The organism is Kocuria carniphila (assembly GCF_004136555.1).
GTDB classification, from domain to species: domain Bacteria; phylum Actinomycetota; class Actinomycetes; order Actinomycetales; family Micrococcaceae; genus Kocuria; species Kocuria carniphila.
Window position 1 is genome coordinate 115,344 of sequence record NZ_NOIT01000006.1, and the last position, 57,671, is coordinate 173,014.

Below are 57,671 nucleotides of genomic sequence, written 5' to 3' on the forward strand. Positions count from 1 at the left end.
GGGAACGAGGTGAACGGGAACAGGATGACTTCCACCCGGCCGCACGAGCGAAGGTACGAGTCCACCGACCGTCCCCACGATCCCGGCTTGGCGAACAATTCCCAGGTGGGAATGGTGATGTAACTGCGGCAACGCATGTTGCTCAGTTTGGCCACGCGCAACTGAACCGAGGTCACGATGGTGCGTCCCAGGTTGGTCAGCAAAGGGCCGATGTCCGGGTCGGTGCGTTCGAACCGTTTCACCGCGTAGTCACCGCTGGTTTCGTCCCAGACGACCGCGTCCATGGACACCACCAGATTGGACAAAGATCCGAAGGTTGCTCCGGCGGGGCGTGTTTCGCCTGAAGCGGGCACCGCGGTTCCGTGCCCCGCGATGGCCAACGCGCCGCCGATGGTGACGTCACCGGGAGCGGGGTGGTGCATGATGCTCAAACCGCGGTTGTTGGCGGCGTTGAGGACCGCCTCGAGCGAGGCTCCGCCCTGAGCGGTCACGGTCATCGCGGTGGGATCGACCGTGATCGCAGTCAGATGCTTGACGGTGTCGACCATGAGGACACGGGACTCCTGCGTACTACCCGACTCGACACTCAACGGAGACCAGTTGTGCTGGTATCCGCGGGCCCGCAACCTCCAGTCATTGGAGGAGGCCCATCGTGCCAGTTCAGCGACCTGGTCTGCAGATGTGGGTGCAACGGTCCACAAGGGTGAGGTGCGAGTTTCTCCGGACCAATTGACGAACACCTCGAGCCAGGGCGTCATCCCCGCGGGCAGAACCGGAGCAGGGCTGCCGGGGACGCGCACGGCGGCTTCCGCGGGGCTCAGCATGGCCGACAGGGTCCACCCGCTGCCAGCGATCGCGGCGGCCGCGAGGGCGGTGCGTCGGTTGATGCCCTCGTGCTCCACGATGGTGCCCTCGGATGTGGATGCTCGGTGACGCGGAGTCCCCAGCGGCGCACGGTCCCCGGTGGTTGCCATGGTTGATCGAGGAGTGAAGAAACGCCATAGCGACCGTGCAGATCGCGAAATTCCTTGTGACGTGGACAGTCTGTGTGCGGGCATGGTGAACTCCTACGCGCGCAAAGACCGCATGAGAGCCCCCGAGCGCGAGCAAATTGGGCACCGGCGAACACGCGTCGCGTCGATCCAGCCCGATCAACGCTGTGCGACGGCAGCCCGCCATCGCCCCGCGACCCCTTGTTCCCCAGTGCTACTCAATGACCGGTTATCCGGTATGTCTCTTATTTTGCCAAGGCGGGTCAGTAGGCTATCGGTCAGACAGGTGGGAACTTCAGGGGACGAACGGTAATACCTGTGGGCTGTTTGGCCCACAGGATGTGCACCGGGGAAATGACTTCTCATGAACACCCGGGAGCTGAATTCCCACCGGGCGCTCGGCGCGCGGCCCTATACTTTGGCAGAAGAGTAAGCGACGGTCCGGAAGGAAATTACACGTGGGTTTGAGAGACTTGTTCCGCAGTAAAAGCAGCACCCCCAGCACCCCGCAGCCATCACCCGGGGCCCCCGCTAATGATCCGCGCGCCAAGGATAGTGATCTCCGCGCGCAGGGCACCCAGAATGCAGACGAGCCGGGTCGCGGAGCTGTCGAAGCCAACGCCTCGCAACAGAGCCAGGTGAACGACCGCAACGTGGGCGAGGGTTCGAACGCTCGCGCCGTCGATCATGAAGTGCACGGCAACGACGCCGCTCGGGGCGCGAACACCCCGCAGGGCACCGAGGCGCACGGAACCGACACGCAGCAGTTGCCGGAGTCCGGGCCGCTGCGCAATCTGGTCGACATCCTGCTGTCCCGTGGCGCGGATCGCGCTCGCCTGACCTTGGTGCAGTCCGGCAACGTGATGACTCACCAGACCCGCCAGGCTCACGGCGAGGCCCAGGACGAGGTGGAGAACGGCACCGTGGATCAGGGATCCCCCCTGTTCGACGATGTTGCGGACCTGTACACCCAGGCCATGAACACCCCCGTTGGCCCGTGGCGTCAGTTGGACCTGACCGTGACTCCGGAGCAGAACGGCCAGCGTATGGTCACCGTTGATTACGCATTCCCGAGCGGCCAGTCCCGCAAGGAGAGCTACGTGCAGGGCCGCGCGCTGTCCGGCCACGGCACCGACCGCGCAGACGACGTGCGCACCGGTGACGCGCGCACCACCGACGTACGCGCCGATGAGGGACGCACGCATGGCGATTCGACGTCGTCGGCGGGCGCTGGCCTTGCCGGCGCGGGTTTGGGTGCGGCTGCCGGAGGCGGTGTGGCTTCGGGCTTGAACCGCGATGACAACGACCGGCGGACCGCGGACTCCGATCGCGCAGACGATGTGCGCACCGGAACCGACGCTCGCGATACCGACAACGTTGGCAGCACCGAGGTCTCAGACGAGCGTTACACGGAGGCCTCCGTCTCGGATCGCGACGGAATCCAGGACCGTTCCGAAACGGATATCGAGTCCGTGCGCGTGGTCGATGGCACCGATGCTTATCCGGTGGCGAACGGCCAGATCGTGACCAAGGGCGATCCCGATCCCATCGTGATTACAGCGGACGACCAGTCAGATCGCGACCAGTCCCACCCCGAGGATTCCTTCCGGGCAGCCGCCGCGCAGAACGGTGAGCGCAACGACACCCTGCTGGCCGAGGATTCCCAGCGGGCTGATTCGGACGCCGCCTACGGCGAGTCGGCAGATCGCGATGCCCGGGATTCGGTGCTCGACGGCCGCGAAGCCGAGACCCACGCGGATGATCAGCGCGATTCGCTGCGCGATGATCGTGATGACCGTAATGACCGCGGCGACCTGCCCGAGCACGTGGATGAGTCCGAGTTCGGTGGCTTCAGCGAGCCCGAGTCCCCGGTGGCTCCGACCGGTGCGGGCGCCGCGGCACTGGCTGCGGACGCCGATCCCTCGGACGCTCCGCAGATGGCGCAGAGCACGGACGTGGCGCCGTCCTACACCGCACCCAGCGAGCAGCCCAGCGGTGATTCGCCGGCTACCGGCAACCTGGTGTTGACCCTGTCGGATGTGCAGTCGCGCTTGAACGAGGCGCAGCGCCACCTGTTCGGCGAGGGTGGTACGGCTCGCGACGTCTCGACCGTGCTCATTCGTGTTCGTGCCCTGGGCACCTACTACGACGCCCTGACCCACGTTCGGTTGAACGGTTTCTGGGATCAGCGCGGCACCTTTGATCTGGTTCCCGAGAACCTCCTGAAGGTTCAGGAGCTCAAGGACGATTCCTATGTGGAGGGCTCCGGCGCTCCGCTGGCCATGATGTTCCGCTTCCGCCCGGGCGTTCCCCCGGAGGTCTCCTTCGACTACTCGGACGAGGAAGCCTTTGTGCGCTACGAGCAGCGCCTGCCAGGTCAGAACTACCTGGAGGAGCTGCGCATGTTCCCGCGCACCGGCTCCAACATTCCCCAGCACATGAACGACGCTCTGCAGGATTGGAACTACTGATTCATGAGGCAGTCAACCTCCACCGAGGGCTCCGTCCGCGCCATGAAGGGGGCCCTCGGGCCTATCCCAGCAGTGTGTCTCCACGACCACTTGGACGGCGCCCTGCGTCCGGCCACCATCGTGGAGCTCGCACGAGAGATCAACCATGAACTGCCGGAGACGGATCCCGTGGCTCTCGGCCGGTGGTTCGAGGACAGCGCGAATTCCGGCAGCCTGGAGCGCTACCTGACCACGTTCGAACACACCACTGCGGTCATGCAGACGGCAGAGGCCCTGGCGCGCGTGGCCGAGGAGTACGTACTCGACTGCGCGGCCGACGGTCTCATCCACACCGAGGTCCGCTGGGCACCCGAGCAGCATCTGGTCGGTGGCCTCACGCTCGAGCAGGCCGTGGACGCCGTCCAAGACGGTCTGGCGCGTGGCGTGGCCGAGGTCAAAGCCTCGGGCGGTCATATATCCGCCGTGCAGATCCTGTGCGCAATGCGCCACCTGGACAAGTCCGGTGAGATTGCGCAGTTGGTGGTCGATCGAGTGCGTGCGGCGGCCGGTACGACGTCGCCCGGTGACGTCCCCGGTGAACCCGCACCCGGATCGGTGGTCGCGTTCGACCTGGCCGGTCCCGAGAAGGGCTTTCCCGCCTCGGATCACCGGCAAGCACTGCACCTGCTGACCGAGAACTTGGTGCCCGTCACGCTGCACGCCGGTGAGGCGGACGGCGCGGAGTCCATCCGGGATGCGCTGGTTTCCGGGCGCGCCCTGCGCATCGGCCACGGTGTTCGCCTGCTCGAGGACGACCCGGAAGCCACCGGACCGCTGTCCCGGTGGGTGCGCGACCGCCACATTGCCCTCGAGGTGTGCCCGTGCTCCAACCTGCAGACCGGTGCGATCAGCCACTGGGGTGAGTCCATCAAGGATCACCCGATCACCCAGCTGCACCGGTCGGGGTTCACGGTCACGCTGTCCCCGGACAACCGGTTGATGAGTGCCACCTCCGTGTCCCACGAGATGTCCCTGTTGCTCTCGGAGGCCGGTTGGTCCAACCAGGATCTGGCGGACATCCAGCTCAACGCGGCGCGCGCGGCGTTCGTGCCCCGCGCCTACCAGGACTGGTTGGCCGAGCGGATCGAGGAGGCCTCCGCGTGAGTTCCCGAGACATCGCGCAAGCCGTCCCGACAGGAACGGGGGAGCGGTTCGAAGAACTCGTGAGCGTAATGAACCGTTTGCGGTCCCCGGGCGGTTGCGAGTGGGACGGCGCCCAGACCCACGAGTCCCTGCTGCGCTACCTGGTGGAGGAAGCGTACGAGGTGGTCGAAGCGGTCGAGTCCCCGAACACCTCGGCGAACGCTACGACGGACAGCACCGCGGCCGCCCGGGCAGAACTCGTCGAGGAACTCGGTGACATCCTGTTGCAGGTCGTCTTCCACGCGCGCATCGGCCAGGAACATTCCGGTGACGAGGCCTTCGACGTCACCGACATCATCGCATCCGTGACCGACAAGCTCGTGCGCAGGCACCCGTTGGTATTCGGCGACCAGGACGGGGCTGACTCGGCGGCTTCCACCGCGGACGGTCACTCCGGCGCCAGCAACGAGGAACTGTCCGCCCGCTGGGACGCCGTCAAACGCTCCGAGAAGCCACACCGCACCAACGTGTTCGACGGTATTCCGCCCGCACTCCCGGCGCTTGCGCTCGCGGAGAAGGCCTTGTCGAAGGCTCGCAGGCACGGCGTCGAAAATAAGCCGGAACCGTCGGAGACCAAGGACACCGCGGACCTGGAACGCGCCGAAGCCGAATTCGGTGATCGCCTGCTGGAACAGGTGCGAGCGGCGTCGGCGGAGGGACTGGACGCGGAACGCGCCCTGCGCGGGGCCGTGCGACGTTACATCCACACGAATAACCGGCCCATTTAGCCCGGAACCGACCGAGATCGGTAGGCTGAAGACAGGGCACCGCCCGATAGGTCAACGACCAGCAAGGAGATTATCCATGGCAATGATCATTGCTTTGCAAGCCCGTCAGATTCTGGACTCGCGTGGCAACCCCACGGTTGAGGTCGAGGCACTGCTCGAGGACGGCAGCTTTGGCCGCGCGGCAGTTCCCTCGGGAGCATCCACGGGTGAATTCGAAGCAGCCGAACGCCGTGACGGAGACAAGAAGGTCTACCTGGGCAAGGGCGTTCTGGACGCCGTCAACGCCGTGGACGAGGACCTGGAACAGGCCATCGTGGGCCTGGACGCCTCCGACCAGCGCGCTGTGGACCAGGCAATGCTCGACCTGGATGGCACCGACAACAAGTCCAAGCTCGGCGCCAACGCCATCCTGGGCGCATCCATGGCCGTGGCCCGCGCCGCCGCCAGCTCCGCGGACCTGCCGCTCTACAAGTACCTGGGCGGCCCCAACGCGCACGTGCTGCCGGTACCCATGATGAACATCCTCAACGGCGGCTCCCACGCTGACTCCAACGTGGACATCCAGGAGTTCATGATCGCTCCGATCGGCGCTCCCACTTTCGCAGAAGCCCTGCGCTGGGGCGTTGAGGTGTACCACTCGCTCAAGTCCGTGCTCAAGGAGCGCGGCCTGTCCACCGGCCTGGGTGACGAGGGCGGTTTCGCACCGAACCTCAAGTCCAACGCCGAGGCACTGGACCTGATCCTCGAGGCCATCAAGAAGGCCGGTTACAAGGCCGGTTCGGACATCGCTCTCGCGCTGGACGTGGCCTCCTCCGAGTTCTTCGAGAAGGGCAAGTACTCCTTCGAGGGCAAGAAGCGTTCCGCCAAGGACATGTCCGACTACTACGCGGACCTGGTCAAGAAGTACCCGCTGGTCTCCATCGAGGATCCGTTGGACGAGGACGACTGGGAAGGCTGGACCACCCTGACCCGCGCCATCGGCGACAAGGTGCAGCTGGTCGGTGACGACCTGTTCGTGACCAACCCGGAGCGTCTGGCTCGCGGCATCGAGGGCGGCGTGGCCAACGCGCTGCTCGTGAAGGTCAACCAGATCGGTTCCCTCACCGAGACCTTCGACGCCATGGAGCTCGCACAGCGCAACGGCTACCGCTGCATGGTCTCGCACCGCTCCGGTGAAACCGAGGACACCACCATCGCGGACATCTCCGTGGCGGTGAACGCCGGCCAGATCAAGACCGGTGCTCCGGCTCGCTCCGAGCGCGTGGCCAAGTACAACCAGTTGCTGCGCATCGAGGAAGAACTCGGCGACGCCGCTCGCTACGCCGGCGCTTCCGCGTTCCCGCGCTTCTCGGCCAAGTAAGACACACCGCCCACGCAGTTGGGTGAACGAACCGCCCGGTTCCCCTTGCGGGGGACCGGGCGGTGGCGTGTGGGGACGCGCACCAGGTTGCGTGCGGGAAACGACCACGTTCGGGTCGCTAGAATGATCCGCAGGATTGATGAGGGTGCGTCTCATGCCGAGACCACCGTGGAGCGCGGGAGGTGTGCATGGTTGGCCCCAGGCCCAGGATTCCTCGGTTCTCCGGGAAGAAGAAGGGCACGGACGGGAAGCCTTCGGCGTCCGAGGGCCGAGCCACCTCAAGCCCGCGAACCGGCACCCAAGGAGCAGGGCGCCCCGGTCACTCGGGCGGCGGATCGTCCACGGTCACCGCACCCACACCCGCGCACTCGTTCAACGGTCGACTCATTGCCTTGATCGTGGTGGCCACCCTGATTTTGTTCCTGGCCGCTCCCACCGCCAAGATCTTCTTCGACCAGCGGGCCCAGATCGCCGCTCTCGAAGAATCCATTGCGGCCAAGGAGCAGGAGCAGCAACAGCTCAAGCTGCAAGAGGAGCGCTGGGGTGACGACGCGTACGTGGAGCAGCAGGCCCGTGAGCGCATGTTCTACGTGATGCCCGGTGAACGGGCCTACCTGGTGCTCGGAGCGGAACAAACGGGACGTCAGGCCGCGGAGTCCTCCGCGGAACAGGTCGAAGCGGGTAAACCTGCCTGGGCTGATGGCCTGTGGCAGTCCGTGGTGGATTCGGCGTTCCCCCGCAGCGAGCCGGAAATCGCCCCTGTGGAGCCCGAGCAGTAACCTTTCTCTCCTGACGGATCGTGTTCCGATTGAATCCGTCTCCCTCGACGAACTGGCCCAGCAGCGCGCCGGAAAGTAGTACGCAAGTGACTGAAGCTCAGCCGACCCATGACCCCTCCGTGACCCAGCAGGATCTCACGGTGGTGGGACACCAGCTCGGCCGTCCGGCGCGTGACGTGGTGGAAATCGCCGCGCGGTGTGTGTGCGGTAACCCGCTGGTTGTTGCCACCGCACCCCGGTTGGCCAACGGCACTCCGTTCCCCACGGTGTTCTACCTGACGCACCCCGTCATCACCTCTGCGGTGTCCCGGCTCGAGGCCGAGGGCAGCATGTACGGCATGTCGGACCGGATCAAGGAGGACACCGAGCTGGCGGAGCAGTACCAGGCGGCCCACGAGCATTACCTGGGGGAGCGGCGTCGGATTGGCGAGAAGGCCGGAATCGGCGAGGTGTCCGAGATCGAAGGCATCTCCGCAGGCGGCATGCCCACCCGCGTGAAGTGCCTGCACGTCCTGGTGGGTCACAGCCTGGCCGCCGGCCCGGGCGTGAACCCGCTGGGCGACGAGACCCTGGGACTCATCGCGGACACCTGGACCACGGACCGTTGCGCATGCGACCCGGAGTGGCGCACCGCGGACTGATTGCGCCAACCGCACACGTCCTGCGTGCACCGCAGATGACGCAGACAACGACGCCCGCCTCACGGATCATCCGTGAGGCGGGCGTCGTACTGTCAAGACTGGCTATCGCAGGGCCGCCGAAACCGGACCGCTAGCGCTGCACCGACCTGGGTGCACCACGACCGCCGCGGTTCTGCACGGCCTTGATCAGCTCGACCAGCAAGAAGATCACCACGCCGTTGAGCAGCGCGAAGCCCCATTCCACCCAGCCCAGCGGCGCAGAACCGAACCACGTGTTCATGAACGGCGCGTAGGTGAAGACCAGCTGCACCGCCAGCAGGATGCCCGTGGAGATCCACGTGGCCTTGTTCCCGGTGATGGCGCGCGGGTGCAAGCTGGACAGGTGCAGGAAGCGCGAGTTGAACAGCACGAAGATCTGGCCAAGGACCAGCACGGAGACCGCCGTGGTGCTGGCCACGGCGTCCGAGGCGCCCGATTCGCTCATGACCCGGTAGGACAGCAGCGCGGCCGCGCCGATGAAAAATGCCACCCACACCACACGTAGCCACAAGGACACGGGCAGCAGATTGGCATCCCGGTCGCGGGGACGGCGTTGCATGATGCCCGGCTCGGCAGGCTCGTAGGCCAAGGTGATGGACAACGTGATCGCGGTGACCAGGTTGACCCACAAGATCTGCGTGGGCCGCAACGGCGGTTCTGCGCCCAGGAGTACGGAGGCCAGGACCACCAGGCCCATGCCGATGCTCGTGGGGAGCAGGAACACCACGGATTTGCGGATGTTGTCGTAGATCCGTCGGCCTTCGTGGACCGCACCTTCAATCGTGGCGAAGTTGTCGTCCGCGAGCACGATGTCCGCGGCTTCCTTGGTGGCCTCGGTGCCCTTGATGCCCATGGCGATACCCACGTTGGCACGGGTGAGGGCGGGGGCATCGTTGACGCCGTCGCCGGTCATGGCCACCACCTCGCGGCGGGCCTGCAGGGCGTCCACAATGCGGATCTTGTGCTCGGGGCTCGTGCGCGCAAAGACATCCACGTCCGTGACGCGCTCGACCAGTTCCTCCTTGGTCATGGCCTCGACCTCGGCGCCGGTCACCACCACGGGATCGTCGTTGGTGGACAGGCCCAGTTCGCGGCTGATGGCACGGGCGGTTTCCGCGTGGTCACCGGTGATCATCTTCACGTTGATCCCGGCCCCGTGACACGACGCCACGGCCGTGATGGCTTCTTCACGCGGCGGGTCGACCAGCCCCACGAGCCCAACGAATTCGAGCCCCTCGTCGAGGTCCTCGTGAGACAGGGTGGCGGTGCCCGCGGCCATGGTCTTGCGCGCGGCAGCCAGCACTCGCAGCCCCTGGGACGCCAGATCCGTGTTGGCGCGTTCCCACTCGTCCGGGTCGAAGTCCGTGGCGCCGTGCGCGTCCGGCAACTGGGTTGAGCAGCGCTGCAGGAGCCGGTCCGGGGCTCCCTTGACGAGGATCTCGCGCTCGCCGCCGGGAGCCTCGCTCAGCACCGCCATGTACTTGTTGGACGAATCGAAGGGGAGCGCGCCCACGCGACTGTATGGAGCGGCGTCGAACCCGGCCTTGCGTCCGAAGATCGCGAGCGCCGCCTCGGTCGGCTCGCCCACGATCTGGATGCGTTCGCCGGTCCCGCGCAGGGTGGCGTCATTGCAGAGGACGACGGCGCGCGCGAGCGTCCGCGCGTTGCGTGAGGCTTCGTCGGTTGCCTCGCCGGAGGCCACGACCGTGCCCTGATCCGTGTATCCCTCGCCGGTGATGGCGAAGCGACCACCGGGCACGGACGCGACGCGGGCGGTCATCTCGTTGCGGGTCAGCGTTCCGGTCTTGTCCGAGCAAATCGTGGTGACCGCGCCGAGAGTTTCCACGGCCGTCATCGTGCGGGTGATGGCCTTGTGACGCGCCATTTGTTGAACGCCCAGCGCCAGCGTGATGGTCACGAGCGCCGGTAGCCCCTCGGGCACCGTGGCCACGGCAAAGCTGATGAATGAGCTCAGCACGGTCTGCGTGGGCATCGAATAGATGAACCAGGCGACCAGCATCATTACGGCACTCACGACCAAGATGCCCAGCGCGAACTGCTTGCCCAGGCGGTCCATTTGTTCGGTCAGGGGAGTAGCCAGCTGGTCGATGTCGTCCACGAGGGACTGGATGCGTCCGATCTCCGTGTTCGAGCCGGTGGCGACCACCACACCCAGCGCGGTACCGCGGGTGACCACGGTGCCGGAGTGCGCGATGCTGGTGCGATCACCGATTCCGGCGTCCTCCGCCACGGCTTCCACGTGCTTGTCGCTGGGCTCGGATTCGCCCGTGAGCGCGGATTCGTCGATGGCCAGTCGATTGGCGTCCAGGAGGCGCAGATCGGCGGGGACCTTGTCGCCGGGACCCAGCCGAACGACGTCACCGGGCACCAGATCTTCGCCATCTACTTGCTGCCACTCGCCATCGCGCAGCACCGAAGCGTGCACCGAGAGCATGCCGCGGATCCCAGCGAGTGCCTTCTCCGCTTGCCCCTCCTGCACGAAACCGATCACCGCGTTGCCCACGGCCACGGCGATGATCACCCAGAAATCGACCCACTCCCGGTAGAACGCCGTGATCACCGCGGAGACCAGCAGGATGTAGATGAGCACGTTTTTGAAGTGCGCCAGGAACCTCAGAATCGCGGGTTTCCGCTTGGCGGCCGGCAACCGGTTGGGACCTACCCGATCCCGAATGTCCGTTGCCTGGGCGTTGGTCAGGCCCGATTCTTGCGAACCCCATTCCCGCAGGGCTTCCGCCGGCGTGAGCGCGTGGAAGGCACGGGTGGATACTGTGTCGCCGATTTCTGAGGTCATCATTGGTCTCGTTCGTGTTGTCGCGTGTCAGGCAGGGAAATCGTTAGCTGGCTTCAGTTTTTCACACCCTGGTCAGACCACGCCGTCGTGGACGCGCCCAGAACGCGGGTAAAGTGGGATCGCGCTGGCAGAATCGGCGCATTCCCCATAGACCCAAGGATCCATCACCCATGCGCGTTGCGGCCATTGATTGCGGTACCAACTCCATCCGCCTCCTGATCGCGGATGTGAAGGACGACAACGGTCACCCCGAACTCGTCGACATCGTGCGGGAAATGCGCGTGGTCCGATTGGGACAGGGCGTGGACGCCACCGGTTGGCTGGCCGAGGCCGCCCTGGATCGCACCTTCGCCGCCGCTGAGGAGTACTCGCGGCTCATCAAGAAACACAAGGTGGACAAGATCCGTTTCGTCGCGACGTCGGCCACGCGCGATGCCGGGAATCGCCAGGTGTTCGTGGACGGCATCAAGGAACGGCTAGGAGTTGCACCCGAGGTCGTGACCGGTGACGAAGAAGCCGCCCTGTCCTTCCGCGGCGCGGCCAACGCAACCGGGCCTCTCAAACCCGAGGATCGCGTGCTCGTGGTCGATCTGGGTGGTGGTTCCACCGAATGCGTACTGGGCACCGTGGACGGCGTAACCGCAGCCAAGAGCGTGGACGTTGGATGCGTGCGGATGACCGAACGGCACTTGGGCTCCAACCCTCCCACCGACGAACAGCAGCGCCAGGTACTCCAGGACGTGGACGAGGCCATGGATTCCGTGGCCCGGATGGTCCCGTTGTCACAAACCACCCATTTGGTGGGTGTCGCCGGAACGGTGACTACGGTGAGCGCTCACGCCATGGATCTCAAGAGCTATGACCCGGACAAGATTCACGGCTCCACGCAATCGGTGGACTCGATAGCCAAGGCCTGCAAGGATCTCACGGCCATGACCAAGAAGGAACGGGCCCGCTTGGGATTCATGCACGAGGGCCGCGTGGACGTGATCGGTGGCGGTGCCCTGGTGTGGCGGCGCGTGATCGAACGCGTGGTCGCGGCGACACAAGGGCGTGTGCAGTCGGTCACGGCCAGCGAACACGATATTTTGGACGGAATCGGTCTGTCCCTGGTGCACTGACCCCACAAACGTCCTGAACATTCAACCGCCAGGGACGTCCCCACCGGTGCGTTCCCAGTCGAGTTGAGGTTAGTAATGTCGGTTCACACCACGCGTCGCCGCGCACTCTCGGGTGCGGCCGCTGCCGCCATGGTCTTGTCCTTCGCCGCCGCCCCCGCGGTAGCCATGCCCGACAACGAGCAGCCACCGGGAGCGCCCGCCCCCGCGCCGTCGATCCCCGTGGAAACTCCCGTGGCGCCGCCGCCCCCGGACGGCAAGGTACCGGTTCCCGTGGACTCGATCCGCGAGCGGGAGTACTGGCTCGACGAATACGGTGTGCGCGATGCGTGGAAGGAATCCACCGGCAAGGGTGTGAAGATCGCCGTGATCGACACCGGTGTGGACGCGACACATCAGGATCTGAGCGGCACCGTCAAGGACGGCACGGACGTCTCCGGCAAGGGAGACGGCAAGGGGCACCGCGGACTGGGCTCGGAACCCGAACACGGCACCCTCGTTTCGTCCTTGGCCGCCGGAACCGGTCACGGTGCGGATACTCCCGACGGTCCCGGTAAGCAGGGTGGCGTGATCGGTGTGGCGCCGGAAGCGGAGATCCTGCCCGTGTCCCTGTGGCTCGGCAACGAGGAACCTGGCGTCAAGGACGTCAACGAGCAGATTCCGAATGCCGTTCGTTGGGCCGTGGACAACGGTGCGGACGTGATCAACATGTCCGTGGGATCGGATTCCACGGAATGGCCGCAGTCCTGGGACTCAGCGTTCGCATATGCAGAGGAGAAGGACGTCCTGGTCGTGGCGGCCTCGGGCAACCGTGGTTCCGGACTCAACCAAGTGGGAGCGCCGGCCACGATCCCCGGTGTACTCACGGTGGGTGGCGTGAACCGCGCGGGCCAGGCGAGCTGGGATTCCTCCTCCCAGGGGATCTCGATCGCGGTTGCGGGTCCGAGTGAGGACATGGTGGGCGCCATGCCGGGTGACGGTTACGCCGAATGGTCCGGCACGTCTGCCACGGTGCCGCTGGTCTCCGGAACCGCCGCGTTGATCAAGTCCAAGAACCCGGAACTGAGCGCGGCGCAGATCGCCAACCAGATCATTCGCACCGCTCACGACGCCGGTGAAGAAGGTCAGGACTCGTTCTACGGCCACGGGATTCTGGATGTGAAGGCCGCTGTCGAACAGGACGTGCCAGACGTCGACAAGAATCCGCTGGGGAGCATGAAGCACTGGATGAGCGTGCACCGACCGGCAGCTGTGGAACCCAGCGAGGCGGCGTCGTCGCCCGAGGTCTCCGAGACCCCGGACACGGAACAGGTGACAGAGGAGGCGACCCCGCCGGTGGCCCAGGCGCCGCTCAACGAGACCGGTGCACTGCCCGTGGTCATCCTGGCCGGATTCGGTCTGGTAGTGGCGGGACTCACGGTGGCCGCGGTACTGCACATCCGCTCGATGAACCGCTGACGCCAACATTTCACGATCAGCGCAGTCCCACCCCCGCCTTTCGAAGCGGAAATTGGGGCGGCGATGAGTAGACTTTCAGGCATGGCTTTCAATCAATTGGCTAAAGACCGTCCGCGTCTTCTGATCGTCGGCGGCGGATACGTTGGTTTCACGCTCGCACAACAGCTGCAAACCCGCATCAAAGAATCGGGTGGCGTTGTCACGGTTGTCGATCCCAACCCGTACATGACCTACCTGCCGTTCTTGCCCGAAGTTGCTGCCGGCAACATCGAGGCACGTAGCGCCATCGTTCCGCACCGTCAGCACCTCAAGGACTGCGAACTCATCGCTGGCCGCGTGGAGAGCATTGACCACGCCAACCGTACGGTCAGTATCCGCGGCATCGATCAGGGTCCCGACTTCGATCTGCCCTATGACGAGATCGTCATTGCCGGTGGCTCCATGACCCGCACCTTCCCCATCGAGGGACTGGCCGAGAACGCGATCGGTCTCAAGACCATCGAAGAGGCTGTATCTCTGCGTAACTGGGTCCTGGAACGCATCGAGATCGCCTCGCTGACCGATGACGAAGCAGAGAAGCGCAAGGCTCTCACCTTCATCGTGGTCGGTGGCGGTTTCGCCGGTATCGAGGCCATTGGTGAACTCGAGGACATGGCGCGCACCGCAGTGGAGCGCAACGACCGTTTGAAGGTCTCCGACCTGCGCTTCGTGCTGGTCGAGGCCATGGGCCGCATCATGCCCGAGGTGACCGAGGAGCGAGCCGAGAAGGTTGTCGCCGACCTGCGTTCGCGCGGCATCGAAGTTCTGTTGAACACCTCCTTGGATTCCGCCAAGGACCAGTTGGTCAAGCTGATCAACATGAAGGACAAGTCTCCGGCCGGCGAAATGTACACCGACACGCTGGTATGGACCGCTGGTGTTCAGGCTTCGCCGTTCGTCAAGAACAGTGACCTGCCCGTGGACGAGCGCGGGCGCGTCCGTGCCGGTGCTGATCTGCGTGTGACCGGGGACGACGGCCCCCTCAAGGGTGCCTGGGCCGCCGGTGACATCGCCGCAGTTCCGGACCTCACGGGTGCCGGCCCCGGCGGTTTCTGCGTTCCCAACGCTCAGCACGCTGTGCGCCAGGCCAAGACCATGGCCAAGAACATCATGGCTACCCGCGAGGGCAAGCCGCTCGAGGACTACTACCACGAGAACCTCGGCGCTGTGGCGGGTCTGGGCCTGTACAAGGGTGCCGCCACCATTCGCGGTGTGGACTTCGGTGGTCTACCCGCTTGGGCCGCACACCGGCTCTACCACGGCTACGCGATCCCCACGATCGAGCGCAAGGTCCGCGTGTTCAGCGAATGGGGCATCAACATGCTCTTCGGCCGCGACACCACCGGCATGCGCCACGTGCGTGACCCGCGCCGTTCGTTCAAGATCGCCGCAGGTGACGAAGTGGATAAGGCCAAGGCAAGGCTGTAACCTACGTTTACTCGCGAAGCTACCGGTTCAGCTCCCTTCACGGGCGGTGAACCGGTAGCTTTTGCACTGGCCCCCATAGCCCAATTGGCAGAGGCAGCGGACTTAAAATCCGCGCAGTGTGGGTTCGAGTCCCACTGGGGGCACCACTTTCTTCTTTGCACGGCCTGCGTTCCGGCATGTTGGGCCACCGCTGACGACATCTGAGGCCGAAGTTCGCGGCCCATTACATTTATGGCTTCGGTTCGCGGCGTTCACCCCTGATCCGCTGCGGTCCGGAGCCTCAGATGTTCTGCCGTGCCAAACTCAGCCACAGATGTTCCCCGGTCGCGACAATCCTCAATGGACCGGTTCCGGATCCCCGCTACAGGGAAAATCTCATTCGACATCACGGAGACCCGTCATAGTCGCAGAGACCGTAGAGTGGATTCCCACAGGAGGACGGTGTAACCCATGGCGACGTTGAGAGCTTCTTCCGCTGGTGGCCGCAATGCGAGGACCAGGTTGACGGCTAAAACTGACAGCGCCGCTCGTACGGGCAAGGTCAACACGTACAGCGCCAAACAGCAGCAACGACTCCTGAAGCAGTCAGAGAAGCTACAAAAGGTGCTTGAGGAGCGTAAGAAGGAACTCGGTGTTAGCTAGCCAGCGCACCTGATCCGATTTCATCCCCCCGCACCACTCGCGTTCCATGATTCCGTGTTCGGTCAGCTGGGGTCGGGCACGATGTTGTGGTTCAGACGGAACAGATTCTGTGGGTCGTAGCGATTCTTCAGTTCCTTCAATCGGTCGTAGGTGCGTTGGCCGTAGGCCTGGCGGGCCGCGTGGGTCATGTCGTGACCGTCCTCTGCCCCCAGGAAGTTCACGTATTGCCCCTGCTCGGCGAAGGGCTGCATGCGTGCGTGAGCCTTTCGTGCAAAAGCGGTCAACCGCTCATCCTCGGCAGGATCGGTCCAGAATCCGTAGATGTTGAGCCAGAACCGGGCGGAGCGGTTGGGGAATGCGGTGTCGTCTTCCGCTATGCGACTAAACGCACCGCCTAAGCAATGGATGTCGATGCCCGTTCCGTGCCAGGTGACTTCCGAGGCGATGTCCGCAAGGACATCCACGACCTCACGATCCATCCGGGAGAAGGACACGTTTTTCCAGTACCCGCGTGAGCCTTTGGGGAAGAGACCGTCCAGACTCGACTGCCAGCCGATCCAGTCCGTGAGGTGGACGTCTTCACCATCCGGTGGCGCAATCTCCCGCAACTGCTGGATCAGCTCCAACCCCGAGGCCTGGTCCTCCGAAGCCCACGCGAAACCCACAATCATCCACGGGTCGTCGCCCATGCCGAACTCCGGTGGCAGCACCAGGATGGAGATGATGGGAGTCATTTCGTCGGGCAGGGATTGAGTCCAGTGTTCGAATGAAGTCAGGGCATCACGCCAGTGAGCCGGCTGGTAGAAGAAGTTTCCCGCCAATACGGGCGATGACAGTGACCGAGCGTGAAACGTGAAGGACGAAACCACACCGAAGTTGCCACCCCCGCCGCGCACTCCCCAGAAGAGGTCGGGGTTCTCCCCGGCGCTCGCCGTGAGATGCTCCCCGGAGGCTGTGACGATACGGGCGGATTCCAGATTGTCCAGACTCAGGCCGCAAGACCTGGTCAACCATCCCACGCCGCCGCCCAGCGTCAGCCCGGCGATCCCGGTCGCGCTGATCACGCCCATGGGAATCGCGAGTTGATGAGGCGCGGTCGCATGATCGACGTCCGAGAGAGTGGCTCCAGCTGCGACCGAGACCAGGCGACGTTCCGGATCAACCTCCACGGCCCGGAGTTGGCACAGGTCCAGGGCGAGCCCGCCCTCCACGGTGACGTGCCCCGCCACGTTGTGGCCGCCTCCGCGGATGGCAAGTGGCAGTCCCGTGTCTCGCGCGGCCTCCAGGACCACATCGATGTCAGAGTCTGATCCCACACGGATCACCGCGCAAGGGTAGACATCGATCATGCCGTTCCACACCGTTCGAGCACTGTCGTACCGGGAATCGTCGGGGGTGATCAGATCCCCGGACAACGAATCGTCCAGTTTGTTGAGCGCAGCCGTGATCTCGGGGCTGTTGGTGTGCGAAGTGTGCGTGCTCATGATGCTGCTGCTTCCCCGATGAGAGATCTGCATCTCTGACATGACGGTGAATGGTGGCTGCAGGGATCGGAATTTCTCCACGCCGCCACTGCAGAACTCGGGGAATGACATTCCCGGGCCTCGGAGCCTCCCAATGTGTCTCCGGGCTGGAACGGTACGACGCTGAACCAATTATAAGTCCACTTGGTAACCCGGTCTACGGCAGTGAGCCATCACGGTAGAAAATCTCGTCGTGATCAGAAAGAAGCAGCCCTCAACTGCGTTTCTTGCCGACGAACCGATCCACGCGCTGCACGGTCTCCGGATGCCCGGACAGTTTCGCGATGCTCGCTGATTCGTTGCGCAGGTGCTGCTCGTACCCCTCCAGCGTGGCGGCCCGCAGCAATTTCTTGGTCGACCCGTACGTCTGCGTCGCCCCGCTCAAGAAACGGTCCTCGACCTCGGTGAGCCGCTCCGCGAACGACGCCGCTGCGGTCACCTCGTTCGCAAGGCCCCAGTCCACGGCGTCCGCACCGCTCAGAACCCGACCATTGAGCGCCAGATCGGTGGCGCGCTGATGGCCCACCGCGCGGGGGAGCAGGTAGGCGACGCCCGTATCAGGGGACAGACCCATCTTGGAGTACGCCGTCAGCATGCTCGACTGATCGGAGGCCAATACCCAGTCAGAGTTCAACACCAACCCGAACCCCGCACCGGCCGCCGTGCCATTGACGCCAGCAATGATGAGCAGACGCGAACGCATCATGGCCAGCGCGACGTCGTGGGCGGCGTCGGCGAGGTCGCGTAAGAAAGCGGGACGACCCGCGGGCTCGTAAGAGGCCATGCTCGTGACGTCCCCGCCCGCGCAGAAGAAGCGACCCTCGCCCGTCAACGTGAGGACGTGGACGTCCGGGTCGGGCTCGGCGTCGCGCAGGGCGGCCAGTGCCTCACGCGCCATGTCGAGGGTGAAAGCATTGCCGTCCGCGGGACGGTTCAGCACGAGCCGAACCACGCCGGACCGGTGTTCGATCCGGACTGCAGAGGGGGTGTCGCTAGTAGTCACGGTGCTCCTGTTGGACTGGTCGGGGATGGTGAGGGCGCGGTCACGCGAAGGCGCTGACGCCGGTGAGGTCGCGGCCAAGGATCAGGGCCTGAACGGACTCGGTGCCCTCGTACGTGTGCAGCGCCTCCACATCGGTCATGTGGCGGATCACGTGATTCTCCAGCAGAATCCCGTTGCCACCCAGCATGTCCCGGGCCGCGGAAGCGATCCGACGGGCCGCGCGCGTGTTGTGGTACTTGAGCATCGAGGCCTGCGCGGGCCGCATGGTGCCTGCGGCCTGGAGTTGTGTCACCGCCAAGCACTGCAACTGCATGTTGGTCAGCTCGGCGAGCATCTGGGCCAGGCGCTCCTGCACCATTTGATGACCGGCCAGCGGTTTGCCGAACTGCGTGCGTTGCTTCGCGTAGGACAGCGCCGCCTCGAACATGGACGTGGCGTGGCCCAACGCGGACCAACCCACGTTCACGCGCGTCTCCACGAGGGCGCGTGAGACGTCCTTGAACGAGTGCACGTTGGGGAGCTGCGCGTCGGCGGGCACGCGCACATTGACCAGGGTGATTTCCGCCTGGTGAATGGCGCGCAACGCGCCCTTCCCCTTGATCACCTCGGCCGAATAGCCGGGCGTGGACTGCTCCACGATGAAGCCCTTGACCTGGCCGTCCGCCTTGTCGCGGGCCCACACGATCGTGATCCCGCCGGCGGCGCCGTTACCGATCCACTTCTTGTGACCGTCCAGGACCCATTCGGAGCCTTCGCGGCGCGCGGTGGTTTCCAGCGACACCGAGTCCGAGCCGTGGTTGGGTTCCGTCAACGCGAAACCACCCAGTAGCTCGCCACTCGCAACGGGCTCGAGGTACCGCTCCTTCTGTTCCTCGCTGCCGAACAACATCAGGCTGCGTAACACCAGCCCGCCCTGCACCGCCGCTGCGGCGGCCAGGGACCCGTCCACGCGCGAGATCTCCATGGTCACCAGTCCGGCCGCCATGGGTGACATCTGATGGTGCCCTGGGACCTCCAGACCATCGGTCAGCAGATCCAGTTCGCCGGCCCGTCGCACCAGTTCCGTGGGGTACTCACCGCGATCCCAGTACTCGTTGATCAAGGGCAGGATCTCCGCGCCGTATTCGCGGGCACGGTCCCAGTGCGCCCGGTCGTCCGCGTTGATCCCCTCCAGAACCGAGAAATAGTCGGTGCCCAGCGCGTCGGCCAGCTCGTACTGCCGCGAGGGTCCCGCGCTCATGCGCGATCCTCCGAGGATGCGGTACCGGTCGCGTCCGCATTCACCGACGACGACGCCGCTCCGCCGCCTTTCGCACTGGCCGCACCAGCCGCGCCCTGACCGGACGGTGCACCGCCGGTGTCCCGAGCACGCTCCGCCCGCAGCTCCCGTTTGAGCAGCTTGCCCGACTGGTTGCGGGGTAGTTCCGCGACGAAGTCCACCCGCTTGGGCACCTTGTAGTCGGCGATCCGCGACTTCACGTGCGCGCGCACGGTTTCCGGAGTCAGCGTGGTGCCCTCCTTGAGCACAATCACCGCGGTGATGGCCTCGATCCAGCGCTCGTCGGGCAGACCGACCACGGCAACCTCTGCGACCTCATCCAGCTCATAGATGCAGTCCTCGACCTCACGCGGAGCCACGAGTACGCCACCGGTATTGATGACGTCCTTGATGCGGTCCACCACCTGGATGAACCCCTGCGCATCTTGGGTGACCTGGTCACCGGAACGGAACCACCCGTCCACGAACGCCTGCTCGGTGGCTTCGGGTTTGTTCCAGTACCCGGTCAGCAACTGCGGGGAGCGGTACTGGATCTCTCCTGGTTCACCGGGCGCAGCCAGCTCACCCTCCGAGGTGACCACGCGCGCCTCCACATAGAACACGGGCCGCCCGCACGAGGCCGGCCGCGCGTCATGTTCCTCCGGGCGCAGCACGGTGCACAGCGGACCCAATTCGGATTGTCCGAAACAGTTGTAGAACCCGATCTTCGGATATCGCAAGCGCAACCGCTGCAGCACGGTCACCGGCATGATGGACGCGCCGTACTGCGCCTTGGTCAGCGAGGACAGGTCGCGGGTGTCCAGCTCGGGGGAGTTCGCCAGCGGAACCCACACAGTGGGGGCCAGGAACAGTGACCCGATGTGTTCCTTCTCGACGAGCTCGAGGATCTGAGCGACGTCGGGCTTAGCAATCACGCGCGCTGTGGCACCCAATGTGAGGTAGGGGAGTAGGAACACGTGCATCGCGGCCGAATGGTAGAGCGGCATGGCGATCAGTGGGCGGTCCTCGGCCGTGAAATCCAGGGCGATGATCGAGGAGACGTACTCGGCGATCAGCGCGGCGTGCGTCATCATTGCTCCCTTGGGCGCGGACGTGGTTCCGGAGGTGTACAGCAGCTGCAGCAGGTCGCTTTCGTCCACGGGTGCGTCCACGGGCTCCGACGACGCCGCCCGGTCCAGCGCCGTCTCCAGCAGCGAGACCTCTTCGGGCCGGGTACCGGAACTCGAGTCTGCGTTCGAAAACATCGACCACACCTGGCCGACACCCGCGGCGCGACCGGACGCGCGGACGTCGTCGACCAGCGGGAGCAGGGCTTTGTCGGCCACGAGCAGGTTCGCTCCGGAATCCTCCAGGATGTAGGCCAGCTCGTCACCCTTGAGGGCGAAGTTCACCGGAACGTGCACCAGACCAGCCTCGGCGCACGCGAGGTACAGCAGGAGATAGGCGTCAGAATTGGCGCCGTAGGCGGCAACCCGGGCACCGGATGGCAGCCCGGCATCCAGCAGGCGACGTGCCACGCGATGGACCGCATCGCCCAGTTCCGAATATGTCCAGCGCCGGTCCTCGAACAGGAGCGCGGTGGTGGGACCGTTGCGGGTGACCGTGCGGCGGAGCAGATCGCCAACCGTGTTGGACTGTGCCGTGGCCACCGCGTATTCGGTCTCGTGGTTCTGGGATGCTGCGTTCATGATGGGCGTGTCCTTAAAAGGGAGTGGTTGCGAAGGTCAGAGAGGCCGCTCAGAGTCGTTCGATGATGGTGACATTGGCCTGGCCGCCGCCCTCGCACATGGTCTGCAGCCCCCAGCGGACATCTCGGCGTTCGAGTTCATGCAGCAGAGAGGTCATGAGCCGCGCGCCGGTCGCACCGATGGGGTGGCCCAGGGCGATAGCTCCGCCGTTCACATTGACCTTGGACATGTCCGCGCCGGTCTCGCGCTGCCATGCGAGCACCACAGCGGCGAAGGCCTCGTTGATCTCGATCAGGTCCATGTCGTCCAGGCTCATGCCCGTGCGTTCCAGCGCGTGACGGGTCGCGGCAATCGGCGCGGACAGCATCATCACGGCATCGTCACCGCGAGCCGAGACGTGGTGGATTCGCGCTCGCGGTGTGAGCCCGTATTTCTCAACAGCACGCTCAGAGGCGATCAGAAGCGCCGCGGCGCCGTCGGACATCTGTGACGCGCTACCGGCCGTGTGCAGGCCACCCTCCACGATGGGCTGCAAGGAACGAAGCTTGTCGAGATCTGGCTCGCGCGGACCCTCGTCTGCGGACAGCCCGGCCAACGGTAGGATCTCCCGATCGAAGCGGCCTTCCCGCTGCGCGGTGAGCGCGCGTTCGTGGGATTCCACGGCGAAGGCCTCGAGCTCATCCCGGGTGAAACCCCAGCGGTGGGCCATCATTTCCGCACCCCGGAACTGGGATATCTCTTGGTCGCCGTAGCGCTCGGCCCACCCGGTGGATCCGGTGAAGGGATCCGGGAAACCGAATTTCTCCGCGGCCACGTTGGAGTACGTGAGCGGAATGCTGGACATGGACTGCACACCACCGGCGACCACCAGGTCACTTGTTCCGCTCATCACGGCCTGCGCCGCGTAGCTGATCGCTTGCTGACCGGAACCGCATTGCCGTTCGATGGTGCTACCGGGCACCGCCTGCGAGAGCCCGGCAGCGAGCCACGCATTGCGGGCAATGTCCATGGACTGCGGACCCAGTTGATCGATGCACCCCAGGATCACCTCGTCGTAGTCCTGGGAATCGATGCCCTGGCGGTTCACCAGCTCCCGCAACGGTGCGGCGGCCAGATCGAGCGGATGAACCTCCGCAAGTCCCTTGCCGCGGCGCCCCACGGGGGTGCGGACAGCATCAATGATGTAGGCCTCAGCCATGAGAAGTACTCCGAACAGTTGGTCGAGTGGGGTAGGGCAATACGACAGCGATCAGCGCGGGGCCATGCGCAGAGCGCCGTCCATGCGCAGCGTGGTGCCGTTGAGATAATCGTTGTCCACGAACGTGGTCACGATCTGCGCGTATTCCGAGGGGCGGCCCAGACGGCGGGGGAACGGAACACCTGCGGCCAGGCCGGCCCGGTACTCCTCGCTGACGGTGGCCAGCATGGGTGTCTCCACGATTCCGGGGGCCACGGTGTTCACTCGGATGCCCAGGCTCGCCAGGTCCCGGGCGGCCGTGATGGTCAGGCTGTGCACGCCTCCCTTGGACGCCGCGTAGGCCGCTTGACCCACCTGTCCTTCGAACGCCGCCACAGAGGCCGTATTGACGATGAGTCCGCGCTGGCCGTCCTCGTCCACGGGGTCGGTTTCCGCCATGGCTTCCGCTGCGAGGGTCAGCACGTTGAACGTGCCGATCAGGTTCACCCGGATCACGGTCTCGAACAGTGCCAGGTCGTGCGGTCCCTTCTTGCCCAGGATGCGGGCCGAGGGCGCGATGCCGGCGCAATTGACCACGGTGCGCAACGGACCGACTTCCGTGGCCATTGCCACGGCGGCGCGTACGTCGTCGGGCTGGGTGACGTCAGCTGCGTGGTAGGTGATTCCGTCCACCTCCGGGGCCTTCTCGATACCCGCGGGGAGGTCCACGCCGATCACGCGTACGCCGCGATCCGCCAGGGCCGCGGCGGTCGCCGCGCCCAGACCCGACGCCGCTCCGGTCACCAGGGCAGAAGTGTTGGAGACATCCATGGAATATTCCTCTCGGTGGGGTGCTTTAGTAGGATGCCCAACTATTTAACTGTTGTCCAGATCACACTGTCGATGATCGACAAAATGGTTCCGGCTCACGCCGCGATAGTTCGCAAACGCACGGTGAAATTCACTGTTCGCTGTGCACAAACTCCCAGCTCCGCATGACACGTCACTGCTACCCTTGACGAACAGCCCGTATACGTCATGAAAGGACGCACACATGGCCGGTGGAAACCCGCTCCTGCGCGACTTCAACAAGAAAAACGCGCAACAAGGCGCGCCCGGTTCCTACCAGGATCCGCGTTACTCGCCCGAACAACTCGAGCAGATGTACAACGCCCCGGCAGCTGGCCCCGCCCAGACCGGGCGCATGAGCTATGACGATGTCGTAGTGCGTACCGGCGTTCTGCTGGTCTGCATTGTCGTCACCGGCGTGCTCGGCTGGATGATGCCCATCCTGGCCCTGCCCGGCGCCCTCATCGGTTTGGTCCTGGGCCTGGTCAACGCGTTCAAGCGCGAGCCCAGCCCCGTGCTGATCATTGCTTACGCCCTGGCCGAAGGCCTTTTCCTGGGTGGCATCTCCGGCATGTTCGAGAACATGTACCCGGGCATCGTGATCCAGGCCGTCATGGGCACCGTAGCGGTCTTCGTGTCCGTGCTGGTTCTCTACAAGGTGGGTGTGCTGCGTTCCTCGCCGCGCGTGACCAAGATCTTCATGGTCGCCATCATGGCGTACGCCCTGTTTGCGCTGATCAACCTGGGCACCTCGCTACTCGGTGGCTTCAACATGCGCTACGACGTCACCCTGTTCGGCATCCCGCTGGGCCTGATCGTGGGTGCACTGGCCATTCTGTTGGCCGCCTACAGCTTTGTGCTTGACTTCGAGAACATCACCGACGGCGTTCGCCGCGGTATTCCGGAGAAGGCCGCATGGTCCGCCGCATTCGGCCTCACCGTGACCCTGATCTGGGCCTACGTCGAGATCCTGCGCGTGATCGCCATCATCCGGAGCATGTCCGAGTAATCCGCTGAGCTCTCCACGAGAGCTATTAACCGCGCCGCGGGCCTTGCGTTGTGAACGCGAGGCCCGCGGCGTCGTCGTAGGGTGTGGCGCCCCGGCTGCGGGTGGCGCCCCTCATATGGGCGGTTCCTACATGTAGGTGATCTCGAGGTCCTGCGGGGGGAGGTTGATCGCGCGATCTGGAACCGAATTGTGCGCGGGTCGTCCCACGAACAACCACCCGAGGATTTCTTCGTTGTCATTCAGCCGGTAGAAGTCGCGCAGCACCTGCTCGTCGCTGGGGGAGCGGCGGGACCACACGGTGGCCCACCCCTGCGCGTAAAACGCGGCCTCCAGCAGACCCCGGATCGAGTACGCGTCGAACCGCTGGACCTTCTTGGGTGTTTCGGACTCGGGGTCGAAGCGGAAGATGATGGCCAGTCCAGCGCCGCCGGTGGACGCCCACTGCAGACTGCCCCGGTAGGCGGCCAACCGGCGGATTTTCTTGCCCTTGAGACGTGGGATGGGGCCTTCCATGTTGGGCACGGAGGTGAGCCCGGCCATGGCGGCCGCGAGATCCGAAGCTGACTGGCGGTTGGTTACGGCCACCCGCCACGGCGTGAGCGAATCGTCGAAACGAGCACCCGCCACGGCGCGGAGGACGGTTTCCAACTCGGGGCGTTTCGGAGCCTCCTGTGTCAAAACACTTGCTGGGCGGCGCTGGGCCAGGACACGGAGCAAAGTAGCGGACATACCCCCTATTTTTGCACCGTTTGGACAGTGACCTGTGAAATAAGAATTTCCGGGCGGGCGTGCCATGATGTACGCATGTCTTCAACCGTGTCTATATCGCAGACGCATTCTCAGCCGGACCGCCCCGAACACGATTCCGGGCCGGTCTCGAACCCTGATCGTCACGGTCGCGAAATGGTGTCCGCCCCGGTGCGCATTGCGGCAGCATGGTCCTGGCGCGTCATCCTGGTGGTGGCCGCGATCGGCCTGGTGGGCTGGTTGCTCTCCAAGGTTTCCACAGTGCTCATCCCGGTCGCCATCGCTGCGCTGTTGGCAGGCCTGCTGACCCCGGCCGTCAAGTGGCTGCGTTCCAAGCGCGTGCCCGGGGGCCTGGCTGCGGCCATCGTGGAGATCGGTCTCATCGTTCTGGTGCTGGGGTTGTTGACCCTGGCCGGCCAGCAGATGATCTCCGGCTTCGCTCAGCTTTCGAGCAGCGCGGTGGGTGGTTTCCAGAAACTCACCGGCATGCTCGAGGACAGCCCCCTCAACGTCTCGACCGAAAACATCAACCAGTGGATCGGCGAGCTCGGCAATACCCTGCAGGAGAACTCCCAAGCGATTCTCTCCGGTGCTGTGACCTTCGGCTCCACCGCGGGCAACATTCTGACCGGCATCATCATCATGCTGTTCGTGCTGCTGTTCTTCCTGATGCAGGGTGAATCGATCTGGCTGTTCCTGGTCAAGTTGTTCCCGCACCGTGCGCGCACCGCCGTTAATGGCGCCGGTCGTAAGGGCTGGCTCTCGCTCGCCCAATATGTACGGATTCAGGTGTTCGTCGCCTTCGTCGACGCCGTGGGCATCGGCCTGGGTGCCTTCCTCCTGGGCGTGCCGTTGGCGCTGCCGATCGGTGTGTTGGTCTTCCTTGCCTCCTTCATCCCGATCGTCGGTGCGGTGGCCACCGGCATCATTGCCGTGTTGGTCGCCCTGGTGGCCAACGGCCCCGGTATCGCCTTGGCCATGTTGGGCGTGGTGCTGTTGGTCCAGCAGCTCGAGTCCAACGTGCTGCAACCGCTGGTCATGGGCAAGGCCGTGTCCCTGCACCCGGTCGCTGTGTTCCTGGCCGTGGCTGCCGGTGCCGTGCTGTACGGCATTGTGGGCGCGCTGTTCGCCGTGCCGCTGCTGGCCATTCTGAACACGATCGTCCGCTACCTTTCGTCGCGCTCTTGGGAGCACGACGACCAGATCGCGTGGTCACCGTTCCTGTATCCCTGGGAGATCAAGAAGGAAGCCAAGAAGCAGGATCTGACCCGTGAGCAGGTCATGGAGCAGCTACAGCGCTTCCGTCTCAAGCGGCACAAGGATCGCGAGCTGGAAGAGAAGAAGCGCGAAGAAAAGCACAAGAAGGACACCGAACACGACGCCAGCATTGAGCAGGACAGCACCAACCGCGCGTAGTCGCACAATGAACCAGCGTCTGATCGCGTAATACCATGGAACGCGGCGCCCTTGAACGAGGGCGCCGCGTTTTCGTACGGCAGTGCAAGACCGTGGCTGACCGACCGACACGGTGACCGCCCACGGGCGGCGCACGTTGCAGAGTGAAAGAAGTTTGAAGTGGGCCTCAACGAAATGCCGGTGACTGCGGCGGACATCGAACACGCCTCGCACATGTTGGAAGACGTGATTGAGCGAACGCCCGTGGCCCACTCCCGGGCGCTGTCCCGTCTGCTCGGTTCCGAGGTTCACATCAAGTGCGAGAACCTGCAGCGCGCAGGCTCGTTCAAGATCCGCGGTGCCTACATTCGTATGGCGGAGCTCTCGGAGGACGAGAAGGCCAGCGGTGTCGTGGCGGCGTCGGCGGGTAATCACGCGCAGGGCGTGGCGCTTGCGGCCAACAAACTGGGTATCAAGGCGCGCATCTACATGCCGTTGGGGGCGGCGCTGCCCAAGGTCGCCGCGACTCGCGACCACGGGGCAGAGGTCGTGTTGTTCGGCACCACCGTGGACCAGGCACTGGCCGAGGCGCAGCGGTACGCGGAGGGAACCGGTGCCGTGTTCGTGCACCCCTTCGACCACCCGGCCATCATCGCCGGTCAGGGCACACTCGGGCTGGAGATCGTGGATCAGGTACCGGACGTGGACACCATCATTGCCGGCGTGGGTGGCGGTGGCTTGTTGGCCGGTCTGTCCGTGGCGGTGAAGGCCAAGGCGGAGGAACTGGGCCGGGACATTCGCCTGATCGGCGTGCAGGCGGAGAACGCCGCGGCGTACCCGCCCTCGTTGGCCGGTGACGCGCTCGTGACCCTCAACAAGGTCTCGACCATTGCGGACGGCATTGCCGTGGGCCGCCCAGGACAATTGCCGTTCCAAATCATCAAAGAACTCGCGGACGACGTCACCACGGTCAGCGAGGATTCCTTGGCGCAGGCGCTCATCTTCATGCTGGAACGCAACAAGATGGTCGTGGAACCCGCCGGTGCCGTGGGCGTGGCGGCCATCCTGGAGGGCAAGCTCAAGGAGTCCTACGGGGATCTGGGCAACACGGTGGTGCTGCTGTCCGGGGGCAACATCGACCCCATGCTCATGCTCAAGGTCATCCAACGCGGTCTCTCCGCGGCGGGGCGCTACATGACCATCAAGATGATGCTGACCGACCGCCCCGGCGAGCTGGCCTTGATCTCGCGCATCATCGCGGACATGGACGCCAACGTGACCGGCGTGGATCACACGCGCATCGGCGGTTCACTGTCGATGGGTGATGTGTCCATCACCATCGACATGGAGACCAAGGGGCACGCGCACTGCGACAAGGTCATCGATGCCCTGGAGGCCCAGGGTTTCCGGCCCGTGGTGGTGCACTAGCGAACCGTGCGTCAGCGGCGACGTCGGCCCCGGGCGGTGAAGTACGTGATGAACGCGGCAACGAATGTGGAGAACCACAGGATGTTGCGCAGACCGCCGGTGGTGTTGAGCTCCGGGTTGGACTGACCTAGGAAGTGCACGACGATCGCCGAGACGGCCAACAGCGCGGTCAGGGCGATCAGCGGCACGGTCCATTTATTGGGCTGGCGGTTCCAATGGGTAACCACGAATACTCCTCGGATAGAAAATGCGGGGGAACGACCCGGGGCCGCCCTCAGTCATTGAGAGCGGCCCCGAATCACTGCGTCATGATGACGTGACGATCAGTTGTGGAACGGCTTGGCGTCCAGGATCTTGACCTTGATGTTCTTGCCGTTGGGAGCCTTGTAGGTCAGCTCGTCGCCCACCTTGTGGCCCCTGATGGCGGCGCCCATGGGGGAGCGCTCGGAGAACACCTCGATGTCCTCGCCGCCGGTGAGGTCCTCAGCGACCTCGCGGGAGCCCATCAGGAAGGTCATCTCGTCACCGGCGATGTCCGCGGTGACGACCATGCCGGCTTCGATCACGCCGTCGTCGGCGGGAGCCTCGCCCACCTGGGCGTTTTCGAGCAGCTGGGTCAGCTGATTGATGCGACCTTCATTCTTGCCCTGCTCTTCGCGTGCAGCGTGGTAACCGCCGTTCTCCTTGAGGTCACCCTCGGAGCGGGCCTGTTCGATACGATCAACGATTTCCTGGCGGTACGGCCCGGAAAGGTGGTCGAGCTCTTTCTTGAGTCGATCGTATGCTTCCTGGGTCAGCCAGGCGCCCTCGTTAGTAGACACGCTATCTCCGTTCTCGGGTGCCCACCGGGGTGGTGAGCACGTGTGAAAAACCCCGCCCCGGTGGTGAGCCGTGGTGGCTCGCTGCCCATCCGGGTCGGGGATCGTACAAAGTTTCTAGTACACCAGTGTAAGTGAGGCCACGGGCTGGTCTCAAAGCGACTCAGCCGCGACGCCCGTCTGGAGGGGTGTCAGTCGACCTTCCAGCAGGAATCCACGCCCACCGAGTTGGCCTCGTTGGTGGTGCGCACGGGCACTCGGTGAGTGCTGGTGCGGCCGTTGAGTTCTTCGGGTGCCACCTCACCAATGGTGACTTCGTTCCATCCGACAATCGCGTACTGCTCGTTGAGCGCGCGCACCGCACACGTGACCGTTTGGTCCGGGTCCTTGGTGAGATCGAAGTCCGCGTAGGTGTTGCCGGCATCCTGCACCTGGAAGCTGACGTCCTTGGCGACCGGTGCACTGGATTGCCCCTGCACGATCCACACCACGAACAGCGCAGACAACAACGTGGCGATTGCGGCAATGACCACCCACCCCCGGAAGGAGGGGCCGCGGCGGCCGCGCGGAGACAACGTCCGGTGCCCGGAGCCATAACGCTGCGCCAGGACATCGCCCGAGGCGGATCCTGACGCGGGGGTGGAAGAACTCATGACACCACTGTATCCAGTACGGGTTGGGATCCCCTGAGAATGCGTGGTGCGGGTGACGGAGCCGACAGCATTATCCGGTGCACGGGCGTAAGATACCGGGGATTGTGTTTTGTCCGAACCCCACCCGGGAGGCTCCCGTTCCGTGACGGATTATTCGAAACTCCGGCTCTTGGCCATCCACGCCCATCCGGATGACGAGTCCAGCAAGGGCGCGGCAACCATGGCTCATTACGTGGGCCTGGGTGCACGCGTCATGGTGGCCACGTGCACCGGTGGTGAGCAGGGCTCCATCCTGAACGCGCAGATGGAGGGCGTTCCCTGGGCCGAGCGTGACCTGCCGGGTCTGCGCCGCGAGGAAATGGCTCAGGCGGCCGAGGCCCTGAACATCGAGCACCGCTGGATCGGGTTCGCGGATTCCGGGTTGCCCGAGGGTGATCCGCTACCTCCGCTGCCCGAGGGCTGCTTCGCCCTGCAGCCGCTCGAACGCGCCGCGGCACCGCTCGTCCAGCTGGTGCGCGAATTCCGTCCGCACGTGATCCTCACATATGACGAGAATGGCGGCTACCCGCACCCGGACCACATCCAGACGCATAACGTGTCCATGGAGGCCTACCGCAAGGCCGGCGATCCCGACGCCTACCCGGGCACTGGCGAACCCTGGACCCCGCTCAAGGTCTACTACGACCGCGCCTTCAACGTGGAGCGCTTCATCGCGCTGCACAACGCGCTGGAGGAGCGCGGATTCCAGTCCCCGTACGCCGAGCGCATTGCCGCATTGCAGGAGACCGATCCCGAGGGTCACCGTCCGCCGGTGCCTCGCCACGAAACCACCACCAAGATCGAGTGCCCGGACACCTTCTCCGCTCGTGACACAGCCCTGCGCTGCCACCGCACGCAGGTGGACCCGGACGGCCCGTTCTTCGCCGTGTCCTCGGACATGCAGGCCGAGGTCTGGCCGTGGGAGGACTACTCGCTGGCGGATTCGCGCGTGGAGACCTCCATTCCGGAGACCGACCTGTTCGCCGGTATCGATCCTGACGCCCAGATTTCTTCCCCTCGAAAGGCGTAACCAGCCGTGAACATGTTGACCACCGTGCTGCTCCAAGCGGCCACGGAAAATCCCGCGGGTGACCTCAAGCCCGGTCTGGAACCGAGCCAGGTTTCGCCGGGGATCGCGGGCTTCATCGCGACGTTCTTCCTGGTCGCCGTGGTGATTCTCCTGATCATTGACTTCAACCGTCGCAATCGCCGGTTGCGGTACCGTGCCCAGTACGCCGAGCAGCGCGCCGCGGAAGAGGGCGTGGGCGGGTACGCGCACGGCCGCGACGGTCAGGTTGCGTCAGCAGATTCCGACGCCGACGCCGCCGCTCGCGCACCCAAGCCTCGCACGGCACCGGATGCGGACCGCGGGGAGAACGGCGGAAGCTCCGCTCGTCGTGACTGATCGCTGAACCAGACCAGAAGGGGTCCGCTCCGATGCTGAGAACTTGATTCTCGGCTCGGGCGGGCCCCTTTTTTCTGGCCGATCCCCTTATGCGTGTGAGGGGCTCGTGACATCGTTGAGTCATGACCAACAGGCTCGCCAACTCCACCAGCCCGTATCTGCTGCAGCACGCCCAGAACCCCGTGGACTGGTGGGAGTTCGGGCCGGCTGCCTTCGCCGAGGCTCGCACCCGTGACGTGCCCGTGTTGTTGTCCGTGGGCTACGCCGCGTGCCACTGGTGTCACGTGATGGCGCATGAATCCTTCGAGGACCCCGCCGTGGGGGAGTACATCAACGAGCACTTTGTGGCCATCAAGGTGGACCGCGAGCAACGCCCCGATGTCGATGCGCTGTACATGTCCGCAACCCAGCTGCTGACTCAGCAGGGTGGCTGGCCCATGACCGTGTTCCTCACGCCGGAAGGCCAGGCTTTTCATGCGGGTACCTATTACCCGCCGCGTCCCATGCAGGGCAGACCCTCGTTCACACAGGTACTCCACGCGGTGAATGACGCGTGGACCGAACGCCGTGAGCAAGTGCTTCAGGGCGCGCAATCGGTCACGGATGCGCTGCAACGCCATCCGGAGGCGGTCGCCTCCATGCTTGGAACGGATCGGCACACGGCGGGGCCGGTGCAGATCGATGCTCCGGATCCCTCAGGGGACATCACCCACCAGGAATCGCAGCTGATTGGCCCGTGGTTGGACGCACTCGAGGTGGCCCGCGATTCCACGCACGAGGGCTTCGGCAACGGCCCCAAATTCCCACCGTCCCCGATGCTCGAAGCGCTGGTGCTGCTGGCATCCCGCGATGGTGACTTATCCGCTCGCGCGGCCGAACTGCTCACGGCCACTCTGGACGCCATGGTCACCGGAGCGCTCCACGATCACGTGGGCGGGGGATTCTTCCGCTACTCGGTGACCCCCGACTGGTCACTCCCGCATTACGAGAAGATGCTCTACGACAACGCCCAGTTGCTACGAGTACTGGCCCACACCGCCAGGTACCTCGAAAAGCGCGGCACCGATCCCGTTCGAGCCGCGAGGTACCGGAACGCGGCCGAGGGCATCGTGACCTGGCTGGCCCGCGAGATGATCACGGAACAGGGCGCGATCGCCGCCTCCTTGGACGCGGACAGCGACCCCGTCACTCCTGGAGCGGAGCGCGAAGGTGCGTTTTACACGTTCTCTCGCGGCGACGTCGGCGAACCGCAGCCAGCCGTGGCCGGCTGGGGCGAATCCGGGTCCGTCACGGGAATCCTGGATCAGAACGTGCGAGAAGAGCTGTGGGAGCAACGCGAGCAGCGCACACCTCCGGAACGCGATGACAAGGTGGTGACCGCGTGGAACGGCATGACCATCGAAGCGCTCGCTGAGGCTGCCGTGCTGCTGGATCGCCCCGAGTGGTTGGAGACCGCCGAATGGGCCGCTGAGTTCGTCTGGACGCGGCACTGGAACGCGGAGACCACGACCTTGGCGCGCACGTCCCGCCAAGGAACCGTGGATCCACACGATGGACAGCTCGAGGATTATGTGCGGGCGGGCTTGGCGTTTCTGGCCCTCTATCGGGCCACTGGACTCGAGCAGTGGTACGCCCGCAGCTTGGAGTTGGCGCGGGCGACGGTCGAGAAGTTCATGCGCGGGGACACCCCCATGGATTCGGCGGAACCGGATGCCGTTCTGGTCGCCGCGGGTGCCACGGGCCAGGCGGACCCGTTCGACGACGTCGCGGCGTCGGCCCAGTCGTGTCTGGCCCGGTGGCTCGTGCTGCTCGGCCAGCCCAAAGTCGCCGGGCGCTCGAGCGACGAGCTGGTGGATCTGCTGGTGAAACCGGCCCAGGGGTTGGCCACTCGTGCGGCGACCGCGGCCGGGGGCACCCTGCACGCGTGGTTGCTGCGTGCCCAGCCGCCCGCGCTGCTCGAGGTGGTGCACGCGAGCAACGCGGACTGGGAGCAGGTTCAGGCCAGCGCCGGTGAACGTCGTGTCACGGACGTCCTGGTGCTGGGCGAGGGCCACGCACCCTACGGTGTACCCGAAGCATCAAGCGATGAGTTCGCGGTGTGGCTGTGTCGCAACGGTCAGTGCGAACTGCCGGTGCGCTCGCCGGAGAAGGTGGGTGAGCTCCTGGACCGGGCGTAGCGGCGTCGTCGGGCGTGTTGATGAGGAAGGGCGCGTTAGCCCATGAACATGGCCAGCATGATCGCGATGTAGTGACAGCCAAAGCCCAGGATCGTGCAGGCGTGGAACACCTCGTGGAAACTGAAGACCGTGGGCAGCAAGTGCGGGCGTTTGAGCGCGTAGCAGACGGCCCCACCGATGTAGAAGACGCCGCCGGCGATCACCAGGAGGGTGGCCGGGACGTTCGCGGCAAAATACGCCGGGAGATACACCAGCGACAGGCAACCCATGATGATGTAGAGCGGGGTGTAGAGCCAGCGCGGGGCGTGCATCCAGAAGACGCGGAAGATCACCAGGGCCGCACCCAGGGACCAGATGATGATCAGCAACACCTGGGCCGCGCTCGGGGACAATAACGCAACGGCCAGGGGGGTGTAGGTGCCCGCGATGACCAAGGCGATGTTGGAGTGGTCCAGCCGGCGCAGCACCGCGTTCATGCGGGGGCCCCAGTAGAAGCGGTGGTACACGGCAGAGGTGCCAAAGAGCATCACGGCGGTGATCGAGTACACCACGCACGCAATGCGCAAATCCGTGGTGGGTGCCAGGAACACCGAGATCAGGCCGAGAGCCAGCGCTACCGGGGCGAATCCGGCGTGGATCCAACCGCGCCACGCGGGCTTCTTCTCGATGATTCGCTCCGCCGCCGCACTCAGGCTCTCCGTGGCCCGGTGCACCGTGGACCCGGTGCGGGTACTGTTGCCGCGCGTCATATCACCAGTCACTTTCTCCGCTGCCAGCCGGAGCGAACACGGGTGTGTTTGGGGATTCGCTTGACCACCGGCGGCTGCCCATACGGGTAGTTTAGAGGGCATGGTTGTGTGTTGGCCCAGTCGAAACAGGGGAGGATCTCTACGGTGAAACTGCCTCGTCCGCTGTACTCGCTGTACGAGTCGCGCCTGGCCAGCAGCCTGAAAGAGGACACCCTGCCGCATCACGTGGGTGTCCTGGTGGATGGCAACCGCCGGTGGGCTCGCCAGTTCGGTGCCTCAACCGCTGACGGTCACAAAGCTGGTGCCCAGAAGATCGTGGAGTTCTTGCGCTGGTGTGCGGATCTCAACATTGACGTGGTCACCTTGTACATCCTTTCGACTGAGAACCTGAAGCGGCCCCAGGAAGAGCTCACCGCTCTGATCGAAATCATTTCGGGGCTCGTGACTCAGTTGCAGGACGAGGCGCTGTGCCGGATACAACCGGTCGGAGCGTTAGATTCTCTGCCCCCTCGGCTACGGGACCAGGTCGAGTGCATTGCGGAATCGACCGCGAACATTCCCGGACCCCACTTGAACATTGCGGTGGGCTACGGCGGGCGGCAAGAAATTGTCGACGCCGTTCGCGAAGTCATCCGCGACACCCGCGACCGCGGGGATTCGGTAGAGGCGCTCGCCGAGACCCTCTCCGTGGACGACATTTCCGCGCGCCTGTACACCCGGGGCCAACCGGATCCGGACCTGCTGATCCGCACCTCCGGTGAGCAACGGCTCTCCGGGTTCCTGATGTGGCAGTCTGCCTACAGCGAGTTCTACTTCTGCGAGGCCCTGTGGCCGGACTTCCGCCGCGTGGACTTTCTGCGCGCGCTGCGCAACTATGCGACCCGTCAGCGGCGCTTCGGCAACTGAGTCCCCAGCCCGAATTCACGCCCCGTTCACCGCGAGTGTGACTTGCGCATCCTTGGAGTCCCTACGTTGAAAGCAACCGGTAACCCCTCAGCAACCGGTTGAGCCCAACGTCGGAAGGTTTCCATGACCGTCAGCACCGAATCCGTAGTTGCACCGTCCACCCCGGCCACGGCCGAAACGGTACGGTCCTACGTGATTGATACGTCTGTCTTGTTGTCCGATCCCCGCGCCATCCTCCGTTTCGCCGAGCACCGTGTCGTGCTGCCGGTGGTGGTCATCTCTGAGCTCGAGGCCAAGCGCCACGATCCCGAACTGGGGTTCTTCGCTCGCAAGGCTCTGCGGCTGTTGGACGATCTGCGCGTGGAGCACGGGGGACTGGACCACCCCATTCCGTTGGGTACCAGTGGTGGTTGCCTGGTCGTGGAACTCAACCATGTGGCGGACACCGTCCTGCCGCAGAGCTTCCGGCTCAAGGACAACGACTCGCGGATTCTGTCCGTGGCCAAGAACCTGGCACAAGAGGGCCACGACGTATGCGTGGTGTCCAAGGACCTGCCGATGCGTGTGAAGGCTTCCGCGCTGGGGCTCGAGGCGGATGAGTACCGTGCCGAGTGGGTGGGCACCGATGACGAATACAGCGGCACGGCAACCCTCAATGTCACAGATGATGAACTCGAGCAGCTCTACGCCGAATCCCAGGTGCACTTGGAACAGACTGCCGGGATGCCCACGAACACGGGGCTGGTTCTGCACTCGTCCAAGGGCCATGCACTGGGCCGGCTGCACGATGACGGCAGCACCCGCCTGGTGCGCGCCGATCGGGATGTGTTCGGACTGCACGGCCGTTCTGCCGAGCAGCGACTCGCGATCGACCTGCTCCTGGATCCCGAGGTGGGCATCGTGTCCATGGGCGGCCGCGCCGGTACCGGAAAGTCCGCTCTGGCCTTGTGTGCCGGCCTGGAGACGGTGTTGGAGCGCCGTGAGCACCGCAAGATCATGGTGTTCCGCCCGCTCTACGCCGTGGGCGGCCAGGACCTGGGCTACCTGCCGGGCACCGAGGAAGAGAAGATGAACCCGTGGGGCCAGGCGGTCTTCGACACGCTCTCCTCGGTCGTCTCGACCACGGTCGTCGAGGAGGTCGTGGCCCGCGGCATGCTCGAGGTGCTGCCGTTGACCCACATCCGTGGCCGGTCTCTGCACGACGCGTTCGTGATCGTGGACGAGGCACAGTCCCTGGAACGCAACGTGCTCCTCACCGCGCTGTCCCGGATCGGGCAGAATTCCAAGGTGGTCCTTACGCACGATGTCGCTCAGCGTGACAATCTTCGCGTGGGTCGCCACGATGGCATCATCGCCGTGGTCGAGGCGCTCAAGGGCCAGCCGCTGTTCGGTCATATGAGCCTGAACCGTTCCGAGCGCTCGCCGATCGCCGCGCTCGTCACCGACGTTCTGGAGCGTTCGGACGTGTAGTTCGCTCGCTACTTTCGACGCCGACGCCGCTCGGTGGCCTTGTTTGCCCAGGTCACCGGGCGGTGGTCCGTTGTGTGGGTGCTCATGCAGGACAGTAGTTGCTTGTCGTTCTGGTCTACCGACTCATATGTCTGTTCTGACGAGTGAAAGATTCTTGAATGTGATGCTAGTCACTGGTGAAAGTCAGGCGTACTCTGACGTTCATCACCGGGGTTTTATGACAGTTATCAATGATGAGAAGGAGGGGTCATTGACGAAGCGCACGAAGGTAATCGCGGGACTCTTTATGGGCATTGCGTTAGTTGTGTTGATAATTTGGATCTTTCTCAACCCGTCAGAAGCTAATGATTTTACCTTCGTGATGCTCTCAGGTGGCTACTAGCCTTAATAAGTGCTTCAGTAATGAAGTCCAATGAATTCTGGAATAATCAAATGAAGTACTACCCCGCCGTGCTGGGGGTACAGCGACGCGCACCTAGGGTTGTGCAATTTAGTGTCCATCAAACTAAGAAAATATTATACGTCGTATCTGCAGCGTGCATATTGGTTGGAATAGTTAGTCTATTTGTCTAGGTCATCCTGATTGAAGGAGGGGCGCAGGTGAGCGCGAAGCTTCTCATCCTGTCAACGTTTTTGTTCTTTGCAGCAGTCGCGGTAGGTATTGTGGCATTTATTGTCACGGATGAGGGGTGGCGCGACGACTCCTCCATGGCAGTGTGGTTCATGCTCGCCTTCGCTGCTCTGTACTTCGTCATGTTTTTATCTACCGCAGCAATCTCGAGATTAATCGATCAGTAGCCCGCTACTTTTCGAGCACTGGCCAGGGTGCCACGGAGGATGATGCGATGGAGCTTGTGCGACGCTATTCGCCGTTCATGCTCCTCGGGGGAGCAGTCTTCCTGGTTGCCGGAATTGGCGGGCTGTTGCCGCGGTGAGTTCAAGTCTCAGAGAGTTGCGGTTTATAGGGGCTGCGTGAAGGTACGTCAGTTTGTTCCAACAACCGGGGCAACTGGTCGGTTGTTCAACAACGTGAGTACCAGCGCGGCTCCGATCGCAATCGCGGTCATCATGGCCGTGGTGGGCCAGCCCATCCAGTCGACCGCTGCTGCGCCGAAGGCGGTCCCGGCGCCTCCTCCAATGAAATAGATCACCATGTACGCGCTGTTGAATCTCGCCGGACTCGAACGATCGATCGCGAGAACCGTATTTTGATTCGCTACCTGAGCTGCGAACAACCCTGCGTCGAAGACTGCAAGGCATAGCAGCGTCAATGGAGTGTTGACGAGATTCAAACCGGCGACAACTGCTGCGATTCCCGCAAGGACCAAGCTGACAACTATCACGTGGTGCGCACCGATTCGATCGGTTAGAAGGCCGGCAATTGGGGTTACAAGAATTCCAGACAATCCTGCTACCGCATAAAGACCGATGCGTTCGGAGGAATAACTATACGGGGCCTCTGAGAGCGCGACAGCAAGGCCTGCCCACACTGCGGAGAAGGCAAAGAACCACAACGCACCCCTGATTGCCGCGGCCCGCAGTGTGGAGTTCTGGACGACGAGGCTAGGGAGCAAACGCAGTGTCGAGAAGTAGTCGCGCTTATTCGTGCCGGTTGCCCCCGGCAGAATCCGGAGGCTACACCCGGCGACGATGAGGCAGGCGGTGGCGAAGACCAACACCATCGCCCGCCACCCGATCTCATCCGCCAAGAACCCACCGAGGATTCGACCCGACAGGACTCCCGCGGAGATTCCGGCGGTTACGATTCCAAGACTCGTCGCACTACGTCGAGATGAACCTAGTCGTGCGGTCAATGAACTGAGACTTGCGCCCACTGCGGAACAGATCCCCACAGCGGCCATCGCCAGGGCTAAGGTCACGACGCCATTCATGATTGCGGTGGCGGCCAGTGAGATCGCGAGGACGAAGAATTGGCCAGCAAGGACGCGGTTGGGCGAGTATCTGTCGACCAGAGGTACCAACAGAACGATCCCGACCAAGTAGCCAACCGGACCGAAAGCAAGCCCTACGCCTACCAAGGTGATCGAGGTGCTCAACGAATCCGCAACATCCGCGATTGCCGGTTGCATGGGGTAAATGGCCGATGTCCCCAGAGCTGCAGCGAACGACATGAATAGCAGAAGGAAGCCGCGGATCCGAACATCGCCGGAAGTGATGTCCCCAAGGTACCCCGGTTGAAGATCAGGTGCGACCTCGGAAGAAGGCACGGAGATCACCGACCAGTAGGTCGGGTTGTTCCATGGCCGGAAAGTGGCCACCCAGAGCGAACTCGCTCCAATGATCGACTGCATTCCAAGGATCCATGGCGCGGCGCATCAACGGGTGAGTGTCGAAAACCGCCCATCCGGTCGGCACACCCGTGGGAGCTAGCCAGTCGAGCTGTGAGTGTTCTGCCTCGTAGTAGAACTGAGCGCTCGAAGCTCCTGCCCTTGTAAACCAGTAGAGGCTCACATTAGTCAGCAACTGGTCGCGGTCGACAACCTCGTCAGGGGTACTGTGCGGCCCACCGGTCCAGGTCTGGAACTTCTCCACGATCCAGGCAAGTTGCCCGACGGGCGAGTCGGTGAGCGCTGCACCAATGGTGGCCGGGTGATGGTTTTGGACCTCGAAGTAACCGCGCTCGCCAGCGTCGGACCGGCGCACTCGCTCGACCTCGGCGATATCCTCAGGGCTGAAGTCATCGGGATAGGGATACTTGTTACCCACCATGGCCAGGGCGCGCCCGTCACTTCCAACGTGCACGCCGATCACGCGTTCGGGGAGAGTCGCGCCTAATCGCAGCGAAACGCCGGCGCCGGTGTCGGTGCCGTGGGTGGCGAACCTCTCGTACCCCAGCCGCGTCAGGATTTCTGCGTAGGCACTACTTGTTCGTGCCACTTCCCACCCCGTACTGACGAGTGGGGTAGAAAAGCCGAAACCGGGCGGTGACGGGATCACAACGTGAAAAGCATCAGCTTCGTCACCGCCATGGGCGCAGGGGTCGACTAGTGAGTTGATGATCCGGGTGTACTCCACGAAGGAAGCCGGCCACCCATGGTTCAAAAGTAATGGTTTGGCCCCGGGCACGAGTGAGCGGGCGTGGAGCACGTGAAAAGTCTGGCCGTCAACATCCATGGTGAACTGCTCGTGAGCATTGAGTGCACGCTCCTGCGCTCTCCAATCGAAATCTCCACGCCAGTATTCGGCGAGATCCTGCCAGTAGCCCAGTGGTACTCCACGACTGAAGTCGGTGGCGTCCTCGAAATCGGGAATGCTGTGCGGCCATCGAGTTCGTGCGAGTCGTTCGTGCAGGTCGTCTAAGTCGGCCTGAGCGACGTGGATGCGGAATGGTTTCGGTGATTCGTACCCGTCGAAGATGGAAAGTGGGTTGGTCGTGGCAATCATGGCGTTCCTTTGTATGAGTGGGCCGTCACCCTATGGCGGGTGCCGCCGTGGAAGACGTCTGGCCCGCGGTGTCATTTGTGGGGAGAACCCTGGCCGGGTGTGCGCGGCTGAGAACCGACAGGCCGTAGACGCTGGCGCTGAGCGTTGCGATAATCGCGAGGGTCGTGACGATCGGCTCACCGATGCCGCCGTGGGCCAGCAGGATGTGAGCGGGGCCCTGTAAAGCTGCTGTAGCGACACCGGTCCACATGGCCAACCAAGCGGCCCGGGGGTGAAGCGACATGAGCTTTGGCAATAGTGGAACTGCCCATCCGAGAAGAGCCAGGATGCCAGTGGCGATCAATGGTGTGCGCTGAGCGATGGACGTTAGACCCTGAGGGCCGGTATCACCAGGTCCCGTAACTCCCCACGAGATCATTGCAGTGCCAAATACGACTATCCCGGGACTACAGGCCAGAACAAGTCGTAACGGCGGTCGCTGAGGCTGGTGGGACAGCAACCTGCGCCACCGGTCTCCTGCGTAGATCGCGAACAGGCAGGCCAAGGCCATGGCCAGGAGGCCGAAGCTGGAGTAGACAACGATGAAGACCCACTGCCGCATACCTCCTTCATCGCCGGTGGTCATGGTGCCGTCCACCAAAAGCTGCAAGATCAGTCCGGGCGGAAGCCCGAGAAGTACCGGAGCTAGCAGGCCCGTGGCGCCCCCGGCAGTCAAGAGCACTAGCCATCCAGGCACCCTCCGACCCCAAGGTTTGATCAGCGCCACGGCTAGGCCGAGGGCGATGATTTCGAGGCCAATAGTGATCGCGTTCCCCACTACCAAGCGGGGGTCTTGCATGTGATTGCTTGCCAATCCGGGGGTCAGTCCCAGAGTGGAGCCCATGAGCCACATGACCTTCAAAGTCACGTAAGGGAGAACCGCCAGGATCACCGCGCTGAACGCGACCATGCGCAGGCGAGCTGAAGAGGTTTTCTTGGTGAACTCTTTCTGGAAGGTGCGTTCTCTGAGAGCGACTACCGCTCATAGCCGGTAGCTGGTTAGAATGCGGAGATGAATACAACTACGCCACCCCTGCCGCTGCAGTTGATCGAGGAGTTCATTAATACGCGGCGCGCGGACGGTGATGGCCTGGCTACTCACGAGGAACTTGAGCAGTGGTTGACCAGTCGCGACCTGGCACCTTCTTCGATATCGGCCAACGACTCCGAGCTGTCCCGTGCTCGCGCGGTGCGCGAAGGTCTTCGAGCGGTGATCGCCGAGAACAATGCTGCGCCAGTTGCCAGCCCTCGACCGGATGGCTTGAACCCGTCTGCGCGGAATGAATTCGCCAAGCTCGCCGAGAACCTCCCCCTCGTAGTGGATGTCCGATCCAGCCCACCTCGCCTAGTTCCACAGGCGGGTTTGTCGGATGTCGATTCGGCCCTCGCGGCCTTGCTAGTGGGTGCGTTGACTGCGGTCCCTGATGGAACCTGGGTACGGCTCAAAGCCTGTCGCGAACCCAGTTGTCGTCGGGCGTTTTATGATCACTCGCGCAATCGCTCGAGGTCTTGGTGCTCTATGGAACTGTGTGGCAATCGCGCGAAGGGGCGAGCTTTTTACAGCCGCAACCAGTGAAGATCAGGTCAGGGTGCCCCGATGAATGAGATGTGAAAGAACCCGTTGGGCCGTGCAGGCACAGAGACTTGCGGGCAAATTGGTTCGTCTCAACTAATGACATCGCGGGACCCCAGTTGGTGCATTCGAATCCCGCGACGACGGCGATAGTTATGCCGAGACCACGCAGAACTGGTTGCCGTCGGGGTCGGCCAGGACAACCCAGCCGTCGTTGTCGAAACGCATGACCTCGGTGGCTCCGAGTCCTTGGAGCCGGATGACCTCGCCGGCCATGTCGTCAGTAAATAGGTCAAGGTGCAGTCGGTTCTTGCCTGAATGCGTTTCGGGTACCAGTTGCAGTGATAGCCCAACCCCCACCTTGCTCGGATCCTCGAGGTATGCAGTTCCCTCGTCCGAGGACGCGACTCGATACCCGGTGACCGCCCGCCAAAAAGTGGCGCTGCCCGCCAGGTCATTGGTGTCTACGCAGATGTTGCCAATGTTGATGCTCATTTTCTTTTCCCTCCACCTAACTTGTGTAACCATTACGCTAGTTTGACAAACTAGTGTAAGTCAATAGATGGTTAGGTATTTTTGCGCGCAACCTGGCGGAGGAAGGGTCAGAGATTGCTGGCGTCTTGGAGAAGGGGTCTTCGAACGGGGCGAGGGTGTTGGTTTACTGCCCGTTGAACTTGCCGCCGGGGTGGCTGGATCAGGCGATGCCAGTCACGCGCTGGCCAGTCGTTATGACCAATCAGCCCAACGGAATCGGCCACGGCACGTGGTCCGAGACGTCCGTCAGGTTGAAGTCCATGTCCGTGAAGAGGTCGTCCAGTAGGTAGTCGTCCACGGCCTCGATACCCAACTTGTGCCCCTGGCCAGCAAAGGGACCGTCGAGCACCTTGGAATACACACACACGCCGGTTGCCGTATCCACGGCGATGCGCGTGGGGCCGGGCGCCAGGGGATGCTCCGGAGTGAAGGGGCGGTAGCGCGTTCGCGGATTGACGGTCGCGAGCCACACCTTCCGGTTCGCGAAGCGACCTTCCACCATGTCCGTGAGATTGGACGGTCGCTGTTCGGGCAAATTGTTGGGAATGGGCGCGGGGCCCACGCATTCGACCGGATCGAGGACCGCTTGCCAACGGCCACCTCCGAACATGGGATCACCGTAGGCGGCCTCGGGGCGGCGCCAAACCAGGCCTTCGTCGGTGTAGACCGGGGTTACGAGCGCGGGCGGTAGCAGCCAGGACTTGGGGGTGGCGGCAACGTAGAAATCGTCGCGGGACTTCTCGAGCGACGTCGCCGTATAGAGCAGCTTGCCCTGCAACGTCTCGACGCGCAGATCCGTCGGGCGTCTGAGCCACGCGCGAACCGGAAGGGCTGCTGGCTGATCGTCGCGTTCCATCCAGTACAACGAGAACTGCAGCGTGTCCCACCGCCACGGGGACGATCGGCACAGCGCAGCGAACTGATTGGCCGGTACGGTCACTCGGGCGGGGCGGGAATCCCACGGTGCGCTCATGCCCCCAGTCTAGGAACTCGTACTGCACATCCCCTGAGTTGCGTGGTGCTCGGCGCGGGCGTGCCTAGGATGGAGATCATGATGCAGCCAATGACGGCGAGTGTCGGGGTATTCGTGGGGGAACAGCTTCAAGCGGCCAACGCTTCCGGGTGGCTGGCCGCGGCGACTTGTGCCCTGGGGGTCCTGGTTCTTGCATGCACCGGAGTGTGGTTAGCCGCGACCGACATCCGGTACCACCGACTGCCACGCAAAGTGGTCTGGCCGCTCTATCCCGCCGTCACCGTATTGCTGGGGGTCTCCGCGATTCTCGCTGGTGAGCCCGTTCGTTGGTGGTGGATGCTGTGGGGCCTCATGATCATGGGCGGTCTCTTCGTTCTGCTGCGCCTCGTCTACCCGGCAGGCATGGGACTGGGGGATGTTCGGCTGGCTGGAGTTTTGGGGATCGCCACGGGGTTCGCGTCCGTGGGTCATACGTTCATGGCCATTGCGGTGACCTTTGTCTTGGCGGGTTTGTTCTCTGCAGCGCTCTTGGCTATGCACAAAATCGACATGACCTCGCGCGTCGCTTTCGGTCCCTTCATGCTGGTCGGCAGTTTGGGAGTCTTGGCGTTCGTGTAGCCAGCTCCGGTAGACAAGAACCTCAGCATGCCGACCCAACTCAGGATCCAACACAGGAGGACTGCCCCGTGGCCACACCGGAATTCATCGTGGAATTGCGCAAGAAGATCGGTCACGACCTGTTGTGGCTGCCCGGTTGCACCGCAGTGGTCATCCACGAGGGCAAGGTGCTGCTCGGTCAGCGATCCGACAACGGTAACTGGGGTCTGATCACGGGCATCGTCGAACCGGGAGAGGATCCGGGCGTTGCCGCCCGGCGCGAATGCCTCGAAGAAACCGGAGTGGACGTCCAGGTCGAAGCGCTCGTGCGGGTCAAGGCCTACGACGTCGTGCGGTTCCCTAACGGGGACATATGCCAGTTCCTGGACCACACCTTCCTTTGCCGTTACGTGAGTGGCGAAGCGCGGGTCGCGGACGACGAATCCTTGATCGTCGGTTGGTATGACTTAGACGATCTGCCGCCCATTCCCGAACATCAGTTGGAACGGTTGCGGGCGGCACAGGAATTCTCGGGGACCACCGACTTCGTGCGCTGAAAATCCCATTACATTCCTCGATCTCATATGAGACGCAGGCTTTGCTCATCTGATATTCTCCGAGTGTGACCCAGCTCTCCCTGCTGCGGTTGGATGCACCCCTCTGGAGGATCTCGTGAGTTCTGACCATGCCGCGGGACAGGCCCGCCCTCTCAAACGTTCGAACCTGGATGCGCTGGACATTCCGGTGCCCGCTTATGACCGTTCCAACGTCACGGTGGGGATCGTGCACTTTGGTGTGGGTGGCTTCCACCGAGCGCATCAGGCCATGTACCTGGATCAATTGATGAACCAGGGAGAGGCCCTCGACTGGGGCATCGCCGGCATGGGTGTGCTGCCCGGAGATGCTCGGATGCAGGAGGTCATGGAGGAACAGGATCACCTCTACACACTGGTCCTCAAGCACCCGGACGGCACTCTTGAACCCCGAGTGATCGGCTCCATTGTTGACTACGTTCTGGCCCCGGCCCAGCCCGAACGGGCCATGGACCTGCTGACCGCGCCCAGCACCCGCATTGTCTCGCTGACCATCACCGAGGGCGGCTACAACTTCAATCAGGCCACGGGTCGATTTGATGAGACCAACCCCGCTGTGGTGCACGATCTTGAGCAAGCCCAAGCGACGGAGAAAGGTTTGTCGGCGGAACCTCCTGCCACCGTCTTCGGGCTGGTTGTGGAGGCACTCGCGCAGCGCAAGGTCGCGGGGATCGAACCTTTCACCGTGATGTCCTGCGACAACATTCAGGGCAACGGGGACATGGCGCGCGAGCAATTTACCGCCTACGCACGATTGCGTGACCCTGCGCTGGCGCAGTGGATCCAGGACACCGTGCCGTTCCCCAACTCCATGGTCGACCGCATCACCCCGGTCACCACGGACGCAGACCGCGAACTCGTCACGCAGGAGTTCGGCGTCGAGGACGCCTGGCCGGTCGTGTGCGAACCCTTCACGCAGTGGGCGCTGGAAGATTCCTTCGTGTCCGGACGGCCGCCGTTCGAGGACGTCGGTGTGCAGGTCGTGCCGGACGTGGTGCCCTACGAACTCATGAAGCTTCGCCTGCTCAACGCGAGTCACCAGGCCCTGTGCTACCCCGGCTACCTTGCCGGTTACCGCTACGCGCACGAGGTGTGCCAGGATCCGCTGTTCATCGACTACTTGCTGGCCTACATGGACCGAGAGGCCACACCCACCCTGCAGCCCGTCGAGGGAGTGGACCTCCACGCCTACAAGCGACAGCTGATCGAACGGTTCGCGAACCCCAACGTCCGGGACACCCTGGCACGATTGTGCGCCGAGTCCTCGGACCGGATTCCCAAGTGGCTGGTCCCGGTCATCAAAGAGAACCTGGCAACCGGGGGAGATGTCACGCTCTCCGCCACCATCGTGGCCTCGTGGGCGCGTTACGCGGAAGGAACTGACGAGGACGGCCAGCCGATCGACGTGGTCGATCAACGCAAGGACCGCGTCATGATTGCTGCCGCCCAACACGATGATGACGAACTCGCGTTCATCCGCGATTCAGAACTCTTCGGCGACCTGGTGGAACACCCTGAGTTCACCGAACCGTATCTCGCGGCACTGCGAAGCTTCCGCGGCCAAGGAGCCCGAGCCACGATCCAAGCCGCGGTCAACGGAACCCTCGCCTGACCCGCGGAGTCTCCGAGCGGCGTCGTTACCTCAACTGCTCCTCGTAGCGGCGCCGCAAGGCACCATAGCGCTCGCGGAACTCGCCGATACCCGCGTCGCCGGTGGGCTCCAACTCGCTGTAGATCACGCGGGGCCATTCGGGTTGCTGTCCGGTCGCAACCCACGCGGCTTGGCGCGCGGCGCCCAGCGCCACGTACTCCCAGGAACGTGGAACGCTCACTGCCAGGCCCAGGGTGTCCGGAAGGACACTGCGCAGCGCGTCCGACTTGGCGCCGCCGCCGATCAGAAGCACGCGCTCCACATCCACGTGGATGTCGCGCAGGATATCCAGGCAGTCCGCCAGGGAATTCGCCACGGCCAGGACGGCGGAACGCGCCAAGTTCTCACGCGTGAATGACGCCCGGGTGAGTCCGTCCAGGCGGCCAGTGGCCTCGGGCAGGTTAGGCGTGCGCTCGCCGTCGAAATAGGGGAGCATCGTGAGCCCGCCGGCATCACTGGGGCCGCTGGAAGCCAGCCGCGTAAATTCGTCCAAATCCGCACCCAAGGTCTCGGCCGTGGTGGTCATGACGCGCGCGGCATTGATGGTGCAGAGCAGCGGAAGGTGCTGGCCCGTGGCATCCGCGAATCCCGCGGTGACGCCGGAGCGATCGATCGTGGGCTCGGCGCTGCAGGCGAAGACCGTGCCCGAGGTGCCCACGGAAATGGTGACCTCGCCCGGTTCGAGGTTCAGGCCAAGTGCCGCGGCAGCATTATCACCGGCGCCTGCGCCGACCACGGCGGGAGTCTCGCCGGACCCGCCCCACTTGGAACTCAACGACCCTGCGGTCTCGTGAGCCTCGAGCACCCGCGGCAGTTCCGGAACCGCGCCGAAATACTCCTCGAGCAGCTCGGGGCGGTACCGGTTGTCCGTGGCGTTGAAATAGCCGGTGCCGGAAGCGTCCGAGCGGTCCGTGACGAATTCCCCGCACAGATGCAGCGTGAGCCAATCGTGGGGCAGCATGACCCGGTGCACGCGGGCTGCGGCCTCGGGTTCGTTCTCCCGCAGCCACGCGAGCTTGGCCAGGGTCATGGAACTGATCGGCGCCATGTTCACGGCTTCCATCCACCAATCCAACCCGTGATCGGTCACCATGCGGGCAGCCTGTGGAGCGTTGCGCACGTCGTTCCACAGCAGTGCGTCATGCACGGGCTCACCCTGGGCGTCCACGGCCACCATGCCGTGTTGTTGCCCGGCCACGGATACGCCCACGACGTCGCTGCGCTCGGGCACGCCCGCCGCTCGCCACGCGTTCCTCAGGGCTTCCAGCCACACCCGTGGATCGACACTCGTGCCGTCCGGATGGGGCGCCGTGGCGGTCGAAAGCACCTCTCCGCTCTCCAGTTCCGCGACCACTACTTTGCAGGACTGTGTTGAGGAGTCGATCCCCACCACCGTTGCGGGCATACGCTTTTACCTTTCGGACGTCGAGGGGTCAGCCGGCGCTGGCCGGGGTGGGTTCGGGGTGGTCGACGAGTGCGGCCAGTGCGTGGCGCAACGGCTCGTCGCACACAAGGACATTGATGAGCCCCGCCCTCGCGGCGGCATGTACGGCCGGTGCCCGACCGGCGTCGAAGGCGGCGGCCACCGTGGTGCGCGCGTTTCTGATCTGCTCCACCGAGGCCGCGACCACCATGGACTCGACCGGTGAGTCGACCGGCGTGCCATCCGTGGCCAGTAGGTGGCCCGAGATTTCGGCGACGGCGCCCGAGGCGCGGGCCTGCTCCGCGACCTCCGGGTTCACCCTGTTCCAGACGGTGGACAGCTCCGGAGACCAACTACCGATCGCGATCAAGGCCACGTCGAGGCTGTTCGCGCGATCCAGGGTCTGCGCAATTTCTGGGCTCTTCATGAGCGCGGGGGCGTTCTCCACAATGAGCGGTGCCCACAGGGGCCACGCGGACTGGCAGGTCAGGTCGGCCAGGAGCCGGGGAGCTGCCTGGCTGTCTTCGTTGCTGAGTGCCCCGGCCAACTGAATCACCTGATTGTGGGGGAGTGGAGGAAGTTCACGGGTCACGAGTTGGAGGGTGCGCGACCACGAAATGCCCAGCACGTCTTCCGGGTTGACCTGATCCATGAACACCCGGGCCGTCTCTCGGGCGAGGGTGTGGCGGTCCGCGGACCACGGCCCCGTTCCCACGGTGACGACTTTCTCGATGCCCAATGCGTGAGCTAGCTGGGCATCCTGGTCGTTATCCGGGATGGTGATCTCGATGCGGACGATTCCGGTGTCCTGCGCCTCCTGGATGAGGGCGGCCACCTGGAACCGGGACAGGTTCGTTTGTTTGCCGATGGCCACCTTGGATGCGCCGTCCACGAAGTACAGCTGCGCAAGTTGGGCTAAGAGTTTTTGGCGCTCCGGTTGATCACTGGGAGGCCATGGATCGGGTATGGACATTATTCACCGCATCTGAGGGGTCGGCTCTTGATCATCTGAGTCTATATGACTAGCATCACATCTCAGATGTGAATCCATAGATTCTCACTTGAGAGTAGCTGACGCTAGCTGCGCTCTTCCGACATCAGAACACCGATGACAAGGAACATCATGCGTAACAGCACAGCTGCTCCGGATCGTGTCAGGGGCCGTCATCGCACCGCAGTGCGGCGAGGAGCGTGGTGGCAAGCATTGTTACTCGCTCTCGTCACGGGTTTTGCAATGACCGGTTGCGCCGCATCCGCGGACGAAACCAAGGACGAGATCGTCGTGGCCATCGTGTCCAACCCGCAAATGCAGGACGCCATGGAACTACAGGACGAGTTCGCCAAGGCCCACCCGGACGTGAACGTGAAATTCGTGTCCCTGCCCGAGAACGAGGCCCGCGCCAAGATCACCGCTTCGGTGGCCACCGGTGGTGGTGAATTCGACGTGGTCATGATCTCCAATTACGAGACGCCGATCTGGGCCGAGAACGGCTGGATCGAGAACCTCCAGCCCTACATCGACAAGACCGAGGGCTATGACGATCAGGATTTCATCGGCTCGATCCGTAATGCGTTGAGCTACGAGGACGACATGTACTCGGTGCCCTTCTACGGCGAGTCCTCATTCCTGGTCTATAACGAGGAAATGTTCGAGAAGGCCGGCGTGACCATGCCGGAGAACCCCACCTGGCCGGAGATCAATGAGCTGGCGGCCAAACTGGATGACCCGGACAACGGCGTTTCCGGTATCTGCCTGCGTGGCCTGGCCGGCTGGGGCGAGGTCATGGCACCGCTGAGCACCGTGATGAACACCTACGGCGGCGGCTGGTTCGACGAGGATTGGAATCCGACCCTTACCTCGCCCGAGACCAAGCAGGCCGTCAACGAATACGTGAACCTGGTGCGCGAGCACGGTCAGCCCGGCGCGGCCACCTCCGGCTACGGCGACTGCATCACCCGCTACAGCCAGGGCAATGCGGCCATGTGGTACGACGCCACGGCCATGGTCTCCTCGATCGAGGATCCCGCGTCCTCCACCGTGGCGGGGAAGAACGGCTACGCACCGGCACCCGTCATGGACACCGAGGATGCAGGCTGGCTCTACAGCTGGTCGCTGGCCATCCCCAGCACTTCCGATCACAAGGACGCCGCGTGGGACTTCGTGTCCTGGATGACCAACAAGGAGTACATCAAGCTCGTGGGTGAGCGCTTCGGTTGGGAGCGCGTGCCACCGGGGTCGCGCTACTCGACCTACGAGGTGCCGGAGTACCGCGAGATCTCGCAGGCGTACGCGCAGCCCACCCTGGATGCCATGGACGGTGCGTCGCAGGAATCTTCCATGACTCACCCGGTCCCGTACGAAGGACTTCAGTTCGTGGCCATTCCCGAATTCCAGGATTTGGGCACCCGCGTGGGCCAGCAGATCTCGGCGGCCGTGGCCGGTCAGATCACCGTCGATGAGGCCCTGGAGCAGTCCCAGGCCTATGCAGAACAGGTGGCTCGCACCTATCAGCGTGAGGAAGGCCAGTAACCGCCATGTCTACGTCAACCGGGGCTGCCCGTACTGGCCGCCCGCGCAAATCCCGCGCTCAAGCACCGCGTCGCAGTGACGCGTGGCAGCGGCGCCTCCCGCTCCTGCCGGCCCTGATCTTCACGATCGTTGCCACGCAGATTCCGTTCCTGATCACCATTTGGTACTCGCTGCGTTCCTGGAACCTGTTGAACCCGGCTTCGGACGTGTTCGTCGGGCTGAGCAACTACATCGAGATCTTCGCCGACCGCACGTTCCGGCAAGTCGCGATGAACTCGGTGATCTATACGCTCGGATGCGTGTTGATCGCCATGGTGCTCGGCATCCTGTTCGCCCTGTTGCTGGACCGCAAGTTCCTGGGCCGCGGCGTGGTGCGCACCCTGCTGATCACGCCGTTCCTGATCATGCCGGTGGCGGCATCCACACTGTGGTCGGTGTCCATGTTCAACCCGACCTTCGGCCTGGTGAACTGGTTCCTAGGAATCTTCGGAATCCCGGCCGTGGACTGGACGTCCTCCCACCCCGTGGTCTCCATTTTGATCGCCCTGGTGTGGCAGTGGACGCCGTTCATGATGCTGCTGATCCTGGCGGGGCTCCAGTCCCAGCCCAAGGATGTTCTGGAGGCTGCGCAGATGGACGGTGCGTCATCCCTGCAGACGTTCTTCTTCATCACGCTGCCGCACCTGCGCCGCTACATCGAACTGTCGGTGCTGTTGGGTGCCATCTACGTGGTCAACACGTTCGACCAGATCTACTTGATGACCGCCGGCGGCCCCGGTACCAGTAGCGCCAACTTGCCCTACTACATCTACCAGCGCGCCTTCCTGGGCTTTGACATCGGTCAGGCCGCAGCCATGGGCGTGGTGGTTGTCATCGCCACGATCATCATTGCCAACTTCGCCCTGCGATTGATTTTCAAGGGCTTCATGAGCACGGAGCAGAACTGATGAGCACCACCGTTCAAACACAGACGCCCTCCGCCGAAACCTCGGAGCCGCCCGTCCGTCGCAAGCGCAAAGGAGGCGGCGCGGGCTCCGCGGCGCTCACCTTGTTCACGTGGCTGCTGGCCCTCGGGTTCTTCATGCCCGTCCTGTGGATGGTGCTCACCTCGTTCAAACAAGAGGCCGACGCCGCCTCCAACCCTCCCAAATTCTTCTTCACTCCCACACTGGACCAGTACAAGGCCGTGTTCGAGGCCGGGGCGGGCGGGTACCTGTGGAACTCGGTGATCGCCACGGTCGTGTCCACAATCCTCGTGATCCTGTTGGCCATTCCCGCGGCCTACGCGGTGAGTATTCGGCCCGTGGAGAAGACCAAGGACGTGCTGTTCTTCTTCATCTCCACCAAGATGCTGCCCGTGGTCGCCGTGATCATGCCGATCTACGTGGTGGCCGGCAAGCTCAAGGTGCTGGACAACATCTGGACCCTGGTGTTCCTCTACACGGCCATGAACCTGCCGCTCGCGGTGTGGATGATGCGCTCGTTCTTCCAAGAGGTTCCGCGTGAGGTGCTCGAGGCCGCCCAGATGGACGGTGCGTCGTTGATGACCACCATGCGCGTGGTGCTGATTCCCATGGTGGCTCCGGGCATCGCGTCCACGGCTCTGATCTGCGTGATTTTCGCGTGGAACGAGTTCTTCTTCGCACTCAACCTCACGGCCGCGGATGCAGCCACGGTGCCCATCATGCTGGTGTCCACCATGACCAGTGAGGGTCTCTACTTGGCACGTCTCTCGGCCGCCAGCGTGCTGGCTTCACTGCCCGTGGTGCTCGCTGGTTGGATCGCGCAGAAGCAGCTGGTGCGCGGCCTGTCGATGGGCGCCATCAAGTAGACAACGCCCATCGACCCCGTCAGGGGTTCACGACAGCCTTCAACGCGCCTGGGCGCGTCCCCGCGGTAAGTGCCGCGGCGACGTCGTCCAGGCCGTGTCGTGTGGTGACCAAGGAATCCAAGTCCACAAGGCCCTGCTCGACCATGCGAATGGCCGTGTCCCACGTGTTGGCGTAGCGGAAGATCCCGGTCAGGTGCAGCTGTCGCTCCTGGATCAGGGGCACCGGAAGCCGCAGGGTATCCGCGCCCATGCCGACCAGCACCACGCGGCCTTCGGGTGCCAGGCGCTGCATCCCGGAGAGAATCGCGGGCTCGGCCCCGCTGGCGTCGAGGAGCACGGTGTAGCCGCTTCCGGGGAAGGGCTCATCCGGCGAGGGAGCGTTGTCCGCACGGAAGGTTTCGGTGGCGCCGTAGTTCATGGCCGTTTCCAGACGATCGTCGCGGGTGTCGGTCACCACCACGTCCAGTGCGCCGGCCAAACGGGCGCACTGTGCGGCCAGTAGACCGACAGGGCCGGCGCCGGTCACCAGAACTCGGTCACCCAGGGTGACGCCCGCGGCGCGCACCGCGCTGATGCCCACGGAGAGCGGCTCGAGGAGGGCGGCGGCGTCGTCGGAGAGTGCGTCGGGGACGGGATGTGAGAAGGCGGCGGGGTGGGTCACGTACTCGCAGAACACGCCGTCGATGGGCGGGGTCGCGAAGAAGCGGACGGCTGGATCCAAGTTGTACTGCCCGTGCAGCGTCTGAGGGGAAAACGGCTGCGGGATCCCAGGTTCCAGGGAGACGCGCTGGCCCACGTGACGGTCGGTGACCTCGGAACCAACGGCCACAATGACGCCGGAGGGTTCGTGGCCCAGAATCATGGGCTCTTCAACCACGAAATCACCGATCCGACCGTGCTCGTAGTAGTGCGTATCGGAACCGCAGACTCCCACCGAGGTGACGCGAATCAGCACCTCGTGCGGGCCGGGTTGCGGGGTATCCCGCTGTTGGACCTCCAGTTGATGCGGTGCCAGCAAGACGCTGGCCTTCATGACGGAAGGTACAACGGGAATGTCGGCGGGGCTGGTGAGAGTCACAGTGGTGGCCTTTCGCTCGTCGGTGCCTCGGTGCCTCGGTGCCTCGGTGCGCGGAGGTCTAGGAATAAAGGAAACGTCACGCGCCCCCCAAGAGTGCGCGTGACGTTTCGGATCATGGATAAGACATCAGTCCGGGAGGCGCTCGCCTGTGCCGGCGTCGAACAGGTGGACTCGGTCCCCGTTGGTGCTGACCCAAACCGTGGTTTCGGCCGCCGGTGGTTGCCGACCATCCACGCGGATCACGATGGGACTTGCATCCGCTTCTTCGCTGGTTCCGGTATTGGGAACGGTGTCCTCATCGTGACCGGCCACCCCTGCAAAGGGGGTGACATGCTGGTCCGAGCTGTGGTCGAGGTGGCCGTAGACGTACGCGTCTGCTCCGAGCTCCTCCACGATGTCCGCGACAACGGCCAGGCCCTGGCCGTTCTCGGACGGCACCAGGTCCTCAGGGCGAACGCCCACCGTGACCTCCGGGCCGGTGAGGGCTTCCCGGGCGGCGGCGCTGAGGGGCAGTTTGAGGCTACCCAGCTCCACCGCGCCGTCATCGGTGACGGTGGTGCGGAACAGGTTCATGGCGGGGGAGCCGATGAAGCCGGCCACGAACTCGTTGGCCGGGCGGTCGTAGAGTTCGCGGGGTGTGTCCACCTGCATGAGTCGCCCGTCCTTGAGCACGGCCACGCGGTCGCCCATGGTCATGGCCTCGGTCTGGTCATGGGTCACGTAGACCGTGGTCACGCCCAGGCGACGGGTGAGGGACGCGATCTGGGTGCGGGTTTGCACACGCAGCTTGGCGTCCAGGTTAGATAGCGGCTCGTCCATGAGGAACACCTGGGGCGAACGCACAATGGCACGGCCCATGGCCACGCGCTGACGCTGGCCGCCGGACAGGGCCTTGGGCTTGCGATCCAGGTACTCGGTGAGGTCCAGGATCCTGGCGGCTTCTTCGATGCGCTTATTGCGCTCGGCCTCTCCCACCTTGGCGATCTTCAACGCGAAACCCATGTTGTCGCGCACGGTCATGTGCGGGTACAGCGCGTAGTTCTGGAAGACCATGGCGATGTCACGATCGCGCGAGGCGGTATCGGTCACCTCGTTGTCACCGATGTGAATGGCACCGCCGGTGACCTCTTCCAGCCCCGCGAGCATGCGCAGGGTGGTGGATTTACCGCAACCGGAGGGGCCCACGAGAACTAAGAACTCGCCGTCGGCGATGTCGAGGCTGAGGTCAGAAACTGAGGGGCGATCGGCCCCGGGATACTGACAGGTGACCCTGTCGTAGCGCACGCTGGACATGTAGTTCCTCTTTCCCGGCAGGCACGTGCCGGACGATCCGTAGGAGAAAAGGACGGCGGGAGTGACCTGCGCCACTCTCATCTGAGATCATAGCGAAACTCATGTGATAACCGCCACCCTTTTCAGCACGGAGAAGAGGAACACCTTACGTGAATCAGGCGCGGGGGATGTTGCGCAGGTTGGAACGCGCCATGGACACGGCCTCACCCGCGCCGCCGTTGAAGACCATCTTGGACATGGCCGTGGCGAACCCGAAGACCTGAGCGCTCTCGATGTGCGGCGGGATCGACAGGGCATTGGGATCCGTGATGATTTCCACGACCGACGGGCCCTGGTGTGCGAGCGCCGTGGTGAAGGCGCCCTCCAGATCCTTGGGTTGCTCCACGCGAATGCCCTGCAGACCGGCGGCCTGTGCAATGGCCGCGTAGTTGGTCTGCGGTACGTCCACGCCGAAGTCGGGCATGCCGTCCACGAGCATCTCCAGCTTGACCATACCCAGGGACGAGTTGTTGAACACGACCACGGTTACGGGCAGGTTGTAGGCCGCCAGGGTCAGGATCTCGCCCATCAGCATGGACACGCCACCGTCACCGGAGACCGAAATGACCTGGCGATCCGGGTAAGCCATCTGCGCACCGATGGACTGGGGGAGCGCATTGGCCATGGACCCGTGCAGGTACGAGCCGATCACACGTCGAGTGCCTAACGGGTTGATGTAACGAGCCGTCCACACGTTGCACATGCCGGTGTCCGCCGTGAAAATCGCATTGTCCGAGGCCACCTGATCCAGAATCGAGGCCGCGTATTCGGGGTGAATCGGCGTCATCTTCTCGACCTTGCGCGTGTACGCCCCCACGGCCTTGTTCATGAGCTTGTCGTGCTTGGCCAGGGTCTTCTTGAGGAACGAGCGGTTCTTCTTCCGCTTCAGCTCCGGCAACAGCTTGAGAATGGTGGACTTCACGTCACCATGGACGGGGATGTCCACACCGGTGCGGCGGCCGATCACGGAGGCGTCCGTATCCACCTGGATGGTGGTGACGTCCGGCAGGAACTGGTCGTACGGGAAGTCCGTGCCCAGCATGATCATCACGTCGGCGCCCTTGAGTCCCTCGGCCGCGGCGCCGTAGCCGAGCAGCCCGGTCATGCCCACGTCGAACGGGTTGTCGTACTGGATCTGGTCCTTACCGCGCAGCGAATGCCCGATGGGGGCACCCAGGGTGTCGGCCAGCGCGATCACCTCATCGTGGGCGCCCGCCACGCCGATGCCCGCGAAGATTGCGACGTCCTTGGCGTTGTTCAGGGCGGTCGCCATGCGCTCGATAGTTGCGTCCGAAGGGACGACGGCGCCCGGTTCCGGCACACAGAACGGCCGCGCCTCGGCCTGGGTCTCGGATTCGGCGAGGTCACCCGGCAGGGTCACCACGGCCACACCGGGAACGGTCATGGCGTGCTGAATGGCCGAGCTGACCACGGCCGGGGACTGCTTGGGTGTGCTGATCAGCTCCGAGTACACCGAGCACTCGTTGAACAACCGGTCCGGGTGGGTCTCCTGGAAGTAGGACGATCCGATGTACTGCGACGGGATGTGGGAGGCGATCGCCAAGACCGGGGCGCCGGATCGATTGGCGTCGTAGAGGCCGTTGATCAGGTGCAGGTTTCCCGGTCCGCACGAACCGGCGCACACCGCCAGTTGGCCGGTGAGTTGAGCCTCCGCGCTCGCGGCAAAGGCTGCGGCCTCTTCGTGGCGCACATGAACCCAGTCAATGCCCCCCTTGGCAGATCCGCCGGTACGGCGAACCGCATCCACAATGGGATTCAGGCTGTCGCCCACCACGCCGTAAATGCGCTGGACGCCAGCGTCCATGAGTTGCTGGATGATTTGCTCTGCGAGTTTCACGTATTGCTCCTGCCGAACGGGGGTGACCGTGGCTCGGTCACAAGGTTGCTTCCGATCCAGCATAGGCGGACAGAAACACATCGGGGAGGGGTTTGTGAGGCGCAGGACCGCGCTTGGTGAGGTGAATCACTCCAAGGATGCGTCAAGAAAAACTTGACAGACCACCTCGTGTCAATGTTTCCTTGACACATGACTTGCGAACAGAAAACCAATGCATCCCGCACCCAAGCACACTGGACCGACATCGACTGGGCAGCCATCGACTGGACCGCCGTGAACTGGGCGGAGACTGCTTCACCCCGGATCAACTGGGTTGATTTCTACCGCAGTGCTCCTACCATCAACTTCGCGGGCGGAACCGCCCATCCCGTTCGTGGTACGTCCACCGCGAGTGATACACAGACCACCGCAACCGGGACCGGCGACGAGAACTACGGCGCAGCGGCGTCGTCGTGGACCGCTCAGCGCGAATTTCCCGTGACCGTGTTCGGTATCCGCGAGCCGCAGCCGGGCCCGCGTTGGAAGGCCCTGTTCGACGCGACCTGGCCCGCCTACCGTGCCTTCTACCAGTCCGGCCCGGACGCGCGACCCGAATTGGCAGAAGCCCGCGGCATGCTCGAGAAGTACATGCCCGAGCTGATGCCCACGTGGCGCAAGCTCGTGGAATTGACCGGCAACGACGACGTCGCGGCGCGCTTCCTGACCATGTGGAACTTCCCCGCGTTCGCACCGGCGTGCTCGCAGGCCGCCCTCACCGGCGAGGAGACCTCGCTGACCCGCAACTACGACTACGTCCCGAGCCTGTGGGAAGCCACCGTGTACTCGAGCGAGTTCACCGGGCGCAAGGTCATCGGCACCGGTGACTGCCTGTGGGGCCTGCTTGACGGCATAAACGACGCCGGTCTGGCCGTGTCCCTGACGTTCGGCGGCCGCCCTGGATCGGGCCCGGGCTTCGCGGTCCCGATCGTGATCCGCTACCTGCTGGAAGTGGCCGAAACCGCCGAACAGGCACGCGAGCTGCTGCGGGACCTGCCGGTCTCCATGTCCTACAACATCACGGTGGTGGACACTTCCGGCGACAAGTTCACCGCGTTCGTGGCGCCGGGCCAGCCGGCCGAGTTCTTCGACGCCTGCACCGCGACCAACCACCGCGGCAAGGAGCCCGAGTACCCCGCCAAGGCCGCACAGTTCTTCTCCAAGGAGCGTCTCGAGCACTTGGACCGCACGGTGGAAACCGAGATCACCGCGGACGAGATGCGCGATCAGTTCCTCACGGATCCGCTCTACCAAGACAACTTCTCCGGCGGCTTCGGCACGCTGTTCACCGCTCACTACCGCCCGGACAAGGGACACGTTGAGTACCGCTGGCCCGGTGTGTCCTGGAAGCGCGGTTTCGAGGACGCGGACGACACCCTGGACGTCGTACTGGTGGGCCGCTGAGCCTCGGTGGGATGATGGTCACGTGAGTACCGAAATTCCTGAACCCAGTGACGGACCTACTCCCGTGGCCCAGCTGGAGAGCGCGGCCATGGAGGTCGTGCGCCAGCTCGCCGCCAGCGGTGACCCGGAAGCGTTCCAGGCGCTCCTGCGCTTGAGCGGAACCGTGGGCGAGTCCCTCGGGATCAGCGCGCGCAACGTTGCGGCGGCGTCGTCGTGGACCGCCGTGGCCGGTGCGGCCGGGACCTCCCGGCAAGCGGCCTGGTCCCGCTGGAAAGCCTGACCTATACCTTAAAAGCTTTGGCCCCGCACGGTGCGTGCGGTGCCAAAGCTTTTAGCCGAGAGCCGGTGACCGATCGCTAGGACCGATCAGTGGTTGGCTCAGTAGTTACCGGTCATGGTGGTGACGTCCAGAGCCTTGTCCAGCTGCTCCTCGGTGAGCTTGTCGCCGTCCACGTAGCCGAGCTCGATGGTGGCCTCGCGCACCGTGACCTTGTTGGCCACGGCGTGCTTGGCGATCTTGGCCGCGGCCTCGTAACCGATGGCCTTGTTGAGCGGGGTCACGATGGACGGAGAAGCTTCAGCCAGGAAGGTGCAGCGTTCCTCGTTGGCGACCAGGCCGTCAACCATCTTCTCCGCGGCAACGCGGGAGATGTTGGCGAGCAGGCGGATGGACTCGAGCAGGTTGGCGGCCATCACGGGGATGCCCACGTTGAGCTCGAACGCGCCGTTGGTGGAGGACAGTGCCACGGTGGTGTCGTTGCCGATGACCTGGGCGGAGACCTGGATGGCGGCCTCGCAGATCACGGG

51 protein-coding genes and 1 tRNA gene (2 of these 52 cut by a window edge) are annotated in these 57,671 nt (G+C 64.0%); 28 read left to right on the forward strand and 24 right to left on the reverse strand.

Annotated elements, in window-relative coordinates:
- Positions 1-974 carry the 5' portion of a cholesterol oxidase substrate-binding domain-containing protein gene (locus EWV37_RS05930; protein WP_129700413.1) on the reverse strand. 835 nt of this gene lie to the left of the window's left edge, so 974 of the gene's 1,809 nt are visible here — the first part of the coding sequence; it begins with the start codon at positions 972-974; its stop codon lies beyond the left edge, outside the window.
- 476 nt (positions 975-1,450) lie between these two features.
- Between EWV37_RS05930 and EWV37_RS05935 the strand changes: the two genes are divergently transcribed.
- The 6 genes from EWV37_RS05935 (at position 1,451) to EWV37_RS05960 (ending at position 8,153) form a co-directional block, all read left to right on the forward strand.
- Positions 1,451-3,463 (forward strand): hypothetical protein, encoded by a 2,013-nt coding sequence (locus EWV37_RS05935; RefSeq protein WP_129700415.1) that lies wholly within the window; start codon positions 1,451-1,453, stop codon positions 3,461-3,463.
- Between the two features lie 3 nt (positions 3,464-3,466).
- Positions 3,467-4,606, forward strand: a complete 1,140-nt coding sequence (locus EWV37_RS05940; protein ID WP_129700417.1) for an adenosine deaminase — start codon at positions 3,467-3,469, stop codon at positions 4,604-4,606.
- A complete protein-coding gene (locus EWV37_RS05945; RefSeq protein ID WP_129700419.1) occupies positions 4,603-5,373 on the forward strand; it encodes a MazG nucleotide pyrophosphohydrolase domain-containing protein in 771 nt (256 codons plus the stop codon). Before EWV37_RS05940 ends, EWV37_RS05945 begins: the two co-directional genes overlap by 4 nt.
- Positions 5,374-5,449: 76 nt before the next feature.
- Entirely contained in the window at positions 5,450-6,733 is a 1,284-nt protein-coding gene (gene eno, locus EWV37_RS05950) for a phosphopyruvate hydratase (RefSeq protein WP_129700421.1), read from the forward strand.
- A gap of 188 nt (positions 6,734-6,921) precedes the next feature.
- Positions 6,922-7,512, forward strand: a complete 591-nt coding sequence (locus EWV37_RS05955) for an FtsB family cell division protein (protein ID WP_129700423.1) — start codon at positions 6,922-6,924, stop codon at positions 7,510-7,512.
- Positions 7,513-7,598: 86 nt separating this feature from the next.
- Positions 7,599-8,153: a DUF501 domain-containing protein gene (locus tag EWV37_RS05960; RefSeq protein WP_129700425.1), complete on the forward strand. Its 555-nt coding sequence runs from the start codon at positions 7,599-7,601 to the stop codon at positions 8,151-8,153.
- Between the two features lie 130 nt (positions 8,154-8,283).
- On the opposite strand, the gene EWV37_RS05965 is transcribed toward EWV37_RS05960, so the two are convergent.
- Positions 8,284-11,010 carry a cation-translocating P-type ATPase gene (locus tag EWV37_RS05965; protein ID WP_238663092.1) on the reverse strand — a complete coding sequence of 909 codons (2,727 nt, stop codon included), beginning with the start codon at positions 11,008-11,010 and terminating at the stop codon, positions 8,284-8,286.
- A 167-nt stretch (positions 11,011-11,177) separates the two neighbouring features.
- On the opposite strand from EWV37_RS05965, the gene EWV37_RS05970 reads away from it, so the two are divergent.
- The 4 genes from EWV37_RS05970 to EWV37_RS05985 all read left to right on the forward strand — a co-directional run bounded on the left by EWV37_RS05970 (position 11,178) and on the right by EWV37_RS05985 (position 15,196).
- The gene (locus tag EWV37_RS05970; protein ID WP_129700428.1) at positions 11,178-12,128 is read left to right on the forward strand and encodes a Ppx/GppA phosphatase family protein; all 951 of its coding nucleotides are present in this window, start codon (positions 11,178-11,180) and stop codon (positions 12,126-12,128) included.
- 75 nt (positions 12,129-12,203) lie between these two features.
- A complete protein-coding gene (locus EWV37_RS05975) occupies positions 12,204-13,583 on the forward strand; it encodes a S8 family serine peptidase (protein WP_095796867.1) in 1,380 nt (459 codons plus the stop codon).
- An 81-nt stretch (positions 13,584-13,664) separates the two neighbouring features.
- On the forward strand, positions 13,665-15,050 hold the full coding sequence (locus EWV37_RS05980; RefSeq protein WP_129700430.1) for an NAD(P)/FAD-dependent oxidoreductase: 1,386 nt from the start codon (positions 13,665-13,667) through the stop codon (positions 15,048-15,050).
- Positions 15,051-15,119: 69 nt separating this feature from the next.
- Positions 15,120-15,196 (forward strand) — tRNA-Leu (locus EWV37_RS05985).
- Positions 15,197-15,754: 558 nt separating this feature from the next.
- Here EWV37_RS05985 and EWV37_RS05990 read toward each other — a convergent pair.
- From EWV37_RS05990 to EWV37_RS06015, 6 genes are all read right to left on the reverse strand, one after another.
- Positions 15,755-17,176: an FAD-binding oxidoreductase gene (locus EWV37_RS05990; protein ID WP_129700432.1), complete on the reverse strand. Its 1,422-nt coding sequence runs from the start codon at positions 17,174-17,176 to the stop codon at positions 15,755-15,757.
- Between the two features lie 253 nt (positions 17,177-17,429).
- Positions 17,430-18,218, reverse strand: coding sequence for an enoyl-CoA hydratase/isomerase family protein (locus EWV37_RS05995; protein WP_129700434.1), 789 nt, complete (start codon positions 18,216-18,218; stop codon positions 17,430-17,432).
- Positions 18,219-18,258: 40 nt separating this feature from the next.
- The gene (locus EWV37_RS06000; RefSeq protein WP_129700436.1) at positions 18,259-19,458 is read right to left on the reverse strand and encodes an acyl-CoA dehydrogenase family protein; all 1,200 of its coding nucleotides are present in this window, start codon (positions 19,456-19,458) and stop codon (positions 18,259-18,261) included.
- Positions 19,455-21,185 carry a fatty acyl-CoA synthetase gene (locus EWV37_RS06005; RefSeq protein ID WP_129700438.1) on the reverse strand — a complete coding sequence of 577 codons (1,731 nt, stop codon included), beginning with the start codon at positions 21,183-21,185 and terminating at the stop codon, positions 19,455-19,457. The genes EWV37_RS06000 and EWV37_RS06005 overlap by 4 nt, the downstream gene beginning before the upstream one ends.
- Before the next feature lie 49 nt (positions 21,186-21,234).
- On the reverse strand, positions 21,235-22,383 hold the full coding sequence (locus EWV37_RS06010) for an acetyl-CoA C-acetyltransferase (RefSeq protein ID WP_129700440.1): 1,149 nt from the start codon (positions 22,381-22,383) through the stop codon (positions 21,235-21,237).
- 51 nt (positions 22,384-22,434) lie between these two features.
- Positions 22,435-23,193, reverse strand: coding sequence for an SDR family NAD(P)-dependent oxidoreductase (locus EWV37_RS06015; protein WP_095796860.1), 759 nt, complete (start codon positions 23,191-23,193; stop codon positions 22,435-22,437).
- A 223-nt stretch (positions 23,194-23,416) separates the two neighbouring features.
- Between EWV37_RS06015 and EWV37_RS06020 the strand changes: the two genes are divergently transcribed.
- Positions 23,417-24,220: a Bax inhibitor-1/YccA family protein gene (locus EWV37_RS06020; protein ID WP_095796859.1), complete on the forward strand. Its 804-nt coding sequence runs from the start codon at positions 23,417-23,419 to the stop codon at positions 24,218-24,220.
- A gap of 126 nt (positions 24,221-24,346) precedes the next feature.
- On the opposite strand, the gene EWV37_RS06025 is transcribed toward EWV37_RS06020, so the two are convergent.
- A complete protein-coding gene (locus EWV37_RS06025; RefSeq protein ID WP_095796858.1) occupies positions 24,347-24,949 on the reverse strand; it encodes a nitroreductase family protein in 603 nt (200 codons plus the stop codon).
- Between the two features lie 75 nt (positions 24,950-25,024).
- Here EWV37_RS06025 and EWV37_RS06030 point away from each other — a divergent pair, with 75 nt between their 5' ends.
- Complete coding sequence (locus EWV37_RS06030; protein ID WP_129700442.1) at positions 25,025-26,383, forward strand: AI-2E family transporter; 1,359 nt, start codon at positions 25,025-25,027, stop codon at positions 26,381-26,383.
- Positions 26,384-26,557: 174 nt separating this feature from the next.
- Positions 26,558-27,790 carry a threonine ammonia-lyase gene (gene ilvA / locus EWV37_RS06035; protein ID WP_129700490.1) on the forward strand — a complete coding sequence of 411 codons (1,233 nt, stop codon included), beginning with the start codon at positions 26,558-26,560 and terminating at the stop codon, positions 27,788-27,790.
- A gap of 11 nt (positions 27,791-27,801) precedes the next feature.
- Here the strand turns inward: ilvA and EWV37_RS06040 are convergent, their stop codons facing one another.
- From EWV37_RS06040 to EWV37_RS06050, 3 genes are all read right to left on the reverse strand, one after another.
- Entirely contained in the window at positions 27,802-28,017 is a 216-nt protein-coding gene (locus tag EWV37_RS06040; protein ID WP_095796856.1) for a hypothetical protein, read from the reverse strand.
- Positions 28,018-28,113: 96 nt separating this feature from the next.
- Positions 28,114-28,611, reverse strand: coding sequence for a transcription elongation factor GreA (gene greA / locus EWV37_RS06045; protein WP_095796855.1), 498 nt, complete (start codon positions 28,609-28,611; stop codon positions 28,114-28,116).
- Between the two features lie 188 nt (positions 28,612-28,799).
- Entirely contained in the window at positions 28,800-29,261 is a 462-nt protein-coding gene (locus tag EWV37_RS06050) for a DUF4307 domain-containing protein (protein ID WP_129700444.1), read from the reverse strand.
- Positions 29,262-29,403: 142 nt separating this feature from the next.
- On the opposite strand from EWV37_RS06050, the gene mca reads away from it, so the two are divergent.
- The 3 genes from mca (at position 29,404) to EWV37_RS06065 (ending at position 32,882) form a co-directional block, all read left to right on the forward strand.
- Positions 29,404-30,330: a mycothiol conjugate amidase Mca gene (mca, locus tag EWV37_RS06055; RefSeq protein ID WP_129700446.1), complete on the forward strand. Its 927-nt coding sequence runs from the start codon at positions 29,404-29,406 to the stop codon at positions 30,328-30,330.
- A gap of 12 nt (positions 30,331-30,342) precedes the next feature.
- The gene (locus EWV37_RS06060; protein ID WP_238663095.1) at positions 30,343-30,705 is read left to right on the forward strand and encodes a hypothetical protein; all 363 of its coding nucleotides are present in this window, start codon (positions 30,343-30,345) and stop codon (positions 30,703-30,705) included.
- Positions 30,706-30,827: 122 nt separating this feature from the next.
- Positions 30,828-32,882, forward strand: coding sequence for a thioredoxin domain-containing protein (locus EWV37_RS06065; RefSeq protein WP_129700450.1), 2,055 nt, complete (start codon positions 30,828-30,830; stop codon positions 32,880-32,882).
- Between the two features lie 35 nt (positions 32,883-32,917).
- Here EWV37_RS06065 and trhA read toward each other — a convergent pair whose 3' ends face one another.
- Positions 32,918-33,631: a PAQR family membrane homeostasis protein TrhA gene (gene trhA, locus EWV37_RS06070; RefSeq protein ID WP_129700452.1), complete on the reverse strand. Its 714-nt coding sequence runs from the start codon at positions 33,629-33,631 to the stop codon at positions 32,918-32,920.
- 144 nt (positions 33,632-33,775) lie between these two features.
- Here trhA and EWV37_RS06075 point away from each other — a divergent pair, with 144 nt between their 5' ends.
- The 3 genes from EWV37_RS06075 to EWV37_RS06085 all read left to right on the forward strand — a co-directional run bounded on the left by EWV37_RS06075 (position 33,776) and on the right by EWV37_RS06085 (position 36,805).
- On the forward strand, positions 33,776-34,537 hold the full coding sequence (locus tag EWV37_RS06075; protein ID WP_095796849.1) for an isoprenyl transferase: 762 nt from the start codon (positions 33,776-33,778) through the stop codon (positions 34,535-34,537).
- 123 nt (positions 34,538-34,660) lie between these two features.
- Positions 34,661-36,007 (forward strand): PhoH family protein, encoded by a 1,347-nt coding sequence (locus EWV37_RS06080; protein ID WP_095796848.1) that lies wholly within the window; start codon positions 34,661-34,663, stop codon positions 36,005-36,007.
- A gap of 600 nt (positions 36,008-36,607) precedes the next feature.
- Positions 36,608-36,805 carry a hypothetical protein gene (locus EWV37_RS06085; RefSeq protein ID WP_129700454.1) on the forward strand — a complete coding sequence of 66 codons (198 nt, stop codon included), beginning with the start codon at positions 36,608-36,610 and terminating at the stop codon, positions 36,803-36,805.
- A gap of 185 nt (positions 36,806-36,990) precedes the next feature.
- Here EWV37_RS06085 and EWV37_RS06090 read toward each other — a convergent pair whose 3' ends face one another.
- The 3 genes from EWV37_RS06090 to EWV37_RS06100 are packed head-to-tail and all read right to left on the reverse strand — an operon-like array spanning position 36,991 to position 40,361.
- Positions 36,991-38,319 carry an MFS transporter gene (locus tag EWV37_RS06090; RefSeq protein ID WP_238663093.1) on the reverse strand — a complete coding sequence of 443 codons (1,329 nt, stop codon included), beginning with the start codon at positions 38,317-38,319 and terminating at the stop codon, positions 36,991-36,993.
- Entirely contained in the window at positions 38,210-39,412 is a 1,203-nt protein-coding gene (locus EWV37_RS06095; RefSeq protein WP_129700456.1) for an epoxide hydrolase family protein, read from the reverse strand. Before EWV37_RS06095 ends, EWV37_RS06090 begins: the two co-directional genes overlap by 110 nt.
- Positions 39,413-39,437: 25 nt before the next feature.
- Positions 39,438-40,361 carry a hypothetical protein gene (locus tag EWV37_RS06100; protein ID WP_095796845.1) on the reverse strand — a complete coding sequence of 308 codons (924 nt, stop codon included), beginning with the start codon at positions 40,359-40,361 and terminating at the stop codon, positions 39,438-39,440.
- A 102-nt stretch (positions 40,362-40,463) separates the two neighbouring features.
- On the opposite strand from EWV37_RS06100, the gene EWV37_RS06105 reads away from it, so the two are divergent.
- Positions 40,464-41,027, forward strand: coding sequence for a CGNR zinc finger domain-containing protein (locus EWV37_RS06105; RefSeq protein WP_202976190.1), 564 nt, complete (start codon positions 40,464-40,466; stop codon positions 41,025-41,027).
- 150 nt (positions 41,028-41,177) lie between these two features.
- Here EWV37_RS06105 and EWV37_RS06110 read toward each other — a convergent pair whose 3' ends face one another.
- Positions 41,178-41,519: a VOC family protein gene (locus EWV37_RS06110; protein WP_095796844.1), complete on the reverse strand. Its 342-nt coding sequence runs from the start codon at positions 41,517-41,519 to the stop codon at positions 41,178-41,180.
- Positions 41,520-41,760: 241 nt separating this feature from the next.
- Positions 41,761-42,531, reverse strand: coding sequence for a hypothetical protein (locus EWV37_RS06115; RefSeq protein WP_129700458.1), 771 nt, complete (start codon positions 42,529-42,531; stop codon positions 41,761-41,763).
- Positions 42,532-42,609: 78 nt separating this feature from the next.
- On the opposite strand from EWV37_RS06115, the gene EWV37_RS06120 reads away from it, so the two are divergent.
- From EWV37_RS06120 to EWV37_RS06130, 3 genes are all read left to right on the forward strand, one after another.
- A complete protein-coding gene (locus tag EWV37_RS06120) occupies positions 42,610-43,149 on the forward strand; it encodes a prepilin peptidase (RefSeq protein WP_238663094.1) in 540 nt (179 codons plus the stop codon).
- 68 nt (positions 43,150-43,217) lie between these two features.
- Positions 43,218-43,685 carry an NUDIX hydrolase gene (locus tag EWV37_RS06125; RefSeq protein ID WP_129700460.1) on the forward strand — a complete coding sequence of 156 codons (468 nt, stop codon included), beginning with the start codon at positions 43,218-43,220 and terminating at the stop codon, positions 43,683-43,685.
- A gap of 115 nt (positions 43,686-43,800) precedes the next feature.
- Entirely contained in the window at positions 43,801-45,333 is a 1,533-nt protein-coding gene (locus EWV37_RS06130; protein ID WP_129700462.1) for a mannitol dehydrogenase family protein, read from the forward strand.
- Between the two features lie 25 nt (positions 45,334-45,358).
- Here EWV37_RS06130 and xylB read toward each other — a convergent pair whose 3' ends face one another.
- Positions 45,359-46,777 (reverse strand): xylulokinase, encoded by a 1,419-nt coding sequence (xylB, locus tag EWV37_RS06135; RefSeq protein WP_129700464.1) that lies wholly within the window; start codon positions 46,775-46,777, stop codon positions 45,359-45,361.
- A gap of 28 nt (positions 46,778-46,805) precedes the next feature.
- The gene (locus tag EWV37_RS06140; RefSeq protein WP_095796839.1) at positions 46,806-47,768 is read right to left on the reverse strand and encodes a sugar-binding transcriptional regulator; all 963 of its coding nucleotides are present in this window, start codon (positions 47,766-47,768) and stop codon (positions 46,806-46,808) included.
- 150 nt (positions 47,769-47,918) lie between these two features.
- Between EWV37_RS06140 and EWV37_RS06145 the strand changes: the two genes are divergently transcribed.
- Genes EWV37_RS06145 through EWV37_RS06155 form a run of 3 tightly spaced genes read left to right on the forward strand, consistent with a single transcriptional unit; the run spans position 47,919 to position 51,156 of the window.
- Positions 47,919-49,325, forward strand: coding sequence for an ABC transporter substrate-binding protein (locus EWV37_RS06145; protein WP_095796838.1), 1,407 nt, complete (start codon positions 47,919-47,921; stop codon positions 49,323-49,325).
- Between the two features lie 5 nt (positions 49,326-49,330).
- Positions 49,331-50,272: a carbohydrate ABC transporter permease gene (locus EWV37_RS06150; protein WP_095796837.1), complete on the forward strand. Its 942-nt coding sequence runs from the start codon at positions 49,331-49,333 to the stop codon at positions 50,270-50,272.
- Positions 50,272-51,156, forward strand: coding sequence for a carbohydrate ABC transporter permease (locus tag EWV37_RS06155; protein ID WP_016995848.1), 885 nt, complete (start codon positions 50,272-50,274; stop codon positions 51,154-51,156). Before EWV37_RS06150 ends, EWV37_RS06155 begins: the two co-directional genes overlap by 1 nt.
- Positions 51,157-51,175: 19 nt before the next feature.
- Here EWV37_RS06155 and EWV37_RS06160 read toward each other — a convergent pair whose 3' ends face one another.
- The 3 genes from EWV37_RS06160 to EWV37_RS06170 all read right to left on the reverse strand — a co-directional run bounded on the left by EWV37_RS06160 (position 51,176) and on the right by EWV37_RS06170 (position 55,391).
- Positions 51,176-52,189, reverse strand: a complete 1,014-nt coding sequence (locus EWV37_RS06160; RefSeq protein ID WP_129700466.1) for an NAD(P)-dependent alcohol dehydrogenase — start codon at positions 52,187-52,189, stop codon at positions 51,176-51,178.
- A gap of 171 nt (positions 52,190-52,360) precedes the next feature.
- Positions 52,361-53,527: an ABC transporter ATP-binding protein gene (locus tag EWV37_RS06165; protein WP_129700468.1), complete on the reverse strand. Its 1,167-nt coding sequence runs from the start codon at positions 53,525-53,527 to the stop codon at positions 52,361-52,363.
- Positions 53,528-53,681: 154 nt separating this feature from the next.
- Complete coding sequence (locus EWV37_RS06170) at positions 53,682-55,391, reverse strand: pyruvate dehydrogenase (RefSeq protein WP_380098543.1); 1,710 nt, start codon at positions 55,389-55,391, stop codon at positions 53,682-53,684.
- Positions 55,392-55,613: 222 nt separating this feature from the next.
- Here EWV37_RS06170 and EWV37_RS06175 point away from each other — a divergent pair, with 222 nt between their 5' ends.
- Entirely contained in the window at positions 55,614-56,864 is a 1,251-nt protein-coding gene (locus EWV37_RS06175; RefSeq protein ID WP_129700472.1) for a C45 family autoproteolytic acyltransferase/hydrolase, read from the forward strand.
- A gap of 22 nt (positions 56,865-56,886) precedes the next feature.
- Positions 56,887-57,144: a hypothetical protein gene (locus EWV37_RS06180; RefSeq protein WP_129700474.1), complete on the forward strand. Its 258-nt coding sequence runs from the start codon at positions 56,887-56,889 to the stop codon at positions 57,142-57,144.
- A gap of 98 nt (positions 57,145-57,242) precedes the next feature.
- Here EWV37_RS06180 and EWV37_RS06185 read toward each other — a convergent pair whose 3' ends face one another.
- Positions 57,243-57,671, reverse strand: the 3' end of a protein-coding gene (locus tag EWV37_RS06185; protein WP_129700476.1) for a class II fumarate hydratase. 978 nt of this gene lie beyond the right edge of the window; the window shows 429 of its 1,407 coding nt (coding positions 979-1,407); its start codon lies beyond the right edge, outside the window; it ends in the stop codon at positions 57,243-57,245.

Bases quoted from the DNA above. Each gene is read 5' to 3' on its own strand.
- EWV37_RS05940 (WP_129700417.1), top strand. From the start codon at position 3,467: ATGAGGCAGTCAACCTCCACCGAGGGCTCCGTCCGCGCCATGAAGGGG.
- eno (WP_129700421.1), top strand. From the start codon at position 5,450: ATGGCAATGATCATTGCTTTGCAAGCCCGTCAGATTCTGGACTCGCGT.
- EWV37_RS05955 (WP_129700423.1), top strand. From the start codon at position 6,922: ATGGTTGGCCCCAGGCCCAGGATTCCTCGGTTCTCCGGGAAGAAGAAG.
- EWV37_RS05965 (WP_238663092.1), bottom strand. From the start codon at position 11,010: ATGATGACCTCAGAAATCGGCGACACAGTATCCACCCGTGCCTTCCAC.
- EWV37_RS05970 (WP_129700428.1), top strand. From the start codon at position 11,178: ATGCGCGTTGCGGCCATTGATTGCGGTACCAACTCCATCCGCCTCCTG.
- EWV37_RS05975 (WP_095796867.1), top strand. From the start codon at position 12,204: ATGTCGGTTCACACCACGCGTCGCCGCGCACTCTCGGGTGCGGCCGCT.
- EWV37_RS05980 (WP_129700430.1), top strand. From the start codon at position 13,665: ATGGCTTTCAATCAATTGGCTAAAGACCGTCCGCGTCTTCTGATCGTC.
- EWV37_RS05990 (WP_129700432.1), bottom strand. From the start codon at position 17,176: ATGAGCACGCACACTTCGCACACCAACAGCCCCGAGATCACGGCTGCG.
- EWV37_RS06000 (WP_129700436.1), bottom strand. From the start codon at position 19,458: ATGAGCGCGGGACCCTCGCGGCAGTACGAGCTGGCCGACGCGCTGGGC.
- EWV37_RS06005 (WP_129700438.1), bottom strand. From the start codon at position 21,185: ATGAACGCAGCATCCCAGAACCACGAGACCGAATACGCGGTGGCCACG.
- EWV37_RS06010 (WP_129700440.1), bottom strand. From the start codon at position 22,383: ATGGCTGAGGCCTACATCATTGATGCTGTCCGCACCCCCGTGGGGCGC.
- EWV37_RS06015 (WP_095796860.1), bottom strand. From the start codon at position 23,193: ATGGATGTCTCCAACACTTCTGCCCTGGTGACCGGAGCGGCGTCGGGT.
- EWV37_RS06020 (WP_095796859.1), top strand. From the start codon at position 23,417: ATGGCCGGTGGAAACCCGCTCCTGCGCGACTTCAACAAGAAAAACGCG.
- EWV37_RS06025 (WP_095796858.1), bottom strand. From the start codon at position 24,949: ATGTCCGCTACTTTGCTCCGTGTCCTGGCCCAGCGCCGCCCAGCAAGT.
- EWV37_RS06030 (WP_129700442.1), top strand. From the start codon at position 25,025: ATGTCTTCAACCGTGTCTATATCGCAGACGCATTCTCAGCCGGACCGC.
- ilvA (WP_129700490.1), top strand. From the start codon at position 26,558: ATGCCGGTGACTGCGGCGGACATCGAACACGCCTCGCACATGTTGGAA.
- EWV37_RS06050 (WP_129700444.1), bottom strand. From the start codon at position 29,261: ATGAGTTCTTCCACCCCCGCGTCAGGATCCGCCTCGGGCGATGTCCTG.
- EWV37_RS06060 (WP_238663095.1), top strand. From the start codon at position 30,343: ATGTTGACCACCGTGCTGCTCCAAGCGGCCACGGAAAATCCCGCGGGT.
- EWV37_RS06065 (WP_129700450.1), top strand. From the start codon at position 30,828: ATGACCAACAGGCTCGCCAACTCCACCAGCCCGTATCTGCTGCAGCAC.
- trhA (WP_129700452.1), bottom strand. From the start codon at position 33,631: ATGACGCGCGGCAACAGTACCCGCACCGGGTCCACGGTGCACCGGGCC.
- EWV37_RS06080 (WP_095796848.1), top strand. From the start codon at position 34,661: ATGACCGTCAGCACCGAATCCGTAGTTGCACCGTCCACCCCGGCCACG.
- EWV37_RS06090 (WP_238663093.1), bottom strand. From the start codon at position 38,319: ATGCAGTCGATCATTGGAGCGAGTTCGCTCTGGGTGGCCACTTTCCGG.
- EWV37_RS06095 (WP_129700456.1), bottom strand. From the start codon at position 39,412: ATGATTGCCACGACCAACCCACTTTCCATCTTCGACGGGTACGAATCA.
- EWV37_RS06100 (WP_095796845.1), bottom strand. From the start codon at position 40,361: ATGGTCGCGTTCAGCGCGGTGATCCTGGCGGTTCTCCCTTACGTGACT.
- EWV37_RS06105 (WP_202976190.1), top strand. From the start codon at position 40,464: ATGAATACAACTACGCCACCCCTGCCGCTGCAGTTGATCGAGGAGTTC.
- EWV37_RS06110 (WP_095796844.1), bottom strand. From the start codon at position 41,519: ATGAGCATCAACATTGGCAACATCTGCGTAGACACCAATGACCTGGCG.
- EWV37_RS06115 (WP_129700458.1), bottom strand. From the start codon at position 42,531: ATGAGCGCACCGTGGGATTCCCGCCCCGCCCGAGTGACCGTACCGGCC.
- EWV37_RS06120 (WP_238663094.1), top strand. From the start codon at position 42,610: ATGATGCAGCCAATGACGGCGAGTGTCGGGGTATTCGTGGGGGAACAG.
- xylB (WP_129700464.1), bottom strand. From the start codon at position 46,777: ATGCCCGCAACGGTGGTGGGGATCGACTCCTCAACACAGTCCTGCAAA.
- EWV37_RS06140 (WP_095796839.1), bottom strand. From the start codon at position 47,768: ATGTCCATACCCGATCCATGGCCTCCCAGTGATCAACCGGAGCGCCAA.
- EWV37_RS06145 (WP_095796838.1), top strand. From the start codon at position 47,919: ATGCGTAACAGCACAGCTGCTCCGGATCGTGTCAGGGGCCGTCATCGC.
- EWV37_RS06150 (WP_095796837.1), top strand. From the start codon at position 49,331: ATGTCTACGTCAACCGGGGCTGCCCGTACTGGCCGCCCGCGCAAATCC.
- EWV37_RS06155 (WP_016995848.1), top strand. From the start codon at position 50,272: ATGAGCACCACCGTTCAAACACAGACGCCCTCCGCCGAAACCTCGGAG.
- EWV37_RS06160 (WP_129700466.1), bottom strand. From the start codon at position 52,189: ATGAAGGCCAGCGTCTTGCTGGCACCGCATCAACTGGAGGTCCAACAG.
- EWV37_RS06165 (WP_129700468.1), bottom strand. From the start codon at position 53,527: ATGTCCAGCGTGCGCTACGACAGGGTCACCTGTCAGTATCCCGGGGCC.
- EWV37_RS06170 (WP_380098543.1), bottom strand. From the start codon at position 55,391: ATGGACGCTGGCGTCCAGCGCATTTACGGCGTGGTGGGCGACAGCCTG.
- EWV37_RS06175 (WP_129700472.1), top strand. From the start codon at position 55,614: ATGACTTGCGAACAGAAAACCAATGCATCCCGCACCCAAGCACACTGG.